At 72.9% G+C, this 55,024-nt stretch carries 55 protein-coding genes and 1 pseudogene (1 of these 56 cut by a window edge); 25 read left to right on the top strand and 31 right to left on the bottom strand.

Features of this window, described 5'->3' with window-relative positions; translation table 11 throughout:
* The 9 genes from AB0G32_RS30040 to AB0G32_RS30000 form a co-directional block, all read left to right on the top strand.
* Window positions 1–951, top strand: partial view of a thioester reductase domain-containing protein gene (locus tag AB0G32_RS30040; RefSeq protein WP_361170139.1) — the 3' portion only. 162 nt of this gene lie to the left of the window's left edge; 951 of the gene's 1,113 nt are visible here — the last part of the coding sequence; its start codon lies off the left edge, out of view; it ends in the stop codon at window positions 949–951.
* Window positions 952–1,011: 60 nt separating this feature from the next.
* Window positions 1,012–1,284 carry an acyl carrier protein gene (locus AB0G32_RS30035; protein WP_361170136.1) on the top strand — a complete coding sequence of 91 codons (273 nt, stop codon included), beginning with the start codon at window positions 1,012–1,014 and terminating at the stop codon, window positions 1,282–1,284.
* Window positions 1,284–2,255, top strand: a complete 972-nt coding sequence (locus AB0G32_RS30030) for a ketoacyl-ACP synthase III (RefSeq protein ID WP_361170133.1) — start codon at window positions 1,284–1,286, stop codon at window positions 2,253–2,255. The genes AB0G32_RS30035 and AB0G32_RS30030 overlap by 1 nt, the downstream gene beginning before the upstream one ends.
* A gap of 10 nt (window positions 2,256–2,265) precedes the next feature.
* Complete coding sequence (locus AB0G32_RS30025) at window positions 2,266–3,246, top strand: thiamine pyrophosphate-dependent dehydrogenase E1 component subunit alpha (RefSeq protein WP_361170130.1); 981 nt, start codon at window positions 2,266–2,268, stop codon at window positions 3,244–3,246.
* A complete protein-coding gene (locus AB0G32_RS30020) occupies window positions 3,243–4,256 on the top strand; it encodes a transketolase C-terminal domain-containing protein (RefSeq protein WP_361170127.1) in 1,014 nt (337 codons plus the stop codon). The genes AB0G32_RS30025 and AB0G32_RS30020 overlap by 4 nt, the downstream gene beginning before the upstream one ends.
* A complete protein-coding gene (locus tag AB0G32_RS30015) occupies window positions 4,253–5,386 on the top strand; it encodes a 2-oxo acid dehydrogenase subunit E2 (protein ID WP_361170124.1) in 1,134 nt (377 codons plus the stop codon). Before AB0G32_RS30020 ends, AB0G32_RS30015 begins: the two co-directional genes overlap by 4 nt.
* Before the next feature lie 98 nt (window positions 5,387–5,484).
* A complete protein-coding gene (locus AB0G32_RS30010) occupies window positions 5,485–5,742 on the top strand; it encodes a phosphopantetheine-binding protein (protein ID WP_361170121.1) in 258 nt (85 codons plus the stop codon).
* Window positions 5,739–7,010 (top strand): beta-ketoacyl-[acyl-carrier-protein] synthase family protein, encoded by a 1,272-nt coding sequence (locus tag AB0G32_RS30005; protein ID WP_361170118.1) that lies wholly within the window; start codon window positions 5,739–5,741, stop codon window positions 7,008–7,010. Before AB0G32_RS30010 ends, AB0G32_RS30005 begins: the two co-directional genes overlap by 4 nt.
* Window positions 7,011–7,109: 99 nt before the next feature.
* On the top strand, window positions 7,110–9,011 hold the full coding sequence (locus AB0G32_RS30000; RefSeq protein ID WP_361170115.1) for an ABC transporter ATP-binding protein: 1,902 nt from the start codon (window positions 7,110–7,112) through the stop codon (window positions 9,009–9,011).
* Between the two features lie 33 nt (window positions 9,012–9,044).
* On the opposite strand, the gene AB0G32_RS29995 is transcribed toward AB0G32_RS30000, so the two are convergent.
* Window positions 9,045–10,010 carry a YihY/virulence factor BrkB family protein gene (locus tag AB0G32_RS29995; RefSeq protein ID WP_361170112.1) on the bottom strand — a complete coding sequence of 322 codons (966 nt, stop codon included), beginning with the start codon at window positions 10,008–10,010 and terminating at the stop codon, window positions 9,045–9,047.
* 118 nt (window positions 10,011–10,128) lie between these two features.
* On the bottom strand, window positions 10,129–11,028 hold the full coding sequence (locus AB0G32_RS29990) for an SDR family NAD(P)-dependent oxidoreductase (protein WP_361170177.1): 900 nt from the start codon (window positions 11,026–11,028) through the stop codon (window positions 10,129–10,131).
* On the opposite strand from AB0G32_RS29990, the pseudogene AB0G32_RS29985 reads away from it, so the two are divergent.
* Window positions 11,020–11,391, top strand: a pseudogene (locus tag AB0G32_RS29985) (TetR/AcrR family transcriptional regulator); the annotation flags it as partial. The gene AB0G32_RS29990 and the pseudogene AB0G32_RS29985 overlap by 9 nt on opposite strands.
* Window positions 11,392–11,457: 66 nt before the next feature.
* Here AB0G32_RS29985 and AB0G32_RS29980 read toward each other — a convergent pair.
* Both AB0G32_RS29980 and AB0G32_RS29975 read right to left on the bottom strand, forming a co-directional pair.
* Complete coding sequence (locus tag AB0G32_RS29980) at window positions 11,458–12,744, bottom strand: cation:proton antiporter (RefSeq protein WP_361170109.1); 1,287 nt, start codon at window positions 12,742–12,744, stop codon at window positions 11,458–11,460.
* 257 nt (window positions 12,745–13,001) lie between these two features.
* The gene (locus AB0G32_RS29975) at window positions 13,002–14,522 is read right to left on the bottom strand and encodes an MFS transporter (RefSeq protein WP_361170106.1); all 1,521 of its coding nucleotides are present in this window, start codon (window positions 14,520–14,522) and stop codon (window positions 13,002–13,004) included.
* A gap of 118 nt (window positions 14,523–14,640) precedes the next feature.
* Between AB0G32_RS29975 and AB0G32_RS29970 the strand changes: the two genes are divergently transcribed.
* Window positions 14,641–15,156, top strand: coding sequence for an RpiB/LacA/LacB family sugar-phosphate isomerase (locus tag AB0G32_RS29970; protein ID WP_361170103.1), 516 nt, complete (start codon window positions 14,641–14,643; stop codon window positions 15,154–15,156).
* On the opposite strand, the gene rocD is transcribed toward AB0G32_RS29970, so the two are convergent.
* The 3 genes from rocD to AB0G32_RS29955 form a co-directional block, all read right to left on the bottom strand.
* A complete protein-coding gene (gene rocD / locus AB0G32_RS29965; RefSeq protein WP_361170100.1) occupies window positions 15,089–16,318 on the bottom strand; it encodes an ornithine--oxo-acid transaminase in 1,230 nt (409 codons plus the stop codon). The genes AB0G32_RS29970 and rocD overlap by 68 nt on opposite strands.
* On the bottom strand, window positions 16,315–17,127 hold the full coding sequence (gene ddaH / locus AB0G32_RS29960) for a dimethylargininase (protein WP_361170097.1): 813 nt from the start codon (window positions 17,125–17,127) through the stop codon (window positions 16,315–16,317). Before ddaH ends, rocD begins: the two co-directional genes overlap by 4 nt.
* 126 nt (window positions 17,128–17,253) lie before the next feature.
* Window positions 17,254–17,781 (bottom strand): Lrp/AsnC family transcriptional regulator, encoded by a 528-nt coding sequence (locus tag AB0G32_RS29955; RefSeq protein ID WP_361170094.1) that lies wholly within the window; start codon window positions 17,779–17,781, stop codon window positions 17,254–17,256.
* Between the two features lie 77 nt (window positions 17,782–17,858).
* Between AB0G32_RS29955 and AB0G32_RS29950 the strand changes: the two genes are divergently transcribed.
* From AB0G32_RS29950 to AB0G32_RS29935, 4 genes are read left to right on the top strand one after another with little or no spacing between them, the layout of a single operon-like run.
* A complete protein-coding gene (locus tag AB0G32_RS29950; RefSeq protein ID WP_361170091.1) occupies window positions 17,859–18,608 on the top strand; it encodes a DNA-binding response regulator in 750 nt (249 codons plus the stop codon).
* A 3-nt stretch (window positions 18,609–18,611) separates the two neighbouring features.
* Window positions 18,612–18,974 carry a hypothetical protein gene (locus tag AB0G32_RS29945; protein ID WP_361170088.1) on the top strand — a complete coding sequence of 121 codons (363 nt, stop codon included), beginning with the start codon at window positions 18,612–18,614 and terminating at the stop codon, window positions 18,972–18,974.
* 5 nt (window positions 18,975–18,979) lie between these two features.
* Entirely contained in the window at window positions 18,980–20,713 is a 1,734-nt protein-coding gene (locus AB0G32_RS29940; RefSeq protein ID WP_361170085.1) for a cation acetate symporter, read from the top strand.
* Window positions 20,710–21,915, top strand: a complete 1,206-nt coding sequence (locus AB0G32_RS29935) for a histidine kinase (protein WP_361170082.1) — start codon at window positions 20,710–20,712, stop codon at window positions 21,913–21,915. Before AB0G32_RS29940 ends, AB0G32_RS29935 begins: the two co-directional genes overlap by 4 nt.
* A 3-nt stretch (window positions 21,916–21,918) precedes the next feature.
* On the opposite strand, the gene AB0G32_RS29930 is transcribed toward AB0G32_RS29935, so the two are convergent.
* The 5 genes from AB0G32_RS29930 to AB0G32_RS29910 all read right to left on the bottom strand — a co-directional run bounded on the left by AB0G32_RS29930 (window position 21,919) and on the right by AB0G32_RS29910 (window position 26,571).
* A complete protein-coding gene (locus tag AB0G32_RS29930) occupies window positions 21,919–22,089 on the bottom strand; it encodes a hypothetical protein (protein ID WP_361170079.1) in 171 nt (56 codons plus the stop codon).
* A gap of 181 nt (window positions 22,090–22,270) precedes the next feature.
* The gene (locus tag AB0G32_RS29925) at window positions 22,271–23,224 is read right to left on the bottom strand and encodes a cytochrome c oxidase assembly protein (RefSeq protein ID WP_361170076.1); all 954 of its coding nucleotides are present in this window, start codon (window positions 23,222–23,224) and stop codon (window positions 22,271–22,273) included.
* A gap of 148 nt (window positions 23,225–23,372) precedes the next feature.
* Window positions 23,373–24,398, bottom strand: coding sequence for a 6-phosphofructokinase (locus AB0G32_RS29920; RefSeq protein ID WP_361170073.1), 1,026 nt, complete (start codon window positions 24,396–24,398; stop codon window positions 23,373–23,375).
* A 179-nt stretch (window positions 24,399–24,577) separates the two neighbouring features.
* Window positions 24,578–25,306 (bottom strand): glutamine amidotransferase, encoded by a 729-nt coding sequence (locus AB0G32_RS29915; RefSeq protein ID WP_361170070.1) that lies wholly within the window; start codon window positions 25,304–25,306, stop codon window positions 24,578–24,580.
* A gap of 26 nt (window positions 25,307–25,332) precedes the next feature.
* The gene (locus tag AB0G32_RS29910; RefSeq protein WP_361170067.1) at window positions 25,333–26,571 is read right to left on the bottom strand and encodes a MurT ligase domain-containing protein; all 1,239 of its coding nucleotides are present in this window, start codon (window positions 26,569–26,571) and stop codon (window positions 25,333–25,335) included.
* Between the two features lie 151 nt (window positions 26,572–26,722).
* Between AB0G32_RS29910 and def the strand changes: the two genes are divergently transcribed.
* Window positions 26,723–27,262 (top strand): peptide deformylase, encoded by a 540-nt coding sequence (def, locus tag AB0G32_RS29905; protein WP_361170064.1) that lies wholly within the window; start codon window positions 26,723–26,725, stop codon window positions 27,260–27,262.
* 96 nt (window positions 27,263–27,358) lie between these two features.
* Here the strand turns inward: def and AB0G32_RS29900 are convergent, their stop codons facing one another.
* Entirely contained in the window at window positions 27,359–28,000 is a 642-nt protein-coding gene (locus tag AB0G32_RS29900) for a TetR family transcriptional regulator (RefSeq protein ID WP_361170061.1), read from the bottom strand.
* A 169-nt stretch (window positions 28,001–28,169) separates the two neighbouring features.
* On the opposite strand from AB0G32_RS29900, the gene AB0G32_RS29895 reads away from it, so the two are divergent.
* Window positions 28,170–29,393: an acyl-CoA dehydrogenase family protein gene (locus AB0G32_RS29895; RefSeq protein WP_361170058.1), complete on the top strand. Its 1,224-nt coding sequence runs from the start codon at window positions 28,170–28,172 to the stop codon at window positions 29,391–29,393.
* A 49-nt stretch (window positions 29,394–29,442) separates the two neighbouring features.
* On the opposite strand, the gene AB0G32_RS29890 is transcribed toward AB0G32_RS29895, so the two are convergent.
* The 6 genes from AB0G32_RS29890 to AB0G32_RS29865 form a co-directional block, all read right to left on the bottom strand.
* The gene (locus AB0G32_RS29890) at window positions 29,443–30,522 is read right to left on the bottom strand and encodes a HAMP domain-containing sensor histidine kinase (RefSeq protein WP_361170055.1); all 1,080 of its coding nucleotides are present in this window, start codon (window positions 30,520–30,522) and stop codon (window positions 29,443–29,445) included.
* On the bottom strand, window positions 30,515–31,189 hold the full coding sequence (locus AB0G32_RS29885) for a response regulator transcription factor (RefSeq protein WP_361170052.1): 675 nt from the start codon (window positions 31,187–31,189) through the stop codon (window positions 30,515–30,517). The genes AB0G32_RS29890 and AB0G32_RS29885 overlap by 8 nt, the downstream gene beginning before the upstream one ends.
* A 10-nt stretch (window positions 31,190–31,199) precedes the next feature.
* Entirely contained in the window at window positions 31,200–31,898 is a 699-nt protein-coding gene (locus AB0G32_RS29880; RefSeq protein WP_361170048.1) for a VanZ family protein, read from the bottom strand.
* Window positions 31,899–31,986: 88 nt separating this feature from the next.
* Window positions 31,987–32,508, bottom strand: coding sequence for a cupin domain-containing protein (locus tag AB0G32_RS29875; RefSeq protein ID WP_361170045.1), 522 nt, complete (start codon window positions 32,506–32,508; stop codon window positions 31,987–31,989).
* A gap of 7 nt (window positions 32,509–32,515) precedes the next feature.
* Complete coding sequence (locus AB0G32_RS29870) at window positions 32,516–33,733, bottom strand: cytochrome P450 (protein ID WP_361170042.1); 1,218 nt, start codon at window positions 33,731–33,733, stop codon at window positions 32,516–32,518.
* Entirely contained in the window at window positions 33,730–34,917 is a 1,188-nt protein-coding gene (locus AB0G32_RS29865) for a type III polyketide synthase (RefSeq protein WP_361170039.1), read from the bottom strand. The genes AB0G32_RS29870 and AB0G32_RS29865 overlap by 4 nt, the downstream gene beginning before the upstream one ends.
* A 91-nt stretch (window positions 34,918–35,008) precedes the next feature.
* Between AB0G32_RS29865 and AB0G32_RS29860 the strand changes: the two genes are divergently transcribed.
* A complete protein-coding gene (locus AB0G32_RS29860) occupies window positions 35,009–35,695 on the top strand; it encodes a transcriptional regulator (RefSeq protein WP_361170036.1) in 687 nt (228 codons plus the stop codon).
* Here the strand turns inward: AB0G32_RS29860 and AB0G32_RS29855 are convergent.
* The 5 genes from AB0G32_RS29855 to AB0G32_RS29835 all read right to left on the bottom strand — a co-directional run bounded on the left by AB0G32_RS29855 (window position 35,683) and on the right by AB0G32_RS29835 (window position 40,436).
* A complete protein-coding gene (locus tag AB0G32_RS29855; protein WP_361170033.1) occupies window positions 35,683–35,922 on the bottom strand; it encodes a DUF6213 family protein in 240 nt (79 codons plus the stop codon). The genes AB0G32_RS29860 and AB0G32_RS29855 overlap by 13 nt on opposite strands.
* A gap of 26 nt (window positions 35,923–35,948) precedes the next feature.
* Entirely contained in the window at window positions 35,949–37,334 is a 1,386-nt protein-coding gene (locus AB0G32_RS29850; protein WP_361170030.1) for an NADP-dependent succinic semialdehyde dehydrogenase, read from the bottom strand.
* An 80-nt stretch (window positions 37,335–37,414) separates the two neighbouring features.
* Window positions 37,415–37,876: an NUDIX domain-containing protein gene (locus AB0G32_RS29845; RefSeq protein WP_361170027.1), complete on the bottom strand. Its 462-nt coding sequence runs from the start codon at window positions 37,874–37,876 to the stop codon at window positions 37,415–37,417.
* Window positions 37,873–39,411 (bottom strand): ATP-dependent DNA ligase, encoded by a 1,539-nt coding sequence (locus AB0G32_RS29840; RefSeq protein ID WP_361170024.1) that lies wholly within the window; start codon window positions 39,409–39,411, stop codon window positions 37,873–37,875. Before AB0G32_RS29840 ends, AB0G32_RS29845 begins: the two co-directional genes overlap by 4 nt.
* A 95-nt stretch (window positions 39,412–39,506) precedes the next feature.
* A complete protein-coding gene (locus tag AB0G32_RS29835; protein ID WP_361170174.1) occupies window positions 39,507–40,436 on the bottom strand; it encodes an NAD(P)/FAD-dependent oxidoreductase in 930 nt (309 codons plus the stop codon).
* Window positions 40,437–40,523: 87 nt separating this feature from the next.
* On the opposite strand from AB0G32_RS29835, the gene AB0G32_RS29830 reads away from it, so the two are divergent.
* The 6 genes from AB0G32_RS29830 to AB0G32_RS29805 all read left to right on the top strand — a co-directional run bounded on the left by AB0G32_RS29830 (window position 40,524) and on the right by AB0G32_RS29805 (window position 45,782).
* Window positions 40,524–41,096, top strand: a complete 573-nt coding sequence (locus tag AB0G32_RS29830) for an XRE family transcriptional regulator (RefSeq protein ID WP_361170021.1) — start codon at window positions 40,524–40,526, stop codon at window positions 41,094–41,096.
* Window positions 41,097–41,181: 85 nt separating this feature from the next.
* Window positions 41,182–42,153, top strand: coding sequence for an NADPH:quinone oxidoreductase family protein (locus AB0G32_RS29825; protein ID WP_361170018.1), 972 nt, complete (start codon window positions 41,182–41,184; stop codon window positions 42,151–42,153).
* Window positions 42,150–43,331, top strand: coding sequence for an acyl-CoA dehydrogenase family protein (locus tag AB0G32_RS29820; RefSeq protein ID WP_361170015.1), 1,182 nt, complete (start codon window positions 42,150–42,152; stop codon window positions 43,329–43,331). Before AB0G32_RS29825 ends, AB0G32_RS29820 begins: the two co-directional genes overlap by 4 nt.
* Window positions 43,328–44,401, top strand: coding sequence for an acyl-CoA dehydrogenase family protein (locus tag AB0G32_RS29815; RefSeq protein WP_361170012.1), 1,074 nt, complete (start codon window positions 43,328–43,330; stop codon window positions 44,399–44,401). Before AB0G32_RS29820 ends, AB0G32_RS29815 begins: the two co-directional genes overlap by 4 nt.
* Before the next feature lie 204 nt (window positions 44,402–44,605).
* Window positions 44,606–45,469, top strand: coding sequence for a phosphatidylinositol-specific phospholipase C/glycerophosphodiester phosphodiesterase family protein (locus tag AB0G32_RS29810; RefSeq protein ID WP_361170009.1), 864 nt, complete (start codon window positions 44,606–44,608; stop codon window positions 45,467–45,469).
* 118 nt (window positions 45,470–45,587) lie between these two features.
* Window positions 45,588–45,782, top strand: a complete 195-nt coding sequence (locus AB0G32_RS29805) for a hypothetical protein (protein WP_361170006.1) — start codon at window positions 45,588–45,590, stop codon at window positions 45,780–45,782.
* Window positions 45,783–45,812: 30 nt separating this feature from the next.
* On the opposite strand, the gene AB0G32_RS29800 is transcribed toward AB0G32_RS29805, so the two are convergent.
* The 7 genes from AB0G32_RS29800 to xylB form a co-directional block, all read right to left on the bottom strand.
* Window positions 45,813–46,964 carry a phosphodiester glycosidase family protein gene (locus AB0G32_RS29800; RefSeq protein WP_361170171.1) on the bottom strand — a complete coding sequence of 384 codons (1,152 nt, stop codon included), beginning with the start codon at window positions 46,962–46,964 and terminating at the stop codon, window positions 45,813–45,815.
* Window positions 46,965–47,255: 291 nt separating this feature from the next.
* On the bottom strand, window positions 47,256–47,645 hold the full coding sequence (locus tag AB0G32_RS29795; RefSeq protein WP_361170003.1) for a luciferase family protein: 390 nt from the start codon (window positions 47,643–47,645) through the stop codon (window positions 47,256–47,258).
* Window positions 47,646–47,853: 208 nt separating this feature from the next.
* Window positions 47,854–48,939 carry a lytic polysaccharide monooxygenase gene (locus AB0G32_RS29790; protein ID WP_361170000.1) on the bottom strand — a complete coding sequence of 362 codons (1,086 nt, stop codon included), beginning with the start codon at window positions 48,937–48,939 and terminating at the stop codon, window positions 47,854–47,856.
* A gap of 83 nt (window positions 48,940–49,022) precedes the next feature.
* Window positions 49,023–50,156, bottom strand: coding sequence for a cellulose binding domain-containing protein (locus AB0G32_RS29785; RefSeq protein WP_361169997.1), 1,134 nt, complete (start codon window positions 50,154–50,156; stop codon window positions 49,023–49,025).
* A 134-nt stretch (window positions 50,157–50,290) separates the two neighbouring features.
* Window positions 50,291–50,911, bottom strand: coding sequence for an N-acetylmuramoyl-L-alanine amidase (locus AB0G32_RS29780; protein ID WP_361169995.1), 621 nt, complete (start codon window positions 50,909–50,911; stop codon window positions 50,291–50,293).
* Between the two features lie 467 nt (window positions 50,912–51,378).
* A complete protein-coding gene (locus AB0G32_RS29775) occupies window positions 51,379–52,587 on the bottom strand; it encodes an ROK family transcriptional regulator (RefSeq protein ID WP_361169993.1) in 1,209 nt (402 codons plus the stop codon).
* Window positions 52,588–52,720: 133 nt separating this feature from the next.
* Complete coding sequence (xylB, locus tag AB0G32_RS29770; RefSeq protein ID WP_361169990.1) at window positions 52,721–54,166, bottom strand: xylulokinase; 1,446 nt, start codon at window positions 54,164–54,166, stop codon at window positions 52,721–52,723.
* Between the two features lie 208 nt (window positions 54,167–54,374).
* On the opposite strand from xylB, the gene AB0G32_RS29765 reads away from it, so the two are divergent.
* Window positions 54,375–55,024: TIM barrel protein (locus tag AB0G32_RS29765; protein WP_361169987.1), on the top strand; the 650-nt coding region annotated here is incomplete at its 3' end.

Genomic DNA, 55,024 nt, shown 5'->3' with positions numbered 1-55,024 from the left:
TGCCTGGTGCGGGCGGAGTCGGCCGGATCGGCCGAGGAGCGGCTCGCGGCCCAGTTACGCGACCGGGGTGTGCCGGAGCACTGGATGTCGCGGGTCGATGTCGTGCTCGGCAGCCTGGCGAAGCCCCGGTTCGGACTGACCGAAGAAGAGTTCTCGGCCCTCGCGCGGGACGTCGACGTCATTTACCACTGCGGCGCGTGGGTCAATCTCCTGGCGGGTTACCAGATTCTGCGCGGCTGCAATGTGACGGGGACCCAGGAAATCCTGCGCCTGGCCACCCGGTCCCGCCGAATTCCCGTGCATTACATCTCGACGATGGGCGTGCTCACGGCGGCCCAGGGCGCCGGCACCGTCTCCGGCTACTGCGCCACCAAGCAGGTCGCGGAGCGGTTGGTCGCGCAGGCCGCGGACCGCGGCCTGCCCACGATGGTGCACCGGCCCGGGGTGATCCTGGCGGACTCGCGCACCGGCCTGGTGGGCAGGTCGGACTGGTTCGTCCACCTGACGAGGGCGAGCATCCGGGCCGGCTGCGCCCCCGACCACCCCGGCCTGCTGCCGGTCGGCACCGTCGACTTCACCAGCCGCGCCATCGTCGACCTGTCCCTGAGCCGCCGGGCCGAAGGACAGGTGTACCACGTGGTCGATCCGCGGCCGCTGCCCTTCACGGCGTACTTCCAGGGCTTCGCGGAGGCGGGCGTCGACCTCCCGATCGTCGCGTTCGACACCTGGCTGGAGCGGCTGCGCGACTTGGGGGACGAGGTCCCGCGCAGCACCCTGCGGCTGGCCGTCGAGACGCTCCGGCAGATGATGCCGGCCCAGGGGCAGGAGGCCGGCGACCCCCTCGTCGCGGTGCCCGCGCACCGCACCCCGCCGGTGCTGGACGCCGCCTACTTCCGCCGGCTGCTCGACTTCCTGGGCCGCGACGCGGTGGGCGCGCTGCCCGCCCGGTGACCTGCCCGTAGTCCCTTTCCGTACGCGCACCTCCCTCCACCTATCACGCTGGAGTTCCGCATGTCCCTTTTCACCCTGGAAGACTTGGTGGCGATGGTGGCCGAGATCGCCGGCGCCGACGCGGCCAAGGCGGTCGCGGAGCAGCCCGCCGACGCGCCGTTCACCTCCTTGGGGTTCGACTCGATGGCCGTCATCGAGCTGGCCGAGCAGATCCAGGAGCGCTACGGCGTTCCCATCCCGGACGAGGCGGTGCACGACCTGCGCACCGTCCGGCGGACTCTCGACTACGTCAACCAGCAGGCAGCCGTCGCCACCGCGGACGGAGCCCGCTGATGGAACCGACCCGGAGCGCGGGGCGACTGACGGGCATCGGTGTCTACCGCCCCGGCGGTCTGCTCACCAGCGCCGAACTCGACACCAGGTTCGGCCGCGAAGCGGGCTGGATCGAGCAGATCACCGGCATCCGCACCCGGCTGAAGGCAGGCCCCGACGACACCTTCGTCGAGATGGCCGCGCAGGCGGCGGACAAGGCCCTGGCCCACGCGGGCCTGGCCTCCGACGCCGTGGACTGTGTCCTGTTCTCCTCCGCCAGCAGTGTCGGCCAGGAAGCCTGCCGGGCCGCGAGTCTCGCCCACCGCATCGGTGCCACCCGGGCCGGCGGGTTCGACCTCGACGGCGGCTGCGCCGGCTTCAGTTACGGGCTGGCGCTGGCCTCGGGACTCATCGCGGCCGGACAGGCGCGGCAGGTCCTGGTCGTGGCCGCCGAGCGGCTGAGCGACATCACCGATCCCACCGACTGCGAGACCGTCATGATCTTCGGCGACGCCGCCGGGGCCGCGGTGGTGAGCGCCGCGGAGCACGGCGGGATCAGCCCGGCCGTCTGGGGAACCCACGGCGTCGGCGCACCCTGGATGACCGGCGCCCCACCGAAACCCGGCGCCGAGCACTCCTCGTACCTGCACATGGACGGCACCCGGGTGATCCGCTGGTTCGGTTCACGGATGCCGCAGGTGGCCCGGGCCGCGCTCGACGCGGCCGAGCTCACCTGGGACGACGTCCGCGCCTTCGTGCCGCACCAGTGCAACGGGCGGCTGATCGACCTGATGGTCCGCAGGCTGCGGCTGCCCCCGCGGGTGGCGGTCGCCCGCAGCATCGTCACCGACGGCAACACCAGTTCGGCGTCGATCCCGCTGGCCCTGGAGCGACTGCTCGCCACGGGCACCGCGCAGCCCGGCGACAAGGCGCTGCTGCTGGGCTTCGGCGCCGGGCTGACCTGGTGCGCCCAGGTGGTCGAACTTCCTTGAGGAGCAACTCATGAACGCCCCGTCCCGGTCCGCGGTCGACCTGGCACCCGTCACCGCACTCGACCCCGGACCCGACGCCGGTGTCGTGGACCGTCCGTTGTCCCGGCTGTCCGGCCCCGACCTCGACACCCTCCTGCTGATCCGCCACTTCGAGCTGGCCCTGCTCGACCTGTTCTCCCAGGGCCGGCTGCACGGCACCACGCACACCTGTCTCGGCCAGGAGTACGTGCCCGTCGCGCTCTACCCCCTGCTGGACGACGGCGACTACGTCTTCAGCAACCACCGCGGCCACGGCCACTACCTGGCCCGCTTCCACGACCCGCACGGCCTGCTGGCGGAGATCATGGGGCGGGCGGGCGCCGTCTGCCACGGAGTCGGCGGCAGCCAGCACATCTACCGCGACCGCTATCTGTCGACCGGCGTACAGGGCCAGAGCCTGCCCGTCGCCGTGGGCGTCGGCCTGCACCTCAAGCGGGCCGAGCCGGGCCGGATCGCGGTGGTCCACATCGGTGACGGCACCTGGGGCGAGGGCGCGGTGTACGAGGCGCTCAACATGGCACAGCTGTGGCAGGTCCCCGTGCTCGTCGTGGTGGAGCACAACGGCATCGCGCAGTCCACCCCGACCGAACGGCAGCTGGCCGGCACCATCGGGGCCCGGGCCGCGGCCTTCGGCGTCGGCCACCTGCGCGTCGACTCCGTGGACGTCACGGAAGTACGCGACGCCCTCGCGCCCGTGGTCGACCGGGTCCGCGACCGGCACCAGCCCTACGTGGTGGAGTGCGTCACCCACCGGGTGGGCCCGCACAGCAAGGGGGACGACACCCGCCCCGCCGAGGTCCGGGACCGGGCGGCGGCCCACGACTGGTACCGCCGCTACCGACAGCACCACCCCGAACAGTTCGCCGCCGCCGATCACGCGCAGGCGCAGGCCGTCGCCGCCGTGGTGCGCGAGGTCGGGGCGCGTCCGGCGTCACGCTGGGAGGCGCGATGACCCGCCGCGAGCGAGTGGCCGAGAACCTGAACAGGGCACTGCACGCCCTCCTCGGCGACGATCCGAACACCTATGTGATCGGCGAGGACGTCGCCGACCCCTACGGCGGCGCGTTCAAGGTGACCCGTGGACTCTCCGACCGCTACCCCCGGCAGGTGCTCTCCTCACCGCTCAGCGAGGGCGGCATCGCGGGCGTGGGCGCGGGCCTGGCGCTGGCCGGCAACCGGTCCGTGGTCGAGATGATGTTCTCCGACTTCGCCGCGCTGGCCTTCGACCCGTTGCTGAACTTCGCCGCCAAATCGGTGTCGATGTACGGCCGCAGGGTGCCGATGAGCATGGTCGTCCGCTGCCCCACCGGCGGGAACCGGGGGTACGGCCCGACCCACAGCCAGAGCCTCCAGAAACACTTCCTCGGCATCCCCGACCTCCAGATCCGGGAGGCGTCCCCGTTCCACGACAGCCACCGGGTGCTGACCGCGATGCTCGACCGTGCGCAGCCCGGAGTGCTCTTCGAGGACAAGGTGCTCTACACCCGCCCGATGTACGAGGGCGGCGTCGTGGACGACCTCTTCCGCTACGAGGTGCTGGCCGACCCCAGCGAGACCGCCCGGGTGTTCGCGCCGGACTGCGGCGCCCCGGACTGGATCGTCCTGGCCCCGGGCGGGCTCACCGAGCGGGCCGTCGCCGCCCTGCGCACGCTGCTCCTCGAAGAGGAGATCACCTGCGAACTCCTGGTGCCCTCCCAGCTCTACCCCTTCGACAGCAAGGCACTGCTCCCGGTGCTGTCCCGGGCCGAGCGGATCTGTGTCGTGGAGGACGGCACGGCCGACGGGACCTGGGGCGAGCTGCTCGCCCAGCGGCTCCACGAGCAGCTGTGGGGCCGGCTGGCCCGCCCGGTGCTGCTGCTGAGCGCCGAGCCGAGCATCGTCCCGACCGCGGCACACCTGGAGCACGAGGTGTTGCCCCAGTCGTCCACCATCCACCGCGCGGTCATGGAGGCAACGAAGTGATCGGCATCGAACTGCCCACGCTCAACACCAACGACTCCAGCTACACCCTGGTCGAGTGGCTCGTCCCGGACGGCAGCAACATCAAGGGCGAGCAGCCGCTGGCGGTCGTGGAGACGTCCAAGGCCAGCGAGGAGATCGAGAGCACCGGCCCCGGAATCCTGCACGTGCTGGTCGACAGCGGCCAGGACTGCACACCGGGGCAGGTGATCGCCTACCTCTTCGAGTCGGCCGAGGAGCGCGACTCCTATCGCGCGGCGTCGGCCGCCCAGGCGGCGCAACCACCCTCGGCCGGGGCGGAGCCGGACATCACGGAGCCGAACATCACCAGGGCGGCCCGTGCGCTCGCCGACCGGCACGGCCTGTCCGACACCGAGCTGCGCGGTCTCGGCCGCACGGTGATCCGTACGGCCGACGTCGAGGGCCTGGTGCGGCGAGCCGCTCCGGCGTCCCCGGCCCCGCAGCGCCGGCTGTCCAAGCGGCAGCGGGCGGTGGGGGCGGTGGTGACCGAGTCGATGCGTACCGTCCCGGCCGCGGCCGCCTACGCCAAGGTCGACGCCGGGCCGGCGGAGGAACTGGCCCGGCGGCTGTCCGAGCGCACGGGAAGTTTCGTCTCCCTGCCCGTGCTGCTGGTCAAGGCGGTGGCCCGCCGGCTGGCCGGGCATCCGCTGATGTTCGCCGCGCTCACCGACGACGACGCGGTGCGCGAGGCCGAGCGGGCCCATGTGGGCGTCACCATGGACGCGGGCAGGGGCCTGTACACCCCGGTGGTGCACGACGCCGCCCAACTGGACAGCGACCGGATCGCCGACATCCTGACCGGCTTCCGGAGCAAGGCGTTCCGCGGCACGTTCCAGGCCGCCGAACTGGCCGGGGCCAACATCATGGTCGCCCCCCACACCACCGAGGGCCTGATCCTGGCCACCCCCATCGTCTTCCCCGGCCAGACCTGCGTGGTCTCCGTCGGCGCCGTCGACGACCAGGTGGTACTGGACGCGGCGGGCACGCCGCGCGCCCGCCGGTTCGCGCACCTCGGTCTGGTCTACGACCACCGGGTGGTCAACGGCGGGGACGCGATGGCCTTCCTCAAGGACCTGAAGGAGGAACTGGAGGCACCGGCGGCGCTCGGCTGAGGCCGGACCCATCCGGGCAGCCGCCCTCCCACCCGGCCCGACCCACCACCGCGGCGACCCACCACGGGGTATCGCCCGCCGGAAAGGACACCACTGGCATGACCACCGACACGACCCCCCACAGCCGCGCCTACGACCTGCTCGCCTCGGTCCTCAACGAGAAGTTCGAAGTGCCGCGCGAGGCCATCGTCCCCACCGCGACCTTCGAGCAGCTGGACCTCGACTCGCTCGCCGTGGTGGAGCTCTTCGTCGTCCTCACCGAGGAACTCGGCATCGAGCTGGAGGACGGCGAAGCCGATCCGGACCTCACGCTGGCCGGCGTGGCCGACCTCATCGCCCAGGCCGTCAAGGAATGAGCGGCGCCCGGCCCGATGTCGCCGTCACCGGAATCGGCCTGGTCACTCCGGCGGGCACCGGCCGCGAGGCCAGCTGGGAGGGGGTGTGCGCGGGCCGCCCCACAGCCCGGCACATCCCCGAACTCAAAGGTCTTCCGGTCGACTTCGGCTGCCTCGTACCCGACTTCTCCCCGCGCGGTCACGTCCCCGGCTCCCGGCCCTGGCAGTACGACCGGTTCACCCAGTTCGCCCTCTGCGCCGCCCTGGAAGCGGTCACGGACGCCGGACTGGACCCGGCCGACTGGGACGGCGACCGCGTCGCGGTGGTCTTCGGCAGCTCGGCGGGCGGCACCGGCACCATGCTGGAACAGCACCGCAAACTGATCGACAGCGGTACGGCCCGGGTCTCCCCGCTGCTGCTGCCGATGTTCCTGCCCAACATGGCCACCGGACAACTCACCATCCACCTGCGCGCCCGCGGCCCGGCGCTGTGCACGGTCACCGCCTGCGCCTCCGGCGCCACCGCCATCGGAACCGCCCTGCAACTCCTGCGCTCCGGAGCCTGCGACATCGCCGTCGCCGGGGCCTCCGACGCGGTCGTGCAGCCTCTGTGGGTCACCGGATTCGACCGGATGGGCGCCCTGTCCCGGCGCGGCGACGCCCCGGGGGCCGCCTCCCGGCCCTTCGACACCGCCCGGGACGGCTTCGTCATGGCGGAGGGCGCGGCAGCGCTGGTCCTGGAACCGGCGACCGCCGCAAAGGCCCGCGGCCGCCCCGGCTACGCCCTGCTGGCGGGCTACGGCGCCTCCTCCGACGCCCACCACGCCGTGGCGCCCGACCCCGACGGCAAGGGCGCGGCCCTTGCCGTACAGCGCGCCCTGGACGACGCCGGCGCCCGCCCCGGGGACGTCCAGCACGTCAACGCGCACGGCACCAGCACCCCGCTGAACGACGCCGCCGAAGCCCGCCTGATCCGCCGGCTCTTCCCCCAGCAGCCCTCCGTTACCTCCGTCAAGGGCACCCTCGGTCATCTGCTGGGCGCCGCCGGAGCCGTCGAGGCGGCGATCACCGCCCTGTCCGTGGCGCACGGCCGGGTGCCTCCGGTGGCCAACCTCGAACACCAGGAAGGGGACGCCGAGATCAACGCCGTGGCCGGCACCAGCCGGGCCCAGACCATCGACCTGGCGCTGAGCCATTCCTTCGGATTCGGCGGCCACAACGCCGTACTCGCCTTCAGAAGCTGTACGACCGAACCGGAACCGGCTCCGGAGCACGCCGGCCGGGCCTAGCGTCAACGGTCTGTCCGGTTCTGGACGGTCCGCCGTAAATGCCTGGACCGGCGGCCGCTCCCGCCGGAAGACTTCCGAGTCCTGACTCTCGGGAGTGTGATGGGAACAACAGATACGCGCGCGCCGACGCCGGGCAGGAGCGCGGTGCTGCTGGCACTGCGCCACTACGGCAGGGAACTGCTGCGACTGCGCCGGCTGACCCTGCCCGCCCTGCTGCTGCCCGCCGTCGGCAACATCGGCATCCGCTACGTCGCCCCCCTGCTCATCGCCAAACTGGCGGGGCAGGCGGCCGGCGACCACGGTCTCACCCTCGCGTCGGCACTGCCGTACGTGCTGGGTTTCGGCGTGACGCTGCTGCTCGCCGAGGCCGTGTGGCGGATCGGGCAGCACTGTCTGAACCGAGTGGACGCCCTCGGCATGGAACACCTGTACGTCACCGGTATGGATGAACTCCTCGCCAAGGACGCGGCGTTCTTCCACGACAACTTCGCCGGGTCCCTGACCAAGCGGGTGCTCAGCTTCGGCAAGCGCTTCGAGGACTTCGTCGACACGCTGACGTACCGGATCGTGGGCAGTCTGGTCCCCCTGGTGTTCGGCGCCGTGGTGCTGTGGCGCTACGAACCGATGCTCGTCGTCGGCCTGCTGGTGATGATCGCGCTGACCGTGCTGGCCGCGACGCCGCTGATCCGGCGCCGGCAGGCGCTCGTCAACGACCGCGAGGCGGCGATCGCCCGGGTCTCCGGGCACGTCGCCGACAGCCTGGGCAACATGGAGACCATCCGGGCCTTCGCGGCGGAGCGCCGGGAGGCCGACGAACACCGCCGCCGGGTCGCGGACTCCCGGCGCCTGACCCTCAAGTCGTGGGACTACGGCAATCTGCGCGTCGACGTCCTGGTCGCGCCGATGTCCGTGCTGACCAACGTGCTGGGCCTGTTCGTCGCCATCGCCCTCGGCGGCCCGGGCCTCGGCGTGGAGGAGATCGTGGTCGCCTTCACCTACTACTCCAACGCCACCCAGATCATGTTCGAGTTCAACCAGATCTACCGGCGGCTGGAGAACTCCATGACCGAGGCCGCGCAGTTCACCGAGCTGCTCCTGGACCCGCCCACGGTGCTCGACGCGGCGGCCCCCGAACCGCTCGCGCCGCGCGGCACCGGCATCCGCTTCGAGGCGGTGACCTTCGCGCACGCCGGTGCGAAGCCGATCTTCCAGGGCCTGGACCTGGACGTGCCCGGCGGGGCGCGGATCGGCCTGGTCGGCAGGTCCGGCGGCGGCAAGACCACCCTCACCCGGCTGCTGCTGCGAATGTCCGACCTCGACGCCGGACGCATCCTGATCGGCGGCCAGGACATCAGCGCGCTGCGCCAGAGCGACCTGCGCTCACTGATCGCCTACGTCCCCCAGGAACCCGCCATGTTCCACCGCAGCCTGCGCGACAACATCGCCTTCGCCCGCCCCGACGCCACCGACGCGGAGATCCGGGCGGCGGCACAGGCCGCGCACGTCACGGAGTTCGCCGACCAGCTCCCCGACGGCTTCGCCACCCTGGTGGGGGAGCGGGGCGTGAAGCTCTCCGGCGGCCAGCGCCAGCGGGTCGCCCTGGCCCGCGCCATCCTGCGCGACGCCCCCGTCCTGCTGCTCGACGAGGCGACCAGCGCGCTGGACTCGGAGAGCGAGATCCTGGTCCAGGACGCCCTGTGGCGGCTGATGGAGGGGCGTACGGCCCTCGTCGTCGCCCACCGGCTGAGCACGGTCGCGGGCATGGACCGGCTCGTCGTCCTGGACCGCGGCCGGGTGATCGAGCAGGGCAGCCACGAGAAGCTGCTGGCCCTGGACGGTGCCTACGCCAAGCTGTGGCAGCACCAGTCCGGCGGTTTCCTCGCGGAGAACGACGAGCCGGCACCGGGGCCGAACGCCCCGGCCGACGGCCTTTCCGGACTGCCGGGCCCGGCCGGCCCGCCCGCGCCCGCGCCGGACCGGTCCGGCGCCACCCGGCCGTGACCCACCGGGCCGGCGCCGGACGTGGTCCGCCGGTCAGCCGCCCGGCCCCGGGTCCGGGTGGACGGGGGAGTCGAGGCCCGCGCGGGCCGCCTCCAACTGGGCGGCGAACGCGATGCCGAAGAACAGGGCCACGGCGGTGAGGTTGGCCCACAGCAGCAGCGCGACGAACGCGGTCAGCGGCCCGTACAGGGCGCCGAAGGAACCGCTCTCCTCGACGTACAGCGCCAGCAGCCAGGTCGCCGTCACCCACAGGAGGATCTGGAGGGCGGAGCCCAGGGCCAGCCAGGTGTAGCCGGGCTGCACCCGGCGGGGCGACCAGCGGAAGATCACCGCGGAGGCGATCCAGGCCAGCGCCAGCCCGGTCGGCACCTCCAGCACGCTCCACCAGCCCGGCACACCGCCCGCCCGGCCGGTGGCCCGCATCACCGCGTCCCCCACCGCCTCGCCCGCCACCAGGACGACGAACCCGAGCACCATCGGCATCCCCGCGGTGACCGCGAGGGTCAGCGCCCGGGCGTACTTGAGGGGGAGCGGCCGGTCGCGTTCGATGCCGTAGATGCGGTTGGCGCCGCGTTCGATCTGGCCCATGGCCGAGGCGAGGTTCAGCAGCGCGAAGCCCAGCCCCAGCCAGAGGGCGAGCGTGCTCCACGCGCCGCCGTGGGCGCTGAGCCGGGTCCGCTCGAAGGCGTCCGCGACGACATCGCCGCTGGCGCCCGGCACGATCCGGCCCAGGGTCAGTTCGACGACGCGGCCCACCGTCTCGGTGTGCGCGCCGGTCGCGAGGCCCACCAGGGCGACCGTGAACGGCACCAGTCCGAGCACCACCTGGAAGGCGAGCGCCCGCGCGTTGGTGAACCCGTCCGCGTAGCGGAACCGCGCGAAGGAGTCGGTCAGCAGCCGCAGGCCGCCGTAGTGCCGCAGCGCGGTGAACGCCTCGTCGCCCGACAGTTCCTCCCCCCGCATGTCCCTGGTCTGCGGGACGTGTACGGCCGTGCCCACGGCGCCCACCCCTCCTCGCGGCGGACCCTGCGGGCGGCCGCGTGACGTGTTCCGGTCCGTCCCGACTGCCCGCGTTCGGCCCGGTCATCCCGGGCGCCGGACCGCGGGCCGGGCCGGCCTACGCCGCGGCCTCGTCGGGCGGGAACGGCGCCGGGCAGGGCTCGGCGAAGTCGGCCGAGCGACTGACCTTCTCCCAGGCGGCGGCCTGCGCGAGCTGCCGCCGGGAATACGCCGTCGCCATCTCCACGGCGTTGACGCCCAGCAGCAGATGGGACGGCGGCACCTCCCGCCCGGCCGCCTCGACCACGATCCGCGCGGCCCGCCGTGGATCACCGGCGGCCCCGGCGTCGCTCTGCCGCATCCGGCGGTTCATCAGGCCGACGGTCTCCTCGTACGCGGCGGGCACCGGCCGCACCGTCATCGACGCCCCGGCCCAGTCGGTGGCGAAACCGCTGGGCTCGACGACCATGACCCGCACCCCGAACGGCGCGGTCTCCACCGCCAGCGCCCGGCTGAAGCCGTCGACGGCGAACTTGGCCGCCTGGTAGGAGGCGATGCCGGGCGATCCGCCCACCCGGCCGCCGACCGAGGAGACCTGGACGACCGTCCCGCCGCGCTGGGCGCGCAGCACCGGGAGGGCCGCCCTTGTCACGTGGTAGACGCCCCAGAAGTTCGTCTCGAACTGGGTACGGAAGTCGTCGTCGTCCGTGGTCTCCACCGGCGACACGTTCGCGTACCCGGCGTTGTTGACCAGGACGTCGATACGTCCGAACCGGTCGACCGCCGCCGCCACGGCGGCCCGCGCGCCCGCCGCGTCGGTGACATCCAGGGCGACCGGCAGGACCCGCTCGCCGTACCGCGCCACCAGGCCGCCGAGCTGCTCCGGGCGCCGCGCCGTGGCGACGGTCAGGTGCCCCGCGTCGAGCGCGGCGGTGACCAGGGCCCGGCCGAGGCCGCGCGAGGACCCCCGCGCCTGCGGACGGCGCCGGCGGACGGGGCGCCACCGGCCGTCGCGCAGGCGTTCGCCGGCACGCTGACGGCGCGGCCGCTCTTCTGCGACCTGCTGGCCCAGGCGCCCCTCAACCTCGAACGGAACGTGTCGGTGGAGTCGGTGCGCGCCTTCAAGCTCGTCACCCTGGCGGAGGTCGAGCACATCGGCGCGCACCTGGGCAGACTGCTCGGGCTGACCGAGGAGCAGGCCGTCGACACCATCGCCACGGCCACCGGCATGGCGGGCGCCCTGTGGCAGATGGCGACCCCGGGCCCGCACATCCAGGAGCTCTACCGGAGCGATCCGCGCCTCGCGCACGCCGTCGTGCAGGTCGGACCGCGCCTGTGCCGGGTGCTCACCGCCCTCCTGCGGGGTTTCACCGATCGGTGAGGACCGGCGGCGGCACGGCGGCTCGCCGGCGGTCTTCGAGACGGGACGAGCGGCCGGGGCGGGCGTTCACCCGCCGGTGCCGTCGGCCTCGAGCGCCTTGCCGGCCGGTTTCGCGGGGGCGCCGGCGGCCGGGCCGGCCGGCTCGGGACCGGTCCGCGTGCCGAGCAGCCAGGTCAGCAACGGGCCCGCCATCGCGGTCGTCACCACGGCCATGACCACCATCAGCGAGTACAGGTCCTGCCCGATGAAGCCCAGTTGGAGCCCCACGTTCAGGACGATGAGTTCGGTGAGGCCGCGGGTGTTCATCAGCGTGGCCAGCGCGGCGGACTGCCGTACCGGCATCCGGCTCAGCCGGGCCGCGACGTACGCGCCGGCGAACTTCCCGCCCACGGCCACCAGCAGGATCAGCGCCAGGTCGCCGAGCCCGCCCAGGCCGACCCCGGACAGGTCCACCTGAAGGCCGGCGACCAGGAAGAACACCGGCAGCAGCAGGGTGCCGCTCATCTGCCCGAGGCGGTCGTGCACCTCGTGCCTCAGCTGCTGGGTGCCGGAGCGCGGCAGGACCACACCGAACAGGAACGCGCCGAAGATGTAGTGCAGGCCCAGCCACTCGGTGGCGGCGGCGGACAGCAGCAGGCCGACGAGGACACCGGCGAACACGGTCGGGGTGAGCCTGAGTCCGGCGCCGCGGGCGGCCAGCCGGCGCAGCGCGGGCCGCAGTACGAACAGCATGGCGAGCAGGTAGGGGACGGCGAGCAGGATCCGCCACTGGTCGGGGCCCGCGGCGCCGCTGACGGCGACGACGGCGGCCAGCAGCGACCAGGCGAGGACGTCGTCGATCGAGGCGCAGGCCAGCGCCACCACGCCCAGCGGGGTACGGACCATGCCCCGGTCGGTGAGGATCCGGGCCAGCACCGGGAACGCGGTGATGGACATCGAGATGCCCATGAAGAGCATGAACGCCGTCCGGTCGCCCGTGCCGTGCTCGTCCAGCAGATAGAGACCCAGCGCCGCGCCCAGGCCGAAGGGCAGCACGATCGAACTCAGGGAGACGGCGGGGGCGATGGCGCCGCTGCCCCGGATCAGTGCCGCGTCCCAGTCCAGGCCGACGACGAACATGAAGACGGCGACCCCGACCGCGGCCAGCGCGCTGAGCAGCGGGCGGGTGGAGCCGGGGAAGAGCGCGTCCGAGAGCGCCCCGTGGAAGAGGGTCGGGCCGAGCAGGATGCCGGCGAGGACCTCGCCGATCACCGGGGGCTGGCCCAGGCGCCGGGCCAGCGCGCCGAGCAGCCGGGCCAGCAGCACCATGAGGGCGAGGCCGACGAGTAGCGAGGTGGTCTGTTCCGTCGTCATACGGTCCGTCTCCGTCCGTCCGTCGCGGTCCGCGAGGGCGCTGGGGGATCCCAGAGAAGGCATTCCGCCGCTGCGTGCAGATCATCGCGATTGGCCGGAAAAGGCCGGGCATACGTCCGTGCGGACGCTGTTGACGGCTGTGCGGACGTTCGGCTAGCGCCACCCCGCGGCTGCGGCTGCGGCTGCGGCTGCGGCTCGCGCCGCCCCGGCCAGTACCGTCGGCGCGTTGTCGCACCCGGCGAAACCGCGGGACCGCGTCAGAACCGCGGGGCCGGAGCCCGCTCCGCCACGATGGCCGCCGCCTCCGCCGCGCTCTGCACCGACGGCGGCGAACCCTCCAGCGGCTGTCGCGCGGTCTCCTTCATACAGGCCACCGCCACCACCCCGACCAGGGCCGCCGCCATCGCGTAGTAGGCCGGCATCATCTCCGAGCCGGTCGCGCCGATCAGCGCGGTGATGACCAGCGGAGTGGTGCCGCCGAACAGCGACGTCGACAGGTTGTAGCCGACCGACAGGGAGCCGTAGCGCACCGAGGTGGGGAACATCGCCGGCAGCGCCGCCGACATCGTGCCCAGCAGACAGACCAGCGACAGGCCGAGCATCAGCATCCCGGCCGAGACGGCGACCGGACCGCCCTGCCGCACCAGCAGGAACGCCGGGGCGGACAGCACGAAGAAGCCCAGCATGCCGGTCATCAGCACCGGCTTGCGGCCGTACCGGTCCGAGATCCGGCCCACCTGGTTGATGATCAGCATGAGTACGACCATGGTGACGACGAGGATCAGCAGCCCGTGCGTCTCGCTGTAGTGCAGCTCGTCCGAGAGATACGTCGGCATGTACGACAGCAGCATGTAGTCGGTGATGTTGTAGGCGCCGACCAGGGCGACGCACAGCACCAGCATCCGCCAGTGCTGCCGGAAGATCTTCGCGAGGTCGCCCCGGGCGGTGGTCTCCACCGCGTTCGCCGCGTCCGAGACGTGCACGTTCCCCTGCTCCAGCTTGAGGAAGGCGGGGGTGTCGTCCAGCCGCATCCGCAGATAGAGGCCGACGACCCCGAGCGGCCCGGCGACCAGGAACGGCACGCGCCAGCCCCAGGCGTCCATCGTGTCCGCGCCGAGCCCCGCGGTGAGCGCGGTCACCAAGGACGCCGCGCCGGTGTACCCGGCCAGCGTGCCCAGCTCCAGGAAGCTGCCGAAGAAGCCGCGCCGCTTGTCGGGGGCGTACTCCGCGATGAACGTGGACGCGCCGCCGTACTCGCCGCCGGTGGAGAAGCCCTGGAGCAGCCGGAACAGGATCAGCAGCAGCGGCGACCAGAAGCCGACCGCGGCGTACGTCGGCAGCAGCCCGATCGCGCAGGTGCCGATCGCCATCAGGATCATCGTCAGCGCGAGGACCTTCTTGCGGCCGATCTTGTCGCCCATCGGCCCGAACACCATGCCGCCGACCGGCCGCACCAGGAAGGCGACCGCGAACGTGGCGAAGGAGGACAGCAACTGCGCGGTCTCACTGCCGGACGGGAAGAAGACCCGGCCGATGGTGCCGGCCAGATACGCGTAGATGCCGAAGTCGAACCACTCCATGGCGTTGCCGAGCGCGGCGGCCTTCACCGCCCGCTTGACCGCCCGCTCGTCCGTCACCGTGATGTCCGACCGGCGCAGCCGGGGCTGCTGCCTGCGTCTGATGGCACGGAAGAGGGCCGGGTGACGCTTGACCGCCGCTGAATCGGGCACGGGCCCGTTGCCGGTGGAAGACGTGGCTGCGTTCCTTTCCAGGGGCATACCGCTCCAAACATGGAACTTATGCGCGTACACATGCTTTCCAACAGCACCTGCCACAAAATGCCGGACTCACTCGTACGGGTCGGTGTCGGATGGATCACCGATTAGGCTGCGGGACATGCGGATCGCCGTTTCCTCGGACATGGACGAACCCGTCGCCCGCCTCCTGGTGGAGGAGCTGCGCGGCCGGGGCCACGAGGTGCTGCCGCACGGCGCGCTGCGCCCCGGGGCCGACCCGCAGTGGGCGACATGCTCGGAGCGGGCGGCGCGCGAGGTCGCCGCGGGCAGCGCCGACCAGGCGGTGGTGTGCTGCTGGACCGGCACCGGCGCGTCGATCGCCGCGAACAAGGTGCCGGGGGTGCGCGCGGCCTTGTGCGCGGACGCGTACACGGCCGACGGCGCCCGCCGCTGGAACGACGCCAACGTCCTGGCCCTCAGCCTGCGGCTGACCTCGGGCCCGCTGCTGACGGAGATCCTCGACGCCTGGTTCACCGCCGAGCCCAGCGAGGACGCCGAGGACCGCGCCAACATCACCCACGTCACCGGCCTCGACACCACCCGCCAGGTCAGCGGCGCGATGCCCCCAACACCTTCGCCAGCGCCCCCAGCGCCCCCCGCAGCTCCTCCGCGGTGATCGTCAGCGGCGGCGCCAGCCGGATCGTCGAGCCGTGGGTGTCCTTGACCAGGACCCCCTCCCGCATCAGCCGCTCGCTGATCTCCCGGCCGGTGCCCAGGGCCGGGTCGACGTCGACGCCCGCCCACAGCCCCCGCGCGCGGAAGTCCACCACGCCCCGCCCGACCAGCGCCGCCAGCCCGTCCCGCAGCAGTACGCCCAGCTCGGCCGCCCGGCGCTGGTACTCGCCCGTCTCCAGCAGTTCCACCACCGCCGTGCCGACCGCCGCGGCCAGCGGATTGCCGCCGAACGTCGAGCCGTGCTCGCCGGGACGCAGCACCCCGAGCACCTCCCGCCGCCCCGCCACCGCCGACACCGGCACGATCCCGCCGCCCAGCGCCTTGCCGAGCAGCACCAGGTCCGGCATCACCGCCTCGTGCCGCACGGCCAGGGTGTGCCCGGTGCGGCCCAGGCCCGACTGGATCTCGTCCGCGACGAAGAGGCAGCCCGCCCGCCGGGTCACCTCCCGCACCCCGGCCAGATAGCCGTCGTCCGGGATCAGCACCCCCGCCTCGCCCTGGATCGGCTCGATCAGCACCGCCGCCGTCGTCTCGTCGACCGCCGCCCGAAGCGCCGCCAGGTCGTTGTACGGCACGATCCGGAACCCGGGCGTGAACGGCCCGAACCCGGCCCGTGCCGTCTCGTCCGTGGAGAAGCTCACGATCGTGGTCGTACGGCCGTGGAAGTTGTCCGCCGCGACCACGATCGTCGCCTTGTCGGCCGGGACGCCCTTCACGTCGTAGGCCCACTTGCGGGCCACCTTGATGCCGCTCTCCACCGCCTCCGCGCCGGTGTTCATCGGCAGCACCATGTCCATGCCGGTCAGCGCGGCCAGCCGCTCGGCGAACAGGGCGAGCCGGTCGTTGTGGAAGGCGCGCGAGGTGAGGGTGAGCCGGTCCAGCTGGCGGTGCGCGGCGGCGACCAGCGCCGGGTGGCGGTGGCCGAAGTTCAGCGCCGAGTAGCCGGCCAGCAGGTCCAGGTAGCGGCGGCCCTCGACGTCCTCCATCCAGACGCCCTCGGCGCGGGCGACGACCACCGGCAGCGGATGGTAGTTGTGCGCGAGCACCGGCTGCTCGGCGCGGATCAGCTCGGCGGACGTACGGGGGTGCGCGGTCGTGGTCATGAGCGGATCTCCTGAGTGACGCACTTGATGCCGCCGCCCGCCTTGTGGAACTCGGACAGGTCGACGGGGACAGGGACATAGCCGCGCTCGGCGAGCCGGCCGGCGAGGGCGGTCGCCCCCGGTGAGAGGAACACATGCCGTCCGTCGGACACGGAATTGAGGCCGAACGCGAGCGCGTCCTCGCGGGTCGCGAGCACCGCGTCCGGGTAGAGCCGGGCGAGCACCTCCCGGCTGCCCGGACTGAACGCCTGCGGGTAGTACGCCACGTTCTCCTCGTCGAGGACGAACAGCGCCGTGTCCAGGTGGTAGAAGTACGGGTCCACCAGGGTCAGCGAGATCACCGGCACCCCGAAGAACTCCTGCGCCTCCCGGTGCGCCTCGGGCGCCGTACGGAACCCCGTGCCGGCCAGCATCCACCGCCCGGCCGGCGTCAGATCGCCCTCGCCCTCGCACACCGACTCCGGATGCCGCACGTCGTAACCCCGCGCCTTGAACCACGCCTCGTACGGCAGCGACTCGGCGCGCCGCTCGGGCGCCAGGAAGCGGGAGCCGAGCACCCGGCCGCCGACCATCACCGCCGCGTTCGCCGCGAACACCATGTCGGGCAGGCCGGGCACCGGCGCGACCCGGTCGACGGTGTGGCCGCGGCGGCGGTACGCGTCGACCAGCGCCTGCCACTGGTCCAGGGCGCGCAGCACGTCCACCGGCCGGTCGGTGCGCATCCACGGATTGATCGCGTACCGCACCGCGAAGTGCCGGGGCTCGCAGACCAGGAAACGCCGCCTGCGCGGCACACGGGATTCGGACACGGCGGTGGCCCTCCGCTTCGCTCACAGGGGGTGACGGGACGTATCACCACGGTAAGAAAAGACAGAGACGCCCGACAAGCAACGAAAGCTGCGTGTTCGCGCAGCAATCATGCGTCGTCCTGTGGTTCAGCGCAGTTCCGCTGCGTGCCCCGCGCCCGGTCCCGCGACCGGCTCCGGCACCGGATGACTGGCCCCGGCCTCCGGACTCTCCGGCAGCAGATGCGACAGCACCATCACACTGATCGTCTTCCGGATGAACGGCTCCACCCTGATCCGCTCCAGCACCTCCTCGAAGTGCTCCACGTCCCGCGCCCGCACATGCAGCAACGCGTCCGCGCCCCCGGTCACCGTCATCGCCGCGGTGATCTCCGGATGGTTGCGCACCACCTCCGCCAGCCGCCGCGGCGGCGCCGCCCCCTCGCAGTACACCTCCACGTACGCCTCCGTCCGCCAGCCCAGCGCGGCCGGCCGCACGGTGGCCGTGAACCCGGTGATCACACCGGTCTCCCGCAGCCGGTCCACCCGGCGCTTGACCGCCGTCGCCGACAGCCCGATCCCCGCGCCGATCTCGGCGAAGGACGACCGGGCGTTGGCCATCAGCGCGGTCACGATCTTCCGGTCCAGCTCGTCGAAGGAGGTCGGCCTGCTGTTCATGCGGGCACTGTATCCATCGCATACGTCCACGTCGGGCCCGTGTTCACCGGTACGGATCGCCCCTAGACTCCACGTCCATGCTGCGCGCCCTCGCCGTCGACGACGAACGGCCCTCGCTGGAAGAGCTGGTGTACCTGCTGGGCGCCGACCCGCGGATCGCGACCGTCCAGGGCGCCGGCGACGCCACCGAGGCGCTGCGCCGCGTCAACCGCGCCCTGGAGTCGGGCCCCGACGGGCCGGACGCCCTCGACGTCGTCTTCCTCGACATCCAGATGCCCGGCCTGGACGGCCTGGACCTGGCCCGGCTGCTCACCGGCTTCGCCCGGCCCCCGCTGGTCGTGTTCGTCACCGCGCACGAGGACTTCGCCGTGCAGGCGTTCGACCTCAAGGCCGTCGACTACGTCCTCAAACCCGTCCGCCGCGAACGCCTGGCCGAGGCCGTCCGCCGCGCCGCCGACCTGCGCGGCACCCTGCCGCGCATCCCGGTCCACGAACCCGACCCCGGCCACATCACCGTCGAACTCGGCGGCGTCACCCGCTTCGTCGCCGTCGACGACATCACCCATGTCGAGGCCCGCGGCGACTACGCCCGCCTGCACACCGGCCAGGGCAGCCACCTGGTGCGCATCCCGCTGTCCACCCTGGAGGACCGCTGGCGCTCCCGCGGCTTCGTCCGCATCCACCGCCGCCACCTCGTCGCGCTGCGCCACATCGGCGAACTGAGGCTGGACGCCGGCACGGTCAGCGTCCTGGTCGGCGGCGAGGAGCTCCAGGTCAGCCGCCGCCACGCCCGGGAACTGCGCGACCTGCTGATGAGGAGGACCTGAACCGTGCCCCAGGACCCCGCCGAGCGCCGCGTCGTCGTCACCGGCCCGCCCCGCCGCACCGGACGGCCCCCGGGCTACTACTACCGCCCGCGCACCGAGATCGACGAGCAGACCACCCTCGGCCACACCTACGTCCGCTCCCTGATGCGCACCCAACTGCGCGCCGCCCTCACCGTCTTCGCCGTCCTCGTGCTGCTGGTCGGCCCGCTCCCGCTGCTGTTCGCCGCGCTGCCGGGCGCCCGCCGGCTGGAGTGGGCGGTCCTCGGCTTCGCCCTGTACGCCCCGCTGGTCCTGCTGGCCCGCTGGTACGTGCGCCGCGCCGAACGCAACGAACGCGACTTCGTCCGCCTGGTCGAGGACCGCTAGGCGCCGTGCAGTCGAGCTACGCCGTCCCCGCCGTCGCCCTCGTCGTCGTCGCCACCGTCCTGGTCGGCGCCTTCGGCCTGCGCATCTCCCGCACCACCTCCGACTTCTACGTCGCCTCCCGCACGGTGGGCCCCCGCCTCAACGCCGCCGCCATCAGCGGCGAGTACCTCTCCGCCGCGTCCTTCCTCGGCATCGCCGGGCTGGTCCTGGTGCAGGGCCCCGACATGCTCTGGTACCCGGTCGGCTACACCGCCGGCTACCTGGTGCTGCTGCTCTTCGTCGCCGCCCCGCTGCGCCGCTCCGGCGCCTACACGCTGCCCGACTTCGCCGAGGCCCGGCTCGCCTCCCAGGCGGTCCGGCGGCTCGCGGGCGCCTTCGTGGTCGGCGTCGGCTGGCTCTACCTGCTGCCCCAGCTCCAGGGCGCCGGGCTGACCCTGACCGTGCTGACCGACGCCCCCGACTGGCTCGGCGGGGTCATCGTCGCCGTCGTCGTCACCGCCACCGTCGCGGCCGGCGGCATGCGCAGCATCACCTTCGTCCAGGCGTTCCAGTACTGGCTCAAACTGACCGCCCTGCTGGTCCCCGCCCTCTTCCTGCTCCTGGCCTGGCAGGCCGACGGCGCTCCCAGCCGCGCCTTCGACGAACCCGCCGCCTTCCGCGAACAGCGCACCGTCCGCGTCCAGGACACCCTCACCCTGAAGCTCGACGCCCCGCTCACCGTCTCGGCCGACGGCACCGTGGACGGCCGCCGCCACGCCGGCACCCGGCTCACCCTGCCGGCCGGCACCCACCGCGTCGACGCCGGCACCCGCCTCACCTTCGCCCCGCACACCCCGGTCCCCGCCGCGACCGCCCGCGGTGCCGACGACGCGCTGTCCCCGTCCCGCGCCGAGAGCCGCACCGAACGCCCGCTGTACGCCACCTACGGCCTGATCCTCGCCACCTTCCTCGGCACCATGGGCCTGCCGCACGTCGTGGTCCGCTTCTACACCAGCCCGCACGGCGTCGCCGCCCGCCGCACCACCGTCGCCGTCCTCGGCCTGATCGGCGCCTTCTACCTGCTGCCGCCCGTCTACGGCGCCCTCGGCCGCCTCTACGCCCCCGAACTCACCCTCACCGGCGACGCCGACGCCGCCGTACTCCTGCTGCCCGACCGCATGATCGGGGGAGTCGGCGGCGACCTGCTCGGCGCGCTGGTCGCGGGCGGCGCCTTCGCCGCGTTCCTGTCCACCGCCTCCGGCCTGACCATGGCCGTCGCCGGCGTCCTCACCCAGGACGTCCTGCCCACCCGCGGGGTACGCCACTTCCGGCTCGGCACCCTCCTCGCCATGGCCGTGCCGCTCGCGGCCAGCGTCCTGGTGGGCGGGCTGCCGGTGGCCGACGCGGTCGGCCTCGCCTTCGCCGTCTCCGCCTCGTCGTTCTGCCCGCTGCTCGTCCTCGGCATCTGGTGGCGGCGGCTGACCCCGCCCGGCGCGGCGGCCGGGATGCTGGTCGGCGGCGGCTCCGCGCTGCTCGCCGTGGCCGCGACGATGGCCGGCTTCCCCGGCCCCGGCGCGCTGCACGCGCTGCTGGCCTGGCCCGCGCTCTGGTCGGTGCCGCTCGGCTTCCTCACCATGGTCCTGGTCTCGCTGGCCACCCCGGGCCGGGTGCCGGCCGGCACGGCGGCGGTGCTGGCCCGCTTCCACCTGCCGGAGGAACTGCACACCCAGGACCTGAACCGGGAGGCGGCGGCGTCATGAGCGGATTCCTGGCCGGCCTGTGCGTCGCCGTGCTCCCGCTGCTCGCGGCCGGCTTCTGGCTGGGCCGGCGCACCGCCCGCCCCGAGAGCCTCGGCGACCTGGGCACCCCCGTCGAGCACGCCACCTTCCAGACCCTGCACACCGCCTCCCTGGCCGCACCCCCGCTCCGGGCGGGCCTGACCGAGGAGACCGCCCGCAAGTCCGCCCGCAAACTGCGCACCCTGCTCGGCACCGACGCGCTCTGCCTGACCGACACCGAACAGGTCCTGGTCTGGGACGGCGCCGGCGCCCACCACCGCACCGAGATCATGGAGCTGCTGGCCGGCCCGCTCCAGACCGGCCGCGGCGAGGCGTTCCCGCTCAGCTGCGCCACCCCCGACTGCGCGGTGCGCTGGGCCGTGGTCACCCCGCTCACCGTCGACGACCGGGTGCACGGCACGCTGGTGGCCTGCGCGCCCCGCGAGTCCGCCGTCCTGGTCCGGGCGGCCGGCGAGGTCGCCCGCTGGATCTCCGTACAACTGGAACTCGCCGACCTCGACCGCTCCCGCACCCGGCTCATCGAGGCCGAGATCAAGGCGCTGCGGGCACAGATCTCCCCGCACTTCATCTTCAACTCGCTCGCGGTGATCGCGTCCTTCGTCCGCACCGACCCCGAGCGCGCCCGCGAACTGCTGCTGGAGTTCGCCGACTTCACCCGCTACTCGTTCCGCCGGCACGGCGACTTCACCACCCTCGCCGACGAGCTGCACGCCATCGACCACTATCTGGCGCTGGTCCGGGCCCGCTTCGGCGACCGGCTCGCCGTCACCCTCCAGATCGCCCCCGAGGTACTGCCGGTCGCGCTGCCCTTCCTCTGCCTCCAGCCGCTGGTGGAGAACGCCGTCAAACACGGCCTGGAGGGCAAGTCCGGCACCTGCCGGATCCAGATCACCGCGCAGGACGCGGGCGCCGAGGCACTCGTCGTCATCGAGGACGACGGCGCCGGCATGGACCCCGCCCTGCTCCGCGCCATCCTCGCCCGCGAGGTCAGCCCGTCCGGCGGCATCGGCCTGTCCAACGTCGACGACCGGCTCCGCCAGGTGTACGGGGAGGAGCACGCACTGGTCATCGAGACCGCCGTCGGCGCGGGCATGAAGATCACCGTCCGGCTGCCGAAGTACCAGCCGGGCGTCCACTCGGCCGCCCGGCCGCGCCGCACCTGAGCGCTAGGTACTGCGGGTGGCCACCATCCCCAGGGTGAGCAGCCCCAGCACGACCCAGCCGAACCACAGCCAGCCGTTGCTGCCGAGCGCCACCGTGTAGGCCGTCACCGCCACCAGGCCGCCGATGGTCAGCGCCCCCATCGTCTTCGTGGAACCGTCCGTGGAACCGGGCATCGCGACACCCTCCTCATGGTTCGTTCCCCTCCATGGTGCCCCCGTTCCGCCGCGGTGCGGTGCGGACGACGAGATGTGTACGAGATGTGTACCGGACGCGTACCGGATTTCCGGCGCCCCGCGCCTCGGCCGGCCGGGTGAACCCGAGCGCCCGCTCCTTGCCGCCGGACGGCGTGACCGCTCAGTTGCCCTGGGTGTTCAGCGAGGCCAGATAGGCGTTGTACGCCTCGAGTTCCTTGTCGCCGTCCCGGTCGGCGGCCCGGTCGGAGCGCTTGGCCTGCCGCTGGTCCGACGCGTACCACTGGAACAGCAGCGCGATCAGCACCAGCACGGACGGCACCTCGCTGAACGCCCAGGCGATCCCGCCGGCCGCGTTCTGGTCGGAGAGCGCGTCGATGCCGAGCGAGGCGGGCGGGTTCTCGAACGTCGAGACCATCGGCGAGGACGCCATCATCAGCGCGATGCCGAAGAACGCGTGGAACGGCATGCCCGCGAACAGCTCCAGCATCCGCATCAGGTAGCCCGGCCGGTGCGGACCCGGGTCCACGCCCATGATCGGCCAGAAGAAGACCACGCCGACGGCGAGGAAGTGCACCATCATCGCGATGTGCCCGACCCTGGAGCCCATCAGGAAGTCGAACAGCGGGGTGAAGTACAGCGCGTACAGGCTGGCGATGAACAGCGGGATGGTGAACACGGGGTGGGTGATCACCCGCAGGTAGCGGCTGTGCAGCAGCATCAGCAGCAGTTCCCGGGGCCCCTTGCTGCCCCGCACGGCGGCCGGCGGCAGCGCCCGCAGCGCGAGCGTGACCGGGGCGCCGAGCAGGATGAGGATCGGCGACACCATGCTGATGACCATGTGCTGCACCATGTGCACGCTGAACATGACCATGCCGTAGTCGTTCAGCCTGGTGCACATCATCAGCGCGATGCTCAGCACGCCCGCGACGAAGGCGACGGTCCGCCCCACGGACCAGGCGTCCCCCCGCCGGGTCAGCCGCACCAGCCCCCACCCGTACAGCGCGAGCGCCAGCAGGCAGGCGACCAGAAAGAAGGGATCCAGGGACCACCCGAACCCCCGCCCCAGCGTGAACGGCGGCAGATCCATGGTCATGCCGTGCCCGCTGTGATCCATCCGCCGGCTCCCATTTCGTGCTGGTTGAACGCTGTCTGTCCGCCCCCAAGACTAGAACCGCCCCCGGAGACTGATGTCACCGGGGGCGGAACAGCACACTCCACAAGGGGCGCGGACAACCACGACGAACCCGTGCCCGCCGCACCGCCTAAAGCACACACTCCGCTTCCGCGTACCGGTCCACCGGCACCGTCTTCAGCGTCTCCACGGCCTCCGCCAGGGAGACCATCTCGATCTCCGTCCCCCGCAGCGCGGTCATCATCCCGAACTCCCCGCGATGCGCCGCTTCCACCGCGTGCCACCCGAACCGCGTGGCCAGCACCCGGTCGTACGCCGTCGGTGTCCCGCCCCGCTGCACATGCCCGAGGATCACCGGCCGGGCCTCCTTGCCGAGCCGTTCCTCCAGCTCGATCGAGAGCTGCCGGGCGATCCCCGCGAACCGCTCGTGCCCGTAGACGTCCTTGCCGCCCTCGTCGAAGGACATCGTCCCCGGCCTCGGCTTCGCCCCCTCCGCCGCGACCACGATCGCGAACCGCTTGCCCGCCGAGAACCGCTCGCCGACCTTCGCGGCCAGCTCCTCGATGTCGAAGGGCCGTTCCGGGACGACGACGGCGTGCGCGCCGGCCGCCATCCCGGAGTGCAGCGCGATCCAGCCGGTGTGCCGGCCCATGACCTCGACGATCAGTACCCGCTGGTGCGACTCGGCGGTGGTCTTCAGCCGGTCGAGGGCCTCCGTCGCGACCGTCACGGCGGTGTCGAAGCCGAAGGTCACATCCGTGACAGCGATGTCGTTGTCGATGGTCTTGGGCACGCCGACTATCGGCAGCCCGCCGTCGGACAGCAGCCGGGCCGCCTTGAGCGTGCCCTCGCCGCCGATCGGGATGATCGCGTCCAGACCCAGCTCCTGGACATGGCCGCGGGCCCGCTCCACGCCGTCCCGCAGCTGCTCGGGACGGACCCGGGAGGAGCCGAGGATGGTGCCGCCGCGGGCCAGGATGCCGCCCACGGCGTCCAGGTCGAGTTTGAGGTAGTCGCACTCCAGGAGGCCCTTCCAGCCGTCCCGGAAACCGATGACCTCGTCGCCGTGGTCGGCGACGGCACGGTGCACGACGGACCGGATGACGGCGTTCAGGCCGGGGCAGTCGCCGCCGGAGGTGAGGACACCAATGCGCATAGCCCGAAATACCTTCTCGATGGGGACACGGGACCGGACCGCCCTGTCCGGCTCGATCCCCGCCACCCTAGCGGCATCGGGGGGCGGGCCCGCACCAGGCGTCCGCCTGCTGGACGAGCCCGCTCACCTGTGCGTATGGCCCATCAGACGGGCCCCGCGAGGCCCGTTCGGACCGCCCGTCAGGCGGGCTGCTGCGCGGCCGCGATGCGCTCGTCGCGCAGTGCCTCGTACCAGCGGTCGTCGGTCGGCGGCAGCGCGTTCACGTCCAGCGCCAGCTTCAGCAGCAGGTCCGCGATGAGCGGGTTGCGGGCCAGCACCGGGCCGTGCATGTACGTACCGAAGACCGTGTCGTTGTACGCGCCCTCCGTGCCGTCCCCGGTGCCGTTGCCGTTGCCGAAGCGGACCCGGGCGAGCGGGCGGGCAGTGGGGCCCAGGTGGGTGACGCCCTGGTGGTTCTCGAAGCCGGTCAGCGGGGGCAGGCCGAGCCGCGGGTCGATGTCGCCGAGCACGTCGCCGACGCACCGGGCGCCCTCGCCGCGCACCGAGACCACGTCGAGCAGACCGAGGCCGGGCTCGCGCTGACCGAGGTCGTTGACGAACTCGTGGCCGAGGATCTGGTAGCCGGCGCAGACCGAGAAGACGATCGCGCCGTTCTCCACCGCCCGGTGCAGCCCGCCGTCCCGGCGCAGCCGCTCGGCCGCGAGCCGCTGCGGCCGGTCCTCGCCGCCGCCGATCAGGTAGATGTCGCCGGAGGTCGGGATCGGCTGGTCGCTGCGCACGTCGACCCGGGCCACGTCCAGGCCGCGCTGCCGCGCCCGGCGCTCCACGACGAGCACGTTGCCCTGGTCGCCGTAGGTGCTGAGCAGGTCGGGGTAGATCCACACGACCCGCAGCTGGTTGTCGCTCACTCTCAAGTCCCCTACAGGTGTCGTGGTCAGTTGCCGACGCGGCGGCGCAGGTCCTGGAACGCGGTGTAGTTGGCGATGACCTCGATCCGGCCGGGCGGGCACTGCTGCACCGCCTGGTCGAGGTTCTCGCACACCTGGAACTGCTGGTTGGCCACCTCCAGGCGGACCGCGAGGTCCAGCTTGCGGTCGCCGATCACGCAGATCGGGTGGCCGGTCAGCCGCGTGTAGTCGACGTCCCACAGCCAGGAGGTGTCGGTGCCGTCGGCGCCGCGCGCGTTGACCGAGAGGATCACCGGGGTCGGCGGCGGGTCGATCAGGGAGAAGGTCTCCAGCCAGCCGGCCGGGTTCTTGGCCAGCAGCAGCCGCAGGTCGCGGCCCTGGAACTGGACCACGTCGTAGCGGCCGGCGACCGCCTGCACCTGGTACATCCGCTCCAGGGCGACCTGCGGCGGCACCCCGAAGACGGCGGCGACGGCGGCGGAGGAGGCGGCGTTGGCCTTGTTGGCGCGGCCGGGCAGCTGGAGGTGGATCGGCCAGGCCGAGCCGTGCGGGTCGATGACGTGGTCGCCGGAGAGCGCCCAGCTGGGGGTGGGCCGGCGGAAGCCGCACTCGCCGCAGAACCAGTCGTCGCCGGGGCGCTGCATCACCCCGCCGCAGGACGGGCAGGACCAGGCGTCGTCCTTCCACATCTGCCCGGCGGCCACCCAGACCACGTTGGGCGAGGAGGAGGCGGCCCAGACCACCAGCGGGTCGTCGCAGTTGGCGACGACCACCGACTTGGAGCCGGCCAGGCCCTCCCGCCACGCCTCGGCGAGCATCCGGGTCTCGGCGGCGCGGTCGAGCTGGTCGCGGGAGAGGTTGAGCAGGGCGATGCACTTCGGGTCGGTGTCCCGGGCGACGCCGGCCAGGTACTTCTCGTCGACCTCGATGACGCCGTACCGGGCGTCCGAGCCGCCTGCCAGCGCGGAGGTGATGCCGGCCGGCATGTTGGCGCCGAGCGCGTTCGAGACGACCGGGCCGGCCGCCTTGAGCGCCTCGGCGATCAGCCGGGTGGTGGTGGTCTTGCCGTTGGTCGCCGAGACCAGGGTCACGTCCAGGTGCTGGGCGAGCCGGGCGAGGAGGTCGGGGTCGAGCCGGAGCGCGACCTTGCCGCCGATCACCGAACCGCTGCCGCGACCCGCGGCGCGGGACGCCGCCGCCACCGCCTTGCCGGCGGTCACGGCCAGCTTGGCCCGCGGCGTGAGCGGGTCCGAGTTGCCTGCCATCAGTTCTCGATCCTCCTTGCGTACGCGCCGCGCCTGAAGCCTGGGAAGCCTGACGGCCACGTGGTGTGGACCTCAGCCTATCGAGATCCGTTCGCACTCCCGAACCGCGGCCCGCGCGGCGGGGGTGTTCGGGGCCCGTACCCTTGCGGCCATGCGACACGGCCCGATCCCGGGCGCCCGCGGGCGCGTCCGGCCCCTGACCCTGCTCGGAGACACGGTACTGCGCGAGCCGTGCCGCGAGGTCACCGACTTCGGCCCCGAACTGGCGGGGCTCGTGGAGGATTTGTTCGCCACCATGTACGCCGCCCGCGGCGTGGGCCTGGCCGCCAACCAGATCGGCGAGCCGCTCAGCGTCTTCGTGTACGACTGCCCGGACGACGAGGAGGTCCGGCACCTGGGCCATGTGGTCAACCCCCGGCTGGTGGCGGCCGACGGGGTGGTGCTGCGCGGGCCGGAGGGCTGTCTGTCGCTGCCGGGCCTGGAGGCCGGGACCGAGCGCCACGACCACGCCGTGGTCGAGGGTTTCACGGCGGCCGGGGAGCCGGTCACCGTGCACGGCACCGGGTTCTTCGCCCGCTGCCTCCAGCACGAGTGCGACCACCTGCGCGGCGGTCTGTACGTCGACCACCTCACGGGGTGGCGGCGCCGCCGGCTGGAACGGCAGGCCGCCAGGGCCGCCTGGAGCGGTTAGCGGCCGAAGCGGTCGAAAACCCGGGGCGGTCGATTACGGGGGCGGTCGGAAACCCGGGGCGGTCGATTTACCGGGGCGGTCGGAAACCCGGGGCGGTCAGAAGCCGGGGCCGCCGGTCCGGTCGTCCGCCGCCGCCAGCCGGCCCCACAGCAGGTCGGCCAGGCTGCTCACCAACTCCTGGCGGGAGCAGGGGCGTTCGCCGAGCCACCAGTCGCCGGCGGCGTGCATCATCCCGACGATCCCGTGTCCCCACACCCGGGCCAGTTGCTGGCTGCCCGGTCCCAGGTCGAGGCGTTCCTCGATCACCTGGGCCAGTTCCTCGCCCATGCGGCGCAGCAGCGGCGCCGAGTGCTTGCCGACGTCGAAGCCGCCCTCGCCCTGCGGGCTGTCCGCCGGGTGCATCAGGAAGCGGTAGACCTGCGGACGGGCCTCGATGGCCGCCAGGTAGGTGTCCAGGGTGGCCTCGACGCGGGCCCGCCGCTCCGCCGGGGCGTCCAGGGCGGCCCGCAGCGAGGCGAGCAGGGCGTCGGTGTGGCGCTGGGCGAGGGCGGCGTACAGGCCGCCCTTGTCGCCGAAGTGCCGGTAGAGGATCGGCTTGGTGATGCCCGCCTCGGCGGCGATGGCGTTCATCGAGGCATGCGGCCCGTCGCGCAGCACCACCCGGTCGGCGGCCTCCAGCAGCTCGCGCCGTCGCCGGTCGGCGGACCGCTGCTGATCGGTCCGCTGCCTGGTCTCCATGTGCTCTCCCCACCTGTGCCGATTCGGTGACGCCTGCGCAAAGTAGCACTCACCGCCCTTCGATGATCGAACGGGCTGCCGACGGGGGCGGGGAGTTGACTTTTCCTACTCATGGGTAACATACTTGGTGTTACCGTTAGTAACATCCGGGTGCGTCACTGGAGGGGTCATGGCCGAGTTCACCATGGAGCTCAACGACGAACAGAAGGAGGTGCGGGACTGGCTGCACGGCTTCGCCGCCGACGTGATCCGTCCCGCCGCCGCCGAATGGGACGAGCGTGAGGAGACTCCCTGGCCGGTCATCCAGGAGGCCGCCAAGGTCGGCATCTACTCCCTCGACTTCTACGCCCAGCAGTACTTCGACGCCACCGGCCTCGGCATCCCGATGACGATGGAGGAGCTGTTCTGGGGCGACGCGGGCATCGCCCTGTCGATCGTCGGCACCGGCCTGGCCGCCGTCGGCGTCCTCGCCAACGGCACCGAGGAGCAGATCGGCACCTGGATCCCGCAGATGTACGGCGACGTCAACGACGTGAAGGTCGCCGCCTTCTGCTCCTCCGAACCGGACGCCGGCTCCGACGTGTCCTCGATGCGCACCCGCGCGGTCTACGACGAGGCCAAGGACGAGTGGGTGCTCACCGGCACCAAGACCTGGGCGACCAACGGCGGCATCGCCAACGTGCACGTGGTGGTCGCCGTCGTCGACCCGGAACTGGGCTCCAAGGGCCACGCCTCCTTCATCGTCCCGCCCGGCACGCCCGGTCTGTCCCAGGGCCAGAAGTTCAAGAAGCACGGCATCCGCGCCTCGCACACCGCCGAGGTCGTCCTGGACGGCGTGCGGGTCCCCGGCTCCTGCCTGCTGGGCGGCAAGGAGAAGCTGGACGCGCGGCTGGCCCGGGCCCGGGAGAAGGCCAAGAAGGGCGAGCGCGTGAAGAACGCCGCGATGGCCACCTTCGAGGCGTCCCGCCCGGCCGTCGGCGCGATGGCGGTCGGCACCGCCCGCGCCGCCTACGAGGTCGCCCTCGACTACGCCCGGACCCGCGAGCAGTTCGGCCGCCCGATCATCGACAACCAGGGCGTCGCCTTCCAGCTCGCCGACATGCGCACCTCCATCGACGCGGCCCGGCTGCTGGTGTGGCGGGCGTCCTGGATGGCCGTCAACGGCAAGCCGTTCACGGCGGCCGAGGGCTCGATGTCCAAGCTGTTCGCGAGCGAGACCGCCAAGAAGGTGACCGCGCAGGCGGTGCAGATCCTGGGCGGCAACGGCTACACCCGCGAGTACCCGGTGGAGCGCATGCACCGCGACTCCGCGATCTACACGATCTTCGAGGGCACCAGCGAGATCCAGCGACTGGTGATCGCGCGGACGCTGTCGGGGATGCCGATCCGGTAGCGCCCGGCGGACGACGCCGCCTGCGCACGGCCGGGGCGCCGGACGCCGCCTACGGCACCCCGGGCAGCCGGACCGTGACGAGGAGCCCGCCGGCCGGGCGGGCGGCCAGGCCGAGGGTGCCGGCGTGGGCGCGGACCACGCTGTGCACGATGGCGAGGCCGAGGCCCACGCCGGCGTGTTCGTCGGCGCGTACCCGGTCCGTGCCGCGCCGGAAGGGTTCGGTGAGGGTCGGGATCAGGTCCGGCGCCAGCCGGGGACCGGTGTTCTCGACCCGCAGCACGCTGGTGCCGCCGTCCGCCCCGGTGCGGACCGCGACCGTGCCGCCCCCTTCGGGCAGGTTGTGCACGACGGCGTTCTGGACCAGGTTCGTGACCATCCGCAGCAACAGCTCCGCCGAGCCGTCGGCCCGGGCCGCCGCGCCGGTGACGTCGAGGGTGACCCGGCGCTGTTCGGCGAGCGGCAGCAGCGTCTCGGCGGCTTCCTCGGCGAGCAGGGAGAGGTCGACGCGCTCCCGGGTGAAGGTCCCGCCGTCGCCGCGGCTGAGCAGCAGCAGGGCCTCGGTGAGGCCGATGGCCCGCGTGTTGACGACGTGCAGGCGTTCGACGAGGTCCTGCCGGTCCCGGGCCGGGTCCTTGCGGGCGACGTCCAGCAGCGTCCGTGAGATCGCCAGCGGGGTGCGCAGTTCGTGCGAGGCGTTGGCGGCGAACCTGCGCTGCTCGGCGACGTGCGACTCCAGCTGTTCGAGCATCGAGTCGAAGGCGTCGGAGAGTTCCCGGAACTCGTCCCGGCGGCCCGTCATGCGGATCCGGTGGGACAGCGCCCCGCTCCCGGCCAGCCGGGCCGCGTCCGTGATCCGGGTGAGCGGCGCGAGCATCCGGCCGGCGAGCAGCCAGCCGCCGACCAGGCCGAACAGCAGCAGACCGGCCATCGCCACGGCTGCGGCGGGCGCGAAGGCATGGACGAGCAGATAGCGGTTGGGCGAGACCCCCAGCAGGCCGCGGGAGTTGTCGGGCACATAGCGCAGCAGGTACAGCCACACCACGGCCAGCAGCAGCGCGCCGGCCACCAGCAGGAACCCGGCATAGCTGAGGGTCAGCTTCAGCCGGGCGCTTCCGGGGCGTCTAGCCACGCCCGCCGCCGGTGTCGATCCGGTAGCCGACCCCCGGCACCGTGGCGATGACCCACGGCTCGCCGAGCCGTTTGCGCAGCGCGGACACGGTGATGCGGACGGCGTTGGTGAGCGGGTCGGCGTTCTCGTCCCAGGCCCGTTCCAGCAGCTCCTCCGCGCCGATCACCCCGCCCTCGGCGGCGACCAGCACCTCGAGCACGGCGAACTGCTTGCGGGTCAGCGCGACATAGCGGCCGTCGCGGAACACCTCCCGGCGGAACGGGTCGACCCTGAGCCCGGCGATCTCCAAGGCCGGCGGCCGGGCATGCGCGCGTCTGCGGTCCAGCGCCCGCAGCCGCAGCACCAGCTCCCGCAGCTCGAACGGTTTGGTGAGGTAGTCGTCGGCGCCGAGCCCGAACCCGGACGCCTTGTCGTCGATCCGGTCGGCGGCGGTCAGCATGAGGATCGGGATGCCACTGCCGGCGGCGACGATGCGCCGGGCGACCTCGTCGCCGGACGGGCCGGGGATGTCGCGGTCGAGGACCGCCAGGTCGTAGGAGTTGACACCGAGCAGCTCCAGGGCGGTGTTCCCGTCACCGGCGATGTCGGCGGCGATCGCCTCCAGGCGCAGACCGTCCCGGACGGCCTCGGCCAGATAGGGCTCGTCCTCCACGATCAGTACACGCATGTCAGAAAGCCTAGGCGGCCGCGCGTATCGCCGGTGTATGCGAAGCCGCCGGCGATCCGGTGCGCCACCAGCGGCGCGACGCCAGCCCGGCCAGCACCGCGCCGGCCGCGTTGACCAGCACGTCGTCCACGGAGGACACCCGGTCCAGACGCAGTACGTACTGGACGGTCTCGACCAGCACCGAGCAGCCCGCTCCGAGGGCCAGCACGCGTGGCACGGACGCGAGCGCCGACCACCGCAGCGGCGCGAAGCACCCCAGCGCCGCGAAGACCAGCAGGTTGCCGGCGATGCCGTACGGACCCATCGTGACCAGGTCCCGCAGCGGGACCAGGCTCACCCGGGCCGGGGCCGTACCGGCCGCGCCGCCCGGCATCATCGTCATCCACAGGAACGGCAGCGTCCCGTGCACCATGCCCACCTCCGCCAGCGACGTCCGCCGGGCCGCGGGGACGCCCCGGACCCGGCGGCGGCGGGCCAGCGCCCACACCACCAGCACCGAGAGCGGCAGCGCGACCAGCGTCATCAGCACCACGCCGTTGAACGTGTCGAAGCAGCCGTGCCACCGTCCGGCCGCGCAGGCCGGAGCGGTCATCCTGAGCGGCCGCCGCACCACGTACGCGGCGCCCGCCACGGCGAGCACCGCCAGGCAGAGCGGCACGGCCGCGCGCGGGCGGCGGCGCGGGGCCAGCACAAACGTGTCGTTGTCCATGCCCTCATGGGAGCCGGACGGCCGTTGTCACGGCGTATCCGGTTTTCCATACGCCCGCGACACCCGCCGGGCGAACGGGCTCACCCCGTCATCGGTGCCGCAGCGGCGTCAGCTGCTCGATGTCGTACTTGGCCCGCAGCGCCTCGATGGCGGCGTGGTCCGGCGGGCCGCCGTCCTGGAGGATCTCCAGCAGCTCCTCGAAGTACCGCTCGTGATCCGGCGGCGGGCTGGCCTGGAAGAACATCTTCGCCGGGGTGTCCGTCGGATTGGCGAACGCGTGCGGACAGCCGGGCGGCACCACGATGACCGTGCCCGGGGTGGCGCGGACCACCCGGCTGCCCCTGCCGGACTCCCAGCGCTGCCAGTTGTCGGGCGTGCGGACGCGCGGCTCGAAGGCGAGCACGTCCAGCTCGCCTTCGAGGACGTAGAACAGCTCCTCGCTGCGGGTGTGCACATGGGCGCCGACGTCGAAGCCCGGCGGCACGATCACCTCGAAGGTGGAGGCCATACGCGAATGCGAACCCGTCACCTTGAACGTCACGTGCTGGGCCGGGGCCTCGACCACCCGGCCGTGCCCCGGCGGCACCAGCAGCCCCTCGGTCGCCGTCATCGAACGCTCACCAGGCGACCGGCAGGGCCTCGGGCCCGCGGATCAGCGCGCCCTTCTTGAACGGCACCTCCTCGGGCCGCACCGCCAGGCGCAGCCCGGGCACCCGGTCCAGCAGGGCGTCGACCAGCAGTTCCGACTCCAGCCGGGCCAGCATGCCGCCGGGGCAGTAGTGCGGGCCGAAGCCGAAGGAGACATGCGGGTTCGGGTTGCGGGCCAGGTCGATGGCGTCCGGGTCGGGGAAGACCCCGGGGTCGCGGTTGGCGGCCAGGTAGGAGACGTAGATCGCGTCGCCCGCTGGGATCCGCACCCCCCGGATCTCCACGTCCTCCAGGGCGATCCGGGACAGCCCGACCGCGTTGCGATGGGGAATCCAGCGCAGCAGCTCGTCGATGCCCCGGGGCCGGATGTCCGGCTCCGCGCGCAGCCGTTCGGCCAGCTCGGGCCGGGTCAGCAGGGTGAAGAACAGCTGCCCGCTGTTGTTGGTGACCGCCTCGCCGCCGATCTGGAGCAGCACCGCGAGACCCACCGCCTCCTGGAGGGTGATCTCCTCCCGGCCGACGGCCGCGCCCAGCAGCGACGCCACGTCCTCGCCGGCGCTGTTCTCCCGCAGTCCGATCAGGTCGGCGAAGTAGGCGCCCATCTCCTGCTTGGCGCGTTCGCTGACGTCGGCGCCGTGCGAGGAGGACAGGATCAGCTGGGTCCAGGTGTGCATACCGTGCCGGTCGGCCGCCGGGACGCCCATCAGCTCGCAGATCACCGCGATCGGGAAGGGGCTGAGCACCGCCTCGGTGAGGTCGGCGGGCGGTCCCTGGGCCAGCATCGCGTCGATCAGCTCGTCCAGCATCGCGCGGGACTGCTCGCGCACGCGCTCCACGCCCCGCGCGGTGAACGCCGCCGCCACCGAGCGGCGCAGCCGGGTGTGGTCCGGCGGGTCGAGGAAACCGACCGCGCCGCGGGCCGGGATGAAGTGCGGGGCGAGCCGGGTGACCTGCTGCCGGTCCATCACCGCCGCGCGGCCGAACCGGGGATCGTTGGTGACCATCCGCACGTCGTCGTAGCGGGTCACCAGCCAGGCCCAGCCCTCGCCGTTGGGCAGCGAGATCCGGGTCAGCGGTCCGTCGGCCATCAGCTCGCGCAGCACCGGGTCGAAGTCGGTGCCGGGCAGGTCCGCGACCGGCCAGTCCCGTACCGGCGGGACGGTCTGGGGGATCGTCTCTTCGCTCACGTTCGCCTCACGCCCTGGGTCTCGTCCGCGGTCTGCCAGCGGCCCAGCGACATCTCCGCGGTGATGCCGGGCCCGAAGCCCGCCAGCAGCCCGCGGGCCCGGTCGGGGGCGCCGCCCTCGTCGAAGAGCCGGCGCAGCGCGTCCAGGACGACGGCGCTGGCGATGTTGCCGTACTCGGTCAGCGTGGCCCGGCTGAAGCGGAACGCGTGCGGCTCGACCTGGAGGAACTTGCTCAGGTCGTCCAGGATCCGCGGACCGCCCGCGTGCACGATGTAGAAGTCCAGGTCGGTGGCGTCCCAGCCGTGGGTGCGGGCCAGTTGCACCAGCGCCGGCGCCAGCGGTTCCATGGTGGCCGGCACCCGCTTGTCCAGCAGGAAGTGGAAGCCGGTGGCCTTCACGTCGTACATGATCCACTCTTCGGTCTTCGGGATCAGGTACGAGCCGTTGCGCTCCAGCACCACGCCGGTGCCGCCCTGGCCGCGGACCACCGCGGCGGCGATGCCGTCGCCGAACAGGCCGTTGGAGAGCAGCGAGCCGATGCCGATGTCGGTGGGCTGGTAGCACAGCGAGCAGAACTCGCAGGCCACGATCAGCGCGTTGGCCTCGGGATAGGCCGTGCAGAAGTCGTGGGCCCGGTTGATCGCCGCGCCGCCGGCCGCGCAGCCGAGCTGGGCGATGGGTATCTGCCGGGTGGTGCTGTCGAAGCCCATCTCGTTGATCAGCCACGCGGTGAGCGAGGGCATCATGAAGCCCGTGCACGAGACGTAGATGATCACGTCGATGTCGGTGGGCAGTACCTCCGCGTCGTCCAGGGCCCGCTGGATCACCGCCGGGACCCGGGCCTTGGCCTCGGCCTCGTAGAGCTTGTTGCGGTCCTCGAACCCGGGGTGCTTCAGGGTCTCCTCGATGGGCTGCACGATGTGCCGGGTGCGCACGCCGGTGTTCTCGATCAGCCGGAGGGCCAGCGGCAGTTGGGGGTGGTCGGCGTGGCGCTCCCGCGCCAGCTCAAGCGTCTCCTCCATCGTGATCACGTGCTCTGGGACGGACACCGAGGGTCTGCACAAAGTCGCCATGAACCGTGCCTGCTTTCGCCTCCCGGAAGGCCCTTGCGCCCCCCGGTCAGAAACTGGTCCACCTCCGGGGGCGTTACCTCTCGGGGTAGACCTCCAGGGGTGTTCATCCAACGATCACCCGGCGGGACGCCGATCTCTCGCGGGGTTACTCCGTCTCGGGGACCCTGGGAGAGCGGCGCGGCATCAGGAGAGGGAGGAACCGATGGCCCGGACGGCACGGCACCTGCTGGAGACGACCACCGGAAAGCTGGCCCCCGACCCGGCGGCCAACCGGTTCGTGCCGCTGCTGGCGCGGGGCGCGGTGAGCCGGGACACGCTCGCCGCGCTGGCGCTGGAACAGCGCTGGGTGATCGCCGCCGACCGGCGGGCCTTCGAGTACCTCGCGCACCGCGCGGACGACACCGCGGAGGTGGCCGCCTACTTCACGGCGCTCGCGGAGGGCGAGGCGCTCGCCGCGCGCAAGCTGGAGGCGTTCGCCGCGGCCTGCGGCGTGGGGGAGAGCCGGTCGGTGTCGCACGAACCGCTGCCCGGCTGCCAGTCCTACCCCGCGTACGTGGCCTGGCTGGCGCTGAACGGCTCACCCGCCGAGACGGTGCTCGCGGTGCACGCCAACTTCTCCGCCTGGGGCGGGTACTGCGCGACCGTCGCCGACGCGCTGCGCCGGCACTACGGCTTCGGCGACGAGGCGTGCGCCTTCTTCGACTTCTTCGCCGCGTCCGACCCGTCCCTGGAGCAGAAGGCGACCGCGGCGGTACGGGCCGGACTGGACGGCGGCCACCTGAGCGAGGACCTCGTGCACCGCTACGGGCGGCTGCTCCAGGCCTACGAGGCGCGGTTCTGGCACAGCCTGTGGGAGCTGGAGCACCCCCCGGGCGGTCAGGAGGACTGACCGCTGCTGTGCGCGATGCAGGCCACGTCGATCCGGTCGGCGAGCTTGGCCAGCTCGATGGTGAGCGCCGCCACCGTGTCCTCGTCGAGGCGGCCGTTCTCCCCGGTCTCCACCAGACGCAGCCACCGTCCGCCCATCGTGCGCAGCAGCTTGCTCACGTCGGCCGCGGCCACCTGAAGGGTGCCGCGGTCGTCGACGATCAGGGGCAGGGTCACTTCGCGGGTCACGGACAAGGATCGTAGTCGCGGATGGCTCACGCTCCGTGCCATACGGTGGTGATGTTGCAGAACTCCCGGATTCCGTGCCCGGACAGCTCACGCCCGTAGCCCGACCGCTTGACCCCGCCGAACGGGAACGCCGGGTGCGAGGCCGTCATCCCGTTGACGTAGACGCCGCCGGCCTCCAGGTCCCGGACGAACCGGTCGACGTCGGCTTCGTCGCGGGTCCACACGTTCGAACTGAGGCCGAAGTCGGTGTCGTTGGCGATCAGCACCGCCTCGTCCAGGTCGGCCGCGCGGTACAGCGTGGCGACCGGGCCGAAGGTCTCCTCGCGGTGCACGCGCATCGCCCGGTCGACGCCGGCCAGCACGGTCGGCGGGTAGTACCAGCCGGGCCCGGCGGGGCGTTCGCCGCCGCACAGCACCCGCGCGCCGCCGCGTACCGCGTCCTCGACCAGTTCGGCCAGGTCGGTCACGCCCTGTTCGCTGGCGAGCGGGCCGACGTCGGTGTCCTCGTCCATCGGGTCGCCCACCCTGAGCGCCCGCATGCCGGCCACGAACCGCTCCGCGAACGCGTCGTACACGTCCGCGTGCACGATGAACCGCTTGGCGGCGATGCAGGACTGCCCGGCGTTCTGCGCCCGCGCGGTCACCGCGACCTCGGCGGCCCGGTCGACGTCGGCGGACGGCATCACCACGAACGGGTCGCTGCCGCCCAGCTCCAGCACCGTCTTCTTGATCATCTCCCCGGCGGTGGCGGCGACCGCGCGGCCGGCCGGCTCGCTGCCGGTGAGGGTGGCGGCCCTCACCCGCTCGTCGCGCAGCACGTCGTCGACGGCTGCCGAGCCGATCAGCAGGGTCTGGAAGCAGCCCTCGGTGAAACCCGCGCGGTGGAAGAGGTCTTCGAGGTAGAGCGCCGTCTGCGGCACGTTCGAGGCGTGTTTGAGCAGGCCGACGTTGCCCGCCATCAGCGCGGGCGCGGCGAACCGGATCACCTGCCACAGCGGGAAGTTCCACGGCATCACCGCCAGCACCGGGCCGAGCGGCCGGTAGCGCACCAGCGCCCGGGAGGCACCGGAGTCCTTCACGTCCGGCTCGGCCGGCTCCTCGTCGGCCAGCAGCCCGGCGGCGCGGTCGGCGTACCAGCGCATCGCCTTGGCGCACTTCGCCGCCTCCGCGCGGGCCTGCCCGACCGGCTTGCCCATCTCGGTGGTGATCACCCGGCCGATCTCGTCCTGGTCGGCCTCCAGCAGCTCGGCGGCCCGCCGCAGCAGCGTGGCCCGTTCCTCGAACGTCGTCGTCCGGTACGTCCGGAAGGTGGCCTCGGCGAGCTGGAGCCGGCGCTCGATCTCCTCCTCGCCCATCGCCTCGTACGTCCTGAGCGTCTCGCCGGTCGCGGGGTTCACCGTCGCGATGGGCATGGCCGACCTCCCTGGCAGCGGGGTTGCGCTTCTCGACCTTCGCGCGGCGCGCCGGGCGCCGCAACGCGAAAAGCCTCTTGTCAGGCCGAGTGCTCCGCCAGCCGGTCGAGAAACGCGGCCTGGGCCGTGACGATCACCTCGCGCGCCCGGTCCAGCGGGAACCAGGCCACCCGGTCCAGCTCCGGGAACTCCTGTTCCCGTCCCGACCGCGGCGGCCACCGCATCCGGAACGTGCCGGGCACGACCGTCGCCGGATCGAGGTCGGCCTCCACCGCCCACACGGTGACCAGCTTGCCGCCGGACTGCCGGACCTCGCCGAGCGGTACGGCGCCGGCGCCGTCCGGCGGCGGCAGCCCCAGTTCCTCCTGGAACTCCCGGCGGGCCGCGTCCCAGGCGGGCTCGTCCTCCTCGTACTCACCCTTGGGGACCGTCCAGGCGCCCCGGTCGCGCCGGGCGAAGAACGGGCCGCCCATGTGGCCGAGGAGAACCTCCGGGCCCGCGGCGGTCCTCCGGTACAGCAGCAGACCGGCACTGCGCTTCACGGCGCCACCTCGGGATGCGCGGCGAACAGGGTTTCGACGGTGTCGGCGTCCGCGGGGCGCTTGTCCTCGCGGTAGCGGACCACGCGGGCGAAGCGGAGGGTGACGCCGGCCGGGTAGCGGGTGGAGCGCTGGAGACCGTCGTAGGCGATCTCGACGACCAGTTCGGGGCGGACCGTCACGCCCCAGCGGTGTTCCTCGACGGCGAGTGCGGTGAGGTGCCCGGTCTGCCAGGTGAGCATCGCGTCCGTCATGCCCTTGAAGGTCTTGCCGAGCATGACGAACGAACCGTCCTCTGCCCGGGCGCCCAGATGCAGGTTGGAGAGCTTGCCGGTGCGCCGGCCGTGGCCCCACTCGGCGGCCAGCACCACCAGGTCCAGGGTGTGCACGGGCTTCACCTTCAGCCAGGAGGCGCCGCGCCGCCCGGCGCTGTACCCGGCGTCCAGGCCCTTGACCACCACCCCCTCGTGACCGCGCGCGAGGGTCTCGGCGAGGAAGTCCTCCGCCGCCCGGGCGTCCTGCCCTTCGGCCACCAGCGTCCGCCGCACCCGCATCGGCTCCGGCACCAGATGGGCCAGCTCCGCGTGCCGCTCGGTCAGCGGCAGGTCGAGCAGGTCGCGGCCGTCGACCAGCAGGGCGTCGAAGAAGACCGGGGAGACCGGCACCGCCCGTGCCGCCGTGGCGACGTCCGTGCGCGAGCCGACCCGCCCGGCGGTCTCCTGGAACGACCGGGGGCGCCCGTCGGGACCGAGCGAGATGACCTCGCCGTCCAGCACGAACCGCTCGCCGGGCAGTTCCCGCGCGGCCGCCGTCACCTCGGGCAGCCGGCCGGTGATGTCGTCCAGGGTGCGGGTGTACACCCGTACCTCGTCGCCGTCGCGGTGCACCTGGACCCGGATGCCGTCGAGTTTCTCCTCCACCGCGCAGGCACCGAGTTTCCCGGCTGCCTCGGCCACCGAGGCGGCGCTGTGCGCCAGCATCGGCAGCACCGGACGGCCGACGGTGAGCCGGAACCGGCCGAGCGCCGCGGGCCCGTCGGCGAGCAGCGCCTCGGCCACCGTCCGGAGCGAGCCCGCCAGCATCACCGCCCGGCGCACGTCCGCCGGGACCGCCCCGGTGGCCTGGGCCAGGCCCTCGACGGCGACCGCGTCCAGCGCGCCCTGCCGGACCTCACCGGTCAGCAGCCCGAGCAGGAAGCGCTGCTCGTCCGCGGTGGCCGCGCCCATCAGCTCCCCGACCAGCCGGGTCCGCTCGGCCCCCGACCCGGCACCGGACACGGCGGCGAGCCGGGTCAGCCGGGCGTCCACCTCGCGCACGGTGAGCGTCGGTCCGGCGGCCGGCTCGACCGGCCGGCCCAGCACCTTCCAGCCGACGCCGATCCGGCCCTGCGGCAGCCGTCCCGCGAGGTAGGGGATGACGACCGGTACGTCGGCCGCCTCCGCCTCCCGGAACAACTCGGCGAGCAGGGCCGTCTTGCGGGACCGCGCCGAGGTGGCGGCGACCTCCTGGGACACATGGGCCAGCCGGGCAAGCAGCATGCCCTTCATGGTGCACCGGGAACGGCGCTCCCACACGTGCTCGGTACGGCGGCATCGCCCTTACGGCGCACCGGGAACGGTCCCCGCGCCGGTGCTCAGCCCGGCAGCGAGGCGTCCAGGTCCGACATGATCAGGTCGCCGACGATCGCGGCCGCCGCCCGGTAGCCGCCGCTCACCGCGTGCGCCACCTGCTCGCCGAAGCCCATCGCGTTGCCGGCCGCGTACACCCCCGGCACGCTGGTCAGACCGGTCGGGTCCACCACGGGATACGCGCCGAACGGAGTCTCGGTCAGCTCGGCGCCGAGCTGCTCCAGCAGACCGGTCCGCGGCACGGCACGCGGGGCGACGAAGACCACCGACCGCTCGTGCACCGCCCCGTCCACCAGGCGTACGCCGCTGACCCGGTCGTCCTCGACCACCAGCCCGGCGACCTGCCCGGGCACCACCTTCACCCCGGCCGCGGCCAGCCGGCGCAGATCCTGGTCGGACAGCTCGGACTCGGCGACGGTGTGCAGGAACAGGGTCACGTCGTCCGACCAGCCGGACACCATGAGCGCCTGGTGCACACTCGGCGGGCCGCTCGCCAGCACCCCGAACCGCTCGTCCCGCACCTCCCAGCCGTGGCAGAACGGACAGTGCAGCACGTCCCGGCCGAACCGCTCCGCGACCCCGGGGATCTCGGGCAGCTCGTCCTTCAGCCCGGTGGTGACGACCAGCCGCCTGGCCCGCACGGTCCGCCCGCCGGCCAGCTCCACGGCGAAGTCCGCGTCCCGGGTGACGCGGACCGCCCGGTCCCGGACCAGCTCGACGCCGTACGCCGCGACCTCCTCGCGGCCGAGCGCCAGGAATTCGGCGGGCGGCATGCCGTCCCGGGACAGATAGCCCTGCATGTGCGCGGCCGGCGCGTTGCGCGGCTGTCCGGCGTCCACCACCAGGGTCCGCCGCCGGGCCCGGCCCAGCACCAGCCCGGCCGACAGCCCGGCGGAGCCGCCGCCGATCACCACCGCGTCGTACTGCTCGCTCATTTCGGTCACCGTGACCACCTCCACGGCCGACCGTCGCCCAACCGATGCGGGATTGACAAACACATTTGCCGGTTCTGCAATAAAGCCATGACGAAGGACGACGTACTCGCCGGTGTCGGCCCCCGGCTGCGGCAGCTCCGCAAGGACCGCGAGGTCACCCTCGCCGCGCTCGCCGAGGCGACCGGCATCTCGCTGAGCACCCTCTCCCGCCTGGAGTCGGGGCTGCGCAGACCCAGCCTCGAACTGCTGCTGCCGATCGCCCAGGCCCACCAGGTGCCGCTGGACGAACTGGTCGGCGCGCCGCCGGTCGGCGACCCGCGGGTACGGGCCAAGCCGATCCAGCGGCACGGCCGCACCTACTGGCCGCTCACCCGCCAGCCCGGCGGCCTCCAGGCGTTCAAGGTCCTGGTGCCGCCCCGGCAGGAGGAACCCGACCGGCGCACCCACGAGGGGTACGAGTGGCTCTACGTGCTGTCCGGACGGTTGCGCATGCTGCTGGGCGAGCACGATCTGGTGGTCGGGGCCGGCGAGGCCGTCGAGTTCGACACCCGGGTGCCGCACTGGTTCGGGGCGGCGGGGGAGGAGCCGGTGGAGTTCCTCAGCCTCTTCGGACCGCAGGGCGAGCGGGTGCACGTACGGGCGAGGTCCACTCGATCGTGACGCCCGGGACGGTTCCCTGATCGGCAAGCGACCGCTTAGTATGCGGTGGACCCCGGACGGACGACGCAGTCGGTGGAGGCCCCGCATGCAGGCATGGCAGGTGCACGAGAACGGCGAGCCGGGCGAGGTGATGCGGCTGGCCGAGGTCCCGCCGCCGACGCCGGGCGACGGCCAGGTCCTGCTGCGGGTCCGCGCGGCGAACGTCAACTTCCCGGACGCGCTGCTGTGCCGGGGCCAGTACCAGACCAGGCCGCCACTGCCGTTCACCCCGGGCGTGGAGGTGTGCGCCGAGACCGAGGACGGCCGTCGGGTGCTGGCCAACCCCGCGCTGCCGCACGGCGGGTTCGCCGAGTACACCGTCGCGGCCGCCGCCGCCCTGCTGCCCGCGCCGGACGCCCTGGACGACGCCGAGGCCGCCGCCCTGCACATCGGCTACCAGACCAGCTGGTTCGGCCTGCACCGCCGGGCCGCCCTCCAGGCCGGCGAGACCCTGCTGGTGCACGCCGCCGCGGGCGGCGTCGGCAGCGCGGCCGTACAGCTCGGCAAGGCCGCCGGGGCCACGGTCATCGGTGTCGTCGGCGGCGCCGAGAAGGCCGCCGCCGCCCGGGAACTGGGCTGCGACACGGTGATCGACCGCAAGAGCGAGGACGTGATCACCGCCGTCAAGGAGGCCACCGGCGGGCGCGGCGCCGACGTGATCTACGACCCGGTGGGCGGCGCCGCCTTCAAGCAGTCCACCAAGGTCGTCGCCTTCGAGGGCCGGATCGTGGTGGTCGGCTTCGCCAGCGGGGACATCCCCAGCGCCGCCCTCAACCACGCCCTGGTGAAGAACTACGCGATCCTCGGCCTGCACTGGGGCCTGTACAACACCAAGAACCCGCGGCTGGTCCGGGAGTGCCACGAACGGCTCACCGAGCTGGCCGCCCGCGGCGCGGTCAAGCCGCTGGTCAGCGACCGGGTGCCGCTGGACGGCGCGGCCGGGGCCGTCCAGCGGGTCGCCGACGGCGTGACGACCGGCCGGGTGGCCGTCGTCCTGGACAAGGGAGCCGCCGCATGACCGACGCCGCAGAACTCAGGCAGCGCACCCAGGAGTTGCTGGCCGCGCAGCCGCCCGCGACCACCGACCGCCTCGACTTCCTGCGGGCCCGCTTCGACGCGGGCCTGGCCTGGGTGCACTTCCCCGAGGGCCTCGGCGGCCTCGGCGCCCCGCGCACCCTCCAGCCCGTCGTCGACGCCGAACTGGCCGCCGCCGACGCCCCCGACAACGACCCCCGGCGCATCGGCATCGGCCTGGGCATGGCCGCCCCGACCATCCTCAAGTACGGCACGGACGAGCAGAAGCAGCGCCTGCTGCGGCCGCTGTGGACCGGCGAGGAGGTGTGGTGCCAGCTGTTCAGCGAGCCCGGCGCCGGCTCCGACCTCGCCGCGCTCGGCACCCGCGCGGTGCGGGACGGCGAGAGCTGGGTGGTCGACGGACAGAAGGTGTGGACCTCCAGCGCGCACCTCGCCCGCTGGGCCATCCTCATCGCCCGCACCGACCCGGACGTCCCCAAGCACCGGGGCATCACCTACTTCGTCTGCGACATGACCGACCCGGGCGTCGAGGTCCGCCCGCTGCGGCAGATCACCGGCGAGGCCGAGTTCAACGAGGTCTTCCTGACCGGCGTCCGCATCCCCGACTCCCGGCGCCTCGGCGAGATCGGCGACGGCTGGCGGGTCGCGCAGACCACCCTGAACAACGAACGCGTCGCCATCGGCGGCCGCCGCCTGCCCCGCGAGGGCGGCATGATCGGCCCGGTCGCGCGGACCTGGCGGGAGCGCCCCGAACTGCGCACCCACGACCTGCACCAGCGCCTGCTCACCCTCTGGGTCGAGGCCGAGGTCGCCCGGCTCACCGGCGAACGCCTCGGCCAGCAGCTCGCCGTCGGCCACCCCGGCCCCGAGGGCGCCGGCATGAAACTCGCCTTCGCCCGCCTCAACCAGGAGATCAGCGGCCTGGAGGTGGAACTGCGCGGCGCGGAGGGCCTGCTCTACGACGACTGGACCATGCGCCGCCCGGAACTGGTGGACTTCACCGGCCGCGACGCCGGCTACCGCTACCTGCGCTCCAAGGGCAACAGCATCGAGGGCGGCACCAGCGAGATCCTGCTGAACATCGTCGCCGAACGCGTCCTCGGCCTGCCCGCCGAGCCGCGCACCGACAAGGACGTCGCCTGGAAGGACCTCGCCCGATGAGCGACCTGCTGTACTCGGAGGAGGAGGACGCGCTGCGCGCCGCCGTCCGGGACCTGCTCACCGACCACTGCGACCCGGCCGGCGTCATCGCCCGCACCGAGACGGACACCCCGCACGACCTGACCGCCTGGAAGGCGCTCACCGAGTCCATGGGCCTGGCCGGTCTGCTGATCCCCGAGGAGTACGGCGGTCAGGGCGCCGGCCACCGCGAGGCGGCCGTCGTGCTGGAGGAACTGGGCCGCGCCGTCGCGCCCGTCCCCTACCTGACCAGCGCCGTCGTCGCCACTGAGGCCCTGCTCGGCTGCGCCGCGGGGCAGTGGCTGGCCGAGCTGGCCGGCGGCCGCCGGATCGCCGTCCTCGCCGTCGGCCTGCACACCGCCCCCGACGCCGCCTTCCCCGCCGTACGCCTGGAGCACGGCGCCCTGCGCGGAACGCTGACCGGCATCGCGGACGCGGCCGTCGCCGACGTCCTGCTGGTCCCCGCGGACGACGGCGGGCTGTACGCGGTACGCGCCGCCGACGCCGCCGTCACTCCCCGCACCTCCCTGGACCTGACCCGGCCGGTGGCCGACGTCTCGCTCGACGGAGCACCGGGCGAGCGGCTGGGCGACGCGGAACCCGCCGTCCGGCGCGCCCTGCGCGCCGGTGCCGGACTGCTCGCCTCGGAGCAACTGGGCCTGGCCGACTGGACGCTGACCGAAACGGTGCGCTACCTCAAGGAGCGCAAGCAGTTCAACCGGCCGGCCGGCGGCTTCCAGGCGCTCAAGCACCGGCTCGCCGCGCTGTGGCTGGAGACCGTCCACCTGCGCGCCGCCGCGCGGAGCGCCGCCGACGCGCTGGCCACCGGCGCGGACGCGGACGTGCCGGTCGCCGTCGCGCAGGCGTACGCGGCCCCGGTCGCCGTCCGCGCCGCCGAGGAGGCCCTGCAACTGCACGGCGGCATCGGCATGACCTGGGAACACCCCGTCCACCTGTACCTGAAGCGGGCCAAGGCCGACTCGATCGCCTACGGCACGGCGGGCGCCCACCGCACGGCGCTGGCCGCGCTGGTGGAGCTGCCGGCGCCGTAGCACCTCGCAGCGAAGCCCGCCCGAACCCGGGCGGGCTTTCTCATGTGCCGCGCCCGACGCGCGCGGGTTCTTCCCGTGTTCCGGCCCGCACGAAGTGAACAGGTGACGGCCCGTCGGCCAACTTCCCCGCACGGCACTGCTCCACGCCGCCTCCCGCCTCGCATACTCACTGAGGTCCCGTAAGGCCTACCAGGGAGGCAGAGCATGGCCCTCACCACCCGTCGCAGAGCCCTCACCACCCTCGGCGCCGCCCTCGCGGGCGCGGTCGCCCTGCCCGCCGGCACCGCGCTGGCCGGCGAACGCCCCCGCCGCCCCCGCCCGTTGTGGCGCGCCCACGCACACAACGACTACGAGCACCCCCGCCCCCTCCTCGACGCCCTCGACCACCGCTTCGGCAGCGTCGAGGCCGACATCTACCTGGTCGACGGCCAACTCCTCGTCGCCCACGACGCGGTCGACCTCGACCCGGCCCGCACCCTGGAGTCCCTCTACCTCGACCCGCTCGCCGCCCGCGTCCGCGCCCAGGGCGGCCACGTCCACCGGGGCGATGCCCGTCCGCTGCAACTGCTCATCGACATCAAGACCGAGGGCGCCTCGACCTACCTCGAACTCGACCGGCAGCTGCGCCGCTACCGGCACCTGTTCACCACCTACGCGCACGGCAGGGTGCGCCCCGGCCCGGTCACCGCCGTCGTCTCCGGCGACCGCGCGGCCCGCGTCCCGATGACGGCGCAGACCGAGCGCCGCGCCTTCTACGACGGCCGCCTCACCGACCTCGGTACCGCCGCCCCCGCCTCCCTCATCCCGCTGATCAGCGACAACTGGACCAACAACTTCACCTGGCAGGGCGTCGGCGCCTTCCCCGCCGCCGAACGGCGCAAGCTGCACGACATCGTCGGCGCCGCGCACGCCCGCGGCCAGCGGGTCCGCTTCTGGGCCACGCCCGACCTCGCCGGACCCGCCCGGGACGCGGTGTGGACGGAACTGGTCGCGGCCGGCGCCGACCACCTCAACACGGACGACCTCGCCGGCCTGGAGGCGTTCCTCGACGCCCGCGAGACGGCGTAGCCCGCCGGACACCACACGTTCGGAGGACATGTCAGCCGCCCGGACGAACCCTCCGCTACGCCACACTTGCGGCCGAACGCCGTGAACCAGACATGCGGCGTGGCGGAGGAGGTTGACGATGGCCGTTTCCATCTCTGTGGTGCTGCTGCTCGCGATCCTGGCGGTGATCTTTCTGCGCAACGGCGGGCTTAAGGTCTCCCACGCGCTCGTCTGCCTGCTGCTCGGCTTCTATCTGGCCGGCACCAGCATGGCGCCCACCATCAACAGCGGGCTCGTCGCCACGGCCGAGATCGTGAGCAGCCTCAGACCCTGACCGCGCCGCTCCCGGGCAGCGGTTCGCGCGTCAGGCGGCCGAGAAGACCCCGATCCCGTTCGGGACGGGGCGCTCGCCCCCGCCGCTCGGGTGGTTGCGCACCGAGACCGCGCTCGCGCCCGGCGCCCGGGCCACCAGCGTCGTCGAGCCGCCGCCGTCCAGGCTGAACCCCTCCGTCGACCCCCGTGCCCGCAGCGCCTCGGCGACCTCGGCGACGGTCAGGCCGGACCGGTACGCCGACGAGCCGTCCACCGCGAGCAGCAGCACCCGCCGCCCGGCGTCCGCGATGCCCACCGCGGTCCGCACGGCCGACGTGCGGTCGTCCAGCCCCGGCAACGGCTTGCCGCCCGACAGCACCGGATAACCGCCGAGCGCGAAACCGAACGCCTCCTGGGACGCCGACGCCACCAGGCTGTGACGGACCGTCACGGCATCCCCGGTGGCGACCTTCCGCAGCTGCCGCGCCCCCTCCTCGCGGCCCACCAGCACCGTCGTGTCCGAAGCGATCGCTCCGCCGCCGGGCGTGCCGGACGCGGAGACGACCCGGCCGTCGCGGACCGTCACCTCGTAGGTCTCCGTACTGCACGCGGCGGCCCGGTCCGTGTCCGTGCCGCAGGTGGCCCGCGCCCGGGAGGCGCTGCCCCACTCGCCGGTGAAGGCGCCGACCGAGTCGACCGGCAGCGCGTACTGGTTGAACCCGCCGAGCGGCAGCGTGCCCTCGGGCGTGCCGACCTCCCCGTCCAGGGCCAGCCGGTCGAGCCGGGCCCGCCGGTCGGCGCCGACACCGAAGACCGCCTCGGTGGTGACGCCGGACGGCATGGCCGGACCGAAGCGCTGCCCGTCCGGCACCGCCGCCTTCAGCGCCCGGCCCTCGGCGATCGCCGGGCCCACGCTCGCGCCGGTCGCCTCGACGCCCGGGTGCTGGCTCTCGGTGATGTTGAAGAAGTCCCCGTTGACGCCCCCCACGGCGCCCTGGTCGCCGGCCATCCGGGAGACCGTCGCCCGCGCCGCCACCGCCCCCGGGTAGAGCAGCCCGAGCCGGGTGTCGGGGACGCCGAGGTCGACGCCGAGCAGATGGACGTGGGTGGTCCCGCCCGCCGCCGACAGGTCGAACTCCTCGTAGGTCACCCCCGGCGCGATCTCCGCGGCCGCCGGCACGGCGCCGGCCGGTGCCGCGCCCACCAGCGCGCCGAGGGTGACCAGGAACGCCAGTGTCCGGCGGAGTGCTGCACGACGCGTCACGGACGCCCCCTGATGTCTCGTCAGTCGCTCGGGATCAGGGGAAGTGCATCAGATCTCGGTCGCCGCGAAGGCCACCGAGGGCCGAAGACGCGGGAAAGTGCGGCAAAACGCACTCCCTCGGCGGTGCCGGGACGGCCATCGGCCATCGGGGCCATCGGCCGCCGAGCGGGGAACGGAGTACTGCGGCGACGGCGACGCGACCTGTGGCGCCGTCGCGGTCGGCCCAGTGTCTCAGCCGTCCAGGACGCCGTCGCGATGGAGCACCGTGACCCGGTGGAAGTTGCAGCCGGCCGGCGGCTCCGCGGTGGGCCATGTCTGGTGCGCCTTGAGCGCGATGCTCACCAGGCTCAGCAGGAGGTCGACATCGGTCTCGCAGTCCAGATGCACGGTCACCCAGCGGGAACCGGGGATCAGATGGATCGCGCTGGAACCGCCGAGGTCGTAGTGGAAACGCTGGATGGCCCGTTGGGTCAGGTGCAGGTCCACGTCCCGGTCCGAGTGGAAGTGGACGATCTCGTCCCGGACGGAGCGCAGCGCCTGTCCGGTACCGCAGTTGGCCGGCCCCGCCGTGAGGTCGGGCCAGTCCTGTAGTCGCTCCAGGGCACGCTGGGCCAGAGTCATGCCCCTATCGTCGCTCCATTACCGTCCGGCAACCAGTAGTTGAGCGATTTGTAACCGGGGCGTGAGGTAACCGGCCCGGGCCGGCCCGCGGAACGCGACCGGGCCGGACGCACGGTAAGCGCCGCGCGGTCACACGCGGCGCTTCGTCGTCGTGAGCACAATAGATCATGGTCGTACGGAACGACCATGATCTGCCGACCACGGGTTCCTACTCGTCCAGGCAGCCGATCGTCCCGGTCGGATAGTCGTTGCCGGTGGAGGTCGCGGTGAACCCGAAGGTCACGCTGCCGTCCGCGGCCACGACCCGGTTGTGGTCCACGTTCCGCACCGTGACGGAACCGTCCGACCCGGTGGACAGCGCGCCGTTCCACACACTGTTGATCCGGGTGCCGACGCCGGGCGTCCACTGCACGGCCCAGCCGTTACGGGGTTCCGTTCCGTGGTTCATCACCTCCACGGAACCCTGGAACCCGCCGCTCCAGCTGTTCTGCACGGTGTACACCGCCATGCAGGACCCCGTGTGCGGGGGATCGGTCGGCGTCGGGGTGGGGGTCGGCGTCGGGGTCGGCGTGCTGCCGGAGCCGCGGATGCCGGTCACCTCGCCCTTGCCGCCGTCGAAGACGATGTCGGAGCAGGAGAAGAAGTTCTCCTGGCTGTCCGACCGCACCCACTGGATGAACAGCAGCGCGTCACCGGAGCGGCCCGACGGCAGCGCCAGGTCCCAGTAGTAGTGACCGCCGTTGCTCCCCGCCGAGCCCTGCTGCGGCGGATTGGTGACCGTCTGTATCAGCTCCAGATCGTCCCAGCCCAGCTGAGAGGTCGGCGACCAGCCGGGCTCGGTCAGATAGACCCGGAAGTCGCCCGGATGAGCGGCCCAGTTGCTGTACTGCAACTGGATCGACGACCCGGACGTCAGATGGGTCTTCGGCCAGTCGGCGCGGGCGGCGTTGTAGGCGGCGAAGTCGTACGGCGAGCGGTCACCGGCACTGCACAGCGTGCCGTCCGGCACGTAACCGGCACCCCGGCCGCCCGCGTTGGAGTCGAGCACGGCGAACCAGTTGTACAGCGCGTTCGCCCCGCTCTCGTCCAGCGCGTCCTGGCAGGCGGGATTGACCGGGTCCAGGGCGCCGGTGCCGGTGATGGCGTCCAGTTGGCAGAGGTAGGTGCGCGAACCGGGCGTCATCGCCACGCCGTGCGCCTCCGCCTCGCTCTGCCCGAGGACGGTCAGCCCGAGCGCGCCGAGCAGGGTGGCCAGTACCGCCGCGAGGGAGAGGAGTCTGCTGCGTCGAGCCATGGAATCTCCAGTTCCTGATGTGGTGTCGGGTGTGGTGCGGGTCCTTTCGCTGCTGTGGCCCTGGTCGGTCCGGGCCGGAGCCCTCAGGCGGTGGTGCAGGCGGCGCCGTTCAGGGTGAAGCCGGCCGGCTCGGCGAACGTCCCGCTGTAGGTGCCCTGGAAGCCGAAGCTCTGGCTGCCGCCCGCCGCGATCCGCGGCGCGTGGTCCGGTCCGCGCGCCGTCACGGCACCTGTCGCCGGGGTCACCGACGCGTTCCAGGCGTGCGTGATCTGCTGTCCGGACGGCAGGGTGAAGGCCAGCCGCCAGTCGTCCACGGGCGCCGGGCCGGTATTGCCGACCCGGACGTCGGCGGTGAAGCCGCCCGGCCAGACCTGCGTGCTGTAGGTCACCTCGCAGGCGGCCGGGGTGCCGGGATCGGTCGGCTCCTCGCCGTCACCGGTCACGATGGCCGACGAGAACGCGTCGACCGACAGCCCCGCGCCGTTCTGCCAGGGTTCGAAACCGGCCTGCACGCTGGTCAGGTACCAGTCGTTGCCCGCGAGGCCGCGGGAGACGGCCTGCCGGACGAAGTCCATGACGTCGAAACTCCAGCTGCCGATGGCCGTCGGCGCGACGAAGGACAGCACGTCGTTGGAACCGTTGCCGCCCGACCACACCTCCCAGCTCCGCCCGGCGACCGTGGCCGTGCCGACTTGGGAGCCGATCGGCTGGATCGGGCCGACCCGGTCGAACCAGATCATGATCTCGGTCCGGTTCACTCCGTCGGTGCGCGGCGTCGGGTCCAGCCAGATGTCGTACGAGGCGTTGTACACGGCGTCGTCGACGAAACCGTACGAGACGCTGCTGGGCGCGCTCGATATGCCGTCGACGCGGGCGGGAAGCGCGGTACCCGGCGAACAGACGGTGTAATGGCAGCCGTTGAAGACCGACGGGTACGACTTCGGCGCGCCGTTGGTCGGTACCGAACCGTCCGCTTGGCTCACCTGGAAGCCGGTGCCGGTCACGGTGACGCACTGCTCGGCGCTGGTGCCCCAGCGGTTGTTCTGGACGACGTAACGGTCCTGGATCGTGGCCGTTCCGTACTGCTCGCAGATCGTGGTGTCGGCGGCGCCGGCCGGTGCCGCGGTCGTGACGAGCGCCGCGATGAGGGAGAGGGCCGTGAGCAGCGCTCCGAGGAGGCCGCGCAGGGTGGGGGCCCGATGCGGGGACGGTTGCATGTGGGGGTCCTCTCTGGGGACGGGTGGGAGCGCTCCCATCGCTGTTGTGGGGGGACTGTAGGAGTTGTCCATGTCCCTGACAAGACTTCGCGCAACGCGAGTGTGCGGGTGACGGGCCGGCCGGTCCGTCACGCTCACATGAGGTTGACCAGCCTGATGTAGCGGGCCCAGTCCCACAGCGGACCCGGGTCCGTGTGGTCGCTGCCCGGCACCTCGTGGTGCCCGATGATGTGCGCCCGGTCCTTGGGGATGCCGTATCTCGTACAGATCGCCGCGGTCAGCGCCGCCGAGCTCTCGTACAGCGCGTCGGTGAAGTACGCCGGCTGGTCCACCCACCCCTCGTGCTCGATCCCGATGCTGCGGGTGTTGTAGTCCCAGTTGCCCGCGTGCCAGGCGACGTCGGCCTCGCGGACGCACTGCGCGAGGTGTCCGTCGGAGGAGCGCACCACATAGTGCGCGGACACCTTCTTCCGCGGGTTCTGGAAGATGGCCAGGGTGTCCGCGTAGGTCTCCTGGGTGACGTGGATGACCACGTAGTCGACGGGATAGGCCGTCGGGCGGCTGGAATCGGTGTAGTTCGAACCGCTCGCCGGCTGCCACTCGGCGTCCGGCTGGTCGACGTCCTGGGGCCGCGCTGCGGCCCGGGTGCCCGACAGCAGCGTGTACGGAGCGACGACCAGGGCGGCGCCGCCGGCGAGGAGCCGTCGTCGGGTGGGGAGGGGGCGTCGGGCGGGGAGGGGGTGCGCTCGTTCCATGAGGGTCGCCTTTCGGGGATCGGGGGCACGGGGATACGGGGATACGGGGATACAGAAATTGGGCATCGGGGATCGGGGACGTTTTCGGGTGGTGTGCTCAGGGTGGCGCGCACACCCGCACGAGCACTGTCATGACCCGGGCTCGCCTCCAGGTGGCGCGGGGTCGGGTGATGACGTCCGCCGTTTTCGTGGCGGTTGCGTTCCGCGTGAATCACGGTACGGGGAGCGCGGGTTGGGCAGCAGGAAGTGGCGTTGTCCGGTGGACGGCCCTCCGACTGTGGATAACTCCGTCACCCGATCGAGTGGGGGCCAGCTGTGTGGCGCGGGCGTTCGGGACGGTGTGGCGCGGGGCGTTCGGGGGAGGCGCGAGGGCGTCGGAGTGGTGCGGTCGGCTCAGCTGAGGCCGGGGATGCCGGAGCAGACCGGAGCAGACCGGAGGATGCCGCGGTGTACCGGGTGCGGACGGCTCAGGTCCGTGCCGCGATCGCCGCCGGATCGTCCAGCACCGTCCGCACGACCGAGTGCGCGGCACCCAGCAGCGGCCCCTGCGGCCCCAGCGCGGACACGGTCACCGGGCAGGCCGGACCCGCGGTGCGCCGGGCCAGTTCCGCGCGGAGCGCGGGCAGCAGCCAGGGCGCGAGCTCGGCCAGGGCACCGCCCAGCACCACACTCTCGGGGTCCAGCAGGTTCACCGCGCCGGTCAGCGCGATACCCAGCGCGGTTCCCGCACCGGTCAGGGCACGCCGTACGCGCTCGTCGCCTTCCGTCGCGCGCTGCGCGAGCAGGCCGACGCGGTTCTCGCCCGGGGTCAGACCGGACGCGCGCAGGACCGCCTCCTCGCCGGCGTACTGCTCCAGGCAGCCGTGTCCGCCGCAGGCGCACGCGGGGCCGTCGGGGTGGACCGGAACGTGCCCCAACTCACCGGCGAAACCCCGGGTACCGCGCAGCAGCCGGCCGTCCACGACCACCGCCGCGCCGATGCCGATCTCGGCCGAGACGTGCAGGAAGTCCCGGGGCGTGCGGTCACCGAGCCACAGTTCGGCGAGCGCGCCGAAGTTGGCCTCGTTGTCCACGGTCAGCGGCAGGTCCGCGGCCAGCAGTCCGCCGAGGTCGGTGTCGTGCCAGTCGAGGTTGGGAGCCCGTACGACGGTCGTGGCGTCGCGCGCCACCAGACCCGGTACCGCCACGGCCAGCCCGGCCGGCCACAGCCCCTCCGCTCCGGCCTCCTCGACGACCCGCCGGACCAGTCCGGTGAGCTGTTCGAGCACTGGTCCGGCGGAGCGGCCGCGGTTGCCGCCGTGGCGGACCGCCCGGGCCCGCACCCGCCCGCGCAGGTCGACCGCGCACACCGCGAGGTGGTCGACGCCGATCTCCGCACCGATCCCGGCGGGTCCGCCGGCGCTGACCGCGAGCGCCGATCCGGGCCGGCCCACCCGCCCCGGCCGCTCGGGTCCCAGTTCCTCCAGCAGACCCGAGCGGATGAGCTCGTCAACAAGGGTCGACACCGCCGCCCGGGTCAGCCCGATCCGTGCCGCGACGGCGGCCCGGGAGAGCCGGCCCTCGGCGCGGACGGTGTGCATCACCCGGGCGAGATTGCGGCGGCGCATGCCCTGCTGGGTGTCCGGCAGCGGGCGCCCGGACCCGGCCGGGTGCGCCGTGTGCGGCGGTGCGGTCATGCCTCCTCGGTTCTCGGTCGATGTCCATGCCGACGCGCGGGACGGATTCCGCTGCCCCGGCGCGCGGGACGGATTCCGCTGCCCCGGCGCGCCCCCGCTCGCGTCGGCGGCGGGAGGCGCGGAAGCGCGGCGCTCACCTGGTGGGCGCGCTCCCCTCCAGCAGCGGGGCCGCGTCGGAGAGTACTCCGGAGATCCGCGCCAGCGTCGCCTCGTCTCGCTCCACGGCGTCCAGTACCGGCCCGGCGGCGGTGTTCCAGCGCCGCGCGACCGCTGCCGCGTCCTCTCCGGTCAGCAGCCCCGCCGCCTGTGCCGCCGCGCCGAGCGCCACCAGTTCCCGGGCCTCGGGAATCTGCACCGGGCGTCCCGACAGCCGCCGTACGGTCTGCTGCCAGGCCGTGCCGCGGGCGCCGCCGCCGATCAGCAGCAGGGGAGCGGCGGGGTCGGCGTCCGCGTCGAGGACCAGGTCCAGGGCGCCCAGCAGGGCGTGCACGGCCCCGTCGTAGGCGGCCTGGAGCACCTGGCCGCCGGTCGTGTCGTGGCGCAGCCCGTGCAGCAGGCCGGAGGCGCCCGGCAGGTTGGGGGTGCGCTCGCCGTCGAGGTACGGCAGGAGGGTGACGCCGGTGCCGGGCTCGACGGCCTCCCGGTCCAGCCCCAGCAGCGTCGCGACCCGGTCGACGGCGAGGGTGCAGTTGAGGGTGCAGGCCAGCGGCAGCCAGTCGCCGCGCGCGTCGGCGAAACCCGCCACCGTGCCCGTCGGGTCGGCGGGGCGGTGCCGCGACACCGCGTACACCGTGCCCGACGTCCCCAGGCTCATCACCGGCACGCCGGGACTGACCCCCAGGCCCAGCGCGGCAGCCGCGTTGTCGCCGGTGCCCGGCGCGACCAGGGTGCCCGTGGCGAACGGCAGGTCATGGCCGCCGCGTACGGTGCCGGCCACCTCGCCGGGCCGCACGACCCGGGGCAGCAGTGCCGGATCGAGGCCCACGCGGGCGAGGGTCTCCTCGTCGTACGCCTCCGTCCCGGACGCCCACCAGCCGGTGCCGGACGCGTCGCCGCGGTCGGTGGTCCCCTCGCCGGTGAGCCGCTCGGTGAGGTAGTCGTGGGGGAGGCGTACGGCCTTGGTGGCGCGGACGGCCGCCGGCTCGTGCTCGGCCAGCCAGGCCCACTTGGTGACCGTGAACGAGGCGCTCGGGACACTGCCCGTGCGCTCCGCCCACGCCTTGGGGCCGCCCAGCTCCTCGACCAGGCGCCGGGCGTGCGGCGCGGAACGCACGTCGTTCCAGAGCAGCGCCGGACGCACCGGCTCGCCTCGCGCGTCCAGCGTGACCAGTCCGTGCTGCTGCCCGCCGACCGACACCGCGGCCGCCTCGTGCGCCGCCTCGCCGCACTGGCGCAGGGCCTCGCACAGGGCGTCCCACCACTGGCGCGGGTCGCTCTCGCGGCCCGCCCCCGACGACACGGTGTGCGGGGCCTGGCCGCTCGCGACGACCCGACCGGTGGGCACGTCGACGACCAGCGCCTTGGTGGACTGGGTGGACGTGTCCACGCCGACGACGAGCGGACCCTCGGCTGCTGACATCGGGCTTCTCCCTCTTTCCGCGGCTCTGCGCGATTCCGGCCTGGCGTTCCAGGAGTGTCTCCCACGGGCTCCCGCATCGAGGATCCGGGCCGCGGAGTCACGGCCGTCACTCCTCGGAGACACCCCTGTCCCTTCCCAGGAATGCGTCCGCATACTAATTTGTAAAGTGCCATGACGAAATAGCCGCAAGCGAGCAAGGAGCCGTGACATGAGCTACCAGCCCACTCCCGAGGACAGGTTTACGTTCGGTCTGTGGACCGTTGGCTGGCAGGGCCGGGATCCGTTCGGGGACGCGACGAGGCCGGAGCTGGATCCGGTGGAGTCGGTGCGGCGGCTGTCGGAGCTGGGGGCGTACGGGGTGACGTTCCACGACGACGATCTGATTCCGTTCGGTGCTTCGGAGGCCGAGCGGGAGGCGCGGGTGAAGCGGTTCCGGCAGGCGTTGGACTCCTCGGGCATGAAGGTGCCGATGGCGACGACGAACCTGTTCACGCATCCGGTGTTCAAGGACGGGGCGTTCACCGCGAACGACCGGGATGTGCGCCGGTTCGCGCTGCGCAAGACGGTCCGCAACATCGATCTGGCGGTGGAGCTGGGTGCGGAGGTGTATGTGGCGTGGGGCGGCCGGGAGGGTGCGGAGTCCGGTGGTGCGAAGGATGTGCGCCAGGCGCTGGAGCGGATGAAGGAGGCCTTCGATCTGCTGGCCGAGTACGTGACCGGGCAGGGCTATGACCTGAGGTTCGCGATCGAGCCGAAGCCGAATGAGCCGCGGGGGGACATTCTGCTGCCCACGGTGGGGCATGCGCTGGCGTTCATCGAGCGGCTGGAGCGTCCGGAGCTGTTCGGGGTGAATCCGGA

This window comes from Streptomyces sp. NPDC023723, from assembly GCF_040639815.1.
Taxonomy (GTDB): domain Bacteria; phylum Actinomycetota; class Actinomycetes; order Streptomycetales; family Streptomycetaceae; genus Streptomyces.
The sequence above is the reverse complement of the archived record's forward strand: the minus strand, read 5'-3'. Positions and strand labels throughout refer to the sequence as shown.

What these genes read in the sequence shown, in the direction of transcription:
- AB0G32_RS30035 (WP_361170136.1), top strand. Translation starts at nt 1,012, where the DNA reads ATGTCCCTTTTCACCCTGGAAGACTTGGTGGCGATGGTGGCCGAGATC.
- AB0G32_RS30030 (WP_361170133.1), top strand. Translation starts at nt 1,284, where the DNA reads ATGGAACCGACCCGGAGCGCGGGGCGACTGACGGGCATCGGTGTCTAC.
- AB0G32_RS30025 (WP_361170130.1), top strand. Translation starts at nt 2,266, where the DNA reads ATGAACGCCCCGTCCCGGTCCGCGGTCGACCTGGCACCCGTCACCGCA.
- AB0G32_RS30020 (WP_361170127.1), top strand. Translation starts at nt 3,243, where the DNA reads ATGACCCGCCGCGAGCGAGTGGCCGAGAACCTGAACAGGGCACTGCAC.
- AB0G32_RS30010 (WP_361170121.1), top strand. Translation starts at nt 5,485, where the DNA reads ATGACCACCGACACGACCCCCCACAGCCGCGCCTACGACCTGCTCGCC.
- AB0G32_RS30005 (WP_361170118.1), top strand. Translation starts at nt 5,739, where the DNA reads ATGAGCGGCGCCCGGCCCGATGTCGCCGTCACCGGAATCGGCCTGGTC.
- AB0G32_RS30000 (WP_361170115.1), top strand. Translation starts at nt 7,110, where the DNA reads ATGGGAACAACAGATACGCGCGCGCCGACGCCGGGCAGGAGCGCGGTG.
- AB0G32_RS29980 (WP_361170109.1), bottom strand. Translation starts at nt 12,744, where the DNA reads ATGACGACGGAACAGACCACCTCGCTACTCGTCGGCCTCGCCCTCATG.
- AB0G32_RS29975 (WP_361170106.1), bottom strand. Translation starts at nt 14,522, where the DNA reads ATGCCCCTGGAAAGGAACGCAGCCACGTCTTCCACCGGCAACGGGCCC.
- AB0G32_RS29970 (WP_361170103.1), top strand. Translation starts at nt 14,641, where the DNA reads ATGCGGATCGCCGTTTCCTCGGACATGGACGAACCCGTCGCCCGCCTC.
- rocD (WP_361170100.1), bottom strand. Translation starts at nt 16,318, where the DNA reads ATGACCACGACCGCGCACCCCCGTACGTCCGCCGAGCTGATCCGCGCC.
- AB0G32_RS29955 (WP_361170094.1), bottom strand. Translation starts at nt 17,781, where the DNA reads ATGAACAGCAGGCCGACCTCCTTCGACGAGCTGGACCGGAAGATCGTG.
- AB0G32_RS29950 (WP_361170091.1), top strand. Translation starts at nt 17,859, where the DNA reads ATGCTGCGCGCCCTCGCCGTCGACGACGAACGGCCCTCGCTGGAAGAG.
- AB0G32_RS29935 (WP_361170082.1), top strand. Translation starts at nt 20,710, where the DNA reads ATGAGCGGATTCCTGGCCGGCCTGTGCGTCGCCGTGCTCCCGCTGCTC.
- AB0G32_RS29930 (WP_361170079.1), bottom strand. Translation starts at nt 22,089, where the DNA reads ATGCCCGGTTCCACGGACGGTTCCACGAAGACGATGGGGGCGCTGACC.
- AB0G32_RS29925 (WP_361170076.1), bottom strand. Translation starts at nt 23,224, where the DNA reads ATGGATCACAGCGGGCACGGCATGACCATGGATCTGCCGCCGTTCACG.
- AB0G32_RS29920 (WP_361170073.1), bottom strand. Translation starts at nt 24,398, where the DNA reads ATGCGCATTGGTGTCCTCACCTCCGGCGGCGACTGCCCCGGCCTGAAC.
- AB0G32_RS29910 (WP_361170067.1), bottom strand. Translation starts at nt 26,571, where the DNA reads ATGGCAGGCAACTCGGACCCGCTCACGCCGCGGGCCAAGCTGGCCGTG.
- def (WP_361170064.1), top strand. Translation starts at nt 26,723, where the DNA reads ATGCGACACGGCCCGATCCCGGGCGCCCGCGGGCGCGTCCGGCCCCTG.
- AB0G32_RS29900 (WP_361170061.1), bottom strand. Translation starts at nt 28,000, where the DNA reads ATGGAGACCAGGCAGCGGACCGATCAGCAGCGGTCCGCCGACCGGCGA.
- AB0G32_RS29895 (WP_361170058.1), top strand. Translation starts at nt 28,170, where the DNA reads ATGGCCGAGTTCACCATGGAGCTCAACGACGAACAGAAGGAGGTGCGG.
- AB0G32_RS29885 (WP_361170052.1), bottom strand. Translation starts at nt 31,189, where the DNA reads ATGCGTGTACTGATCGTGGAGGACGAGCCCTATCTGGCCGAGGCCGTC.
- AB0G32_RS29880 (WP_361170048.1), bottom strand. Translation starts at nt 31,898, where the DNA reads ATGGACAACGACACGTTTGTGCTGGCCCCGCGCCGCCGCCCGCGCGCG.
- AB0G32_RS29875 (WP_361170045.1), bottom strand. Translation starts at nt 32,508, where the DNA reads ATGACGGCGACCGAGGGGCTGCTGGTGCCGCCGGGGCACGGCCGGGTG.
- AB0G32_RS29860 (WP_361170036.1), top strand. Translation starts at nt 35,009, where the DNA reads ATGGCCCGGACGGCACGGCACCTGCTGGAGACGACCACCGGAAAGCTG.
- AB0G32_RS29850 (WP_361170030.1), bottom strand. Translation starts at nt 37,334, where the DNA reads ATGCCCATCGCGACGGTGAACCCCGCGACCGGCGAGACGCTCAGGACG.
- AB0G32_RS29840 (WP_361170024.1), bottom strand. Translation starts at nt 39,411, where the DNA reads ATGCTGCTTGCCCGGCTGGCCCATGTGTCCCAGGAGGTCGCCGCCACC.
- AB0G32_RS29835 (WP_361170174.1), bottom strand. Translation starts at nt 40,436, where the DNA reads ATGAGCGAGCAGTACGACGCGGTGGTGATCGGCGGCGGCTCCGCCGGG.
- AB0G32_RS29830 (WP_361170021.1), top strand. Translation starts at nt 40,524, where the DNA reads ATGACGAAGGACGACGTACTCGCCGGTGTCGGCCCCCGGCTGCGGCAG.
- AB0G32_RS29825 (WP_361170018.1), top strand. Translation starts at nt 41,182, where the DNA reads ATGCAGGCATGGCAGGTGCACGAGAACGGCGAGCCGGGCGAGGTGATG.
- AB0G32_RS29820 (WP_361170015.1), top strand. Translation starts at nt 42,150, where the DNA reads ATGACCGACGCCGCAGAACTCAGGCAGCGCACCCAGGAGTTGCTGGCC.
- AB0G32_RS29815 (WP_361170012.1), top strand. Translation starts at nt 43,328, where the DNA reads ATGAGCGACCTGCTGTACTCGGAGGAGGAGGACGCGCTGCGCGCCGCC.
- AB0G32_RS29810 (WP_361170009.1), top strand. Translation starts at nt 44,606, where the DNA reads ATGGCCCTCACCACCCGTCGCAGAGCCCTCACCACCCTCGGCGCCGCC.
- AB0G32_RS29805 (WP_361170006.1), top strand. Translation starts at nt 45,588, where the DNA reads ATGGCCGTTTCCATCTCTGTGGTGCTGCTGCTCGCGATCCTGGCGGTG.
- AB0G32_RS29795 (WP_361170003.1), bottom strand. Translation starts at nt 47,645, where the DNA reads ATGACTCTGGCCCAGCGTGCCCTGGAGCGACTACAGGACTGGCCCGAC.
- AB0G32_RS29790 (WP_361170000.1), bottom strand. Translation starts at nt 48,939, where the DNA reads ATGGCTCGACGCAGCAGACTCCTCTCCCTCGCGGCGGTACTGGCCACC.
- AB0G32_RS29785 (WP_361169997.1), bottom strand. Translation starts at nt 50,156, where the DNA reads ATGCAACCGTCCCCGCATCGGGCCCCCACCCTGCGCGGCCTCCTCGGA.
- AB0G32_RS29780 (WP_361169995.1), bottom strand. Translation starts at nt 50,911, where the DNA reads ATGGAACGAGCGCACCCCCTCCCCGCCCGACGCCCCCTCCCCACCCGA.
- AB0G32_RS29775 (WP_361169993.1), bottom strand. Translation starts at nt 52,587, where the DNA reads ATGACCGCACCGCCGCACACGGCGCACCCGGCCGGGTCCGGGCGCCCG.
- xylB (WP_361169990.1), bottom strand. Translation starts at nt 54,166, where the DNA reads ATGTCAGCAGCCGAGGGTCCGCTCGTCGTCGGCGTGGACACGTCCACC.